Annotated in this window: 55 protein-coding genes and 3 pseudogenes (1 of these 58 running past the window's edge); 28 read left to right on the plus strand and 30 right to left on the minus strand. The window is 67.3% G+C overall.

Annotation, left to right across the window (positions count from 1 at the left end):
• From MKL11_RS03600 to MKL11_RS03620, 5 genes are all read left to right on the plus strand, one after another.
• On the plus strand, window positions 1–1939 hold a 1939-nt coding region (locus MKL11_RS03600), incomplete at its 5' end, for a TniQ family protein (RefSeq protein ID WP_243940360.1).
• Between the two features lie 27 nt (window positions 1940–1966).
• Window positions 1967–2572: a hypothetical protein gene (locus MKL11_RS03605; RefSeq protein WP_243940362.1), complete on the plus strand. Its 606-nt coding sequence runs from the start codon at window positions 1967–1969 to the stop codon at window positions 2570–2572.
• Window positions 2573–2770: 198 nt separating this feature from the next.
• Window positions 2771–3904 carry a GSU2403 family nucleotidyltransferase fold protein gene (locus tag MKL11_RS03610; protein ID WP_243940364.1) on the plus strand — a complete coding sequence of 378 codons (1134 nt, stop codon included), beginning with the start codon at window positions 2771–2773 and terminating at the stop codon, window positions 3902–3904.
• 354 nt (window positions 3905–4258) lie between these two features.
• Window positions 4259–5356, plus strand: a complete 1098-nt coding sequence (locus tag MKL11_RS03615) for a hypothetical protein (protein ID WP_243940366.1) — start codon at window positions 4259–4261, stop codon at window positions 5354–5356.
• A gap of 153 nt (window positions 5357–5509) precedes the next feature.
• Window positions 5510–6421 carry a hypothetical protein gene (locus MKL11_RS03620; RefSeq protein ID WP_243940368.1) on the plus strand — a complete coding sequence of 304 codons (912 nt, stop codon included), beginning with the start codon at window positions 5510–5512 and terminating at the stop codon, window positions 6419–6421.
• A gap of 234 nt (window positions 6422–6655) precedes the next feature.
• Here the strand turns inward: MKL11_RS03620 and MKL11_RS03625 are convergent, their stop codons facing one another.
• On the minus strand, window positions 6656–7888 hold the full coding sequence (locus MKL11_RS03625; protein WP_279600233.1) for an RNA-guided endonuclease InsQ/TnpB family protein: 1233 nt from the start codon (window positions 7886–7888) through the stop codon (window positions 6656–6658).
• A 98-nt stretch (window positions 7889–7986) separates the two neighbouring features.
• On the opposite strand from MKL11_RS03625, the gene MKL11_RS03630 reads away from it, so the two are divergent.
• From MKL11_RS03630 to MKL11_RS03650, 5 genes and pseudogenes are all read left to right on the plus strand, one after another.
• Window positions 7987–8535 (plus strand): hypothetical protein, encoded by a 549-nt coding sequence (locus tag MKL11_RS03630; RefSeq protein WP_243940370.1) that lies wholly within the window; start codon window positions 7987–7989, stop codon window positions 8533–8535.
• A 476-nt stretch (window positions 8536–9011) separates the two neighbouring features.
• Window positions 9012–9578 (plus strand): hypothetical protein, encoded by a 567-nt coding sequence (locus tag MKL11_RS03635; RefSeq protein ID WP_243940372.1) that lies wholly within the window; start codon window positions 9012–9014, stop codon window positions 9576–9578.
• Window positions 9579–9593: 15 nt separating this feature from the next.
• A complete protein-coding gene (locus MKL11_RS03640) occupies window positions 9594–10046 on the plus strand; it encodes a hypothetical protein (protein WP_243940374.1) in 453 nt (150 codons plus the stop codon).
• Window positions 10047–10716: 670 nt separating this feature from the next.
• Window positions 10717–12477 (plus strand): annotated as a pseudogene (locus MKL11_RS03645) (TonB-dependent receptor); the annotation flags it as partial.
• A gap of 41 nt (window positions 12478–12518) precedes the next feature.
• A complete protein-coding gene (locus tag MKL11_RS03650) occupies window positions 12519–13220 on the plus strand; it encodes a hypothetical protein (protein ID WP_243940378.1) in 702 nt (233 codons plus the stop codon).
• A gap of 13 nt (window positions 13221–13233) precedes the next feature.
• On the opposite strand, the gene MKL11_RS03655 is transcribed toward MKL11_RS03650, so the two are convergent.
• The 5 genes from MKL11_RS03655 to MKL11_RS03675 form a co-directional block, all read right to left on the minus strand.
• The gene (locus MKL11_RS03655; protein WP_243940458.1) at window positions 13234–14448 is read right to left on the minus strand and encodes a PepSY-associated TM helix domain-containing protein; all 1215 of its coding nucleotides are present in this window, start codon (window positions 14446–14448) and stop codon (window positions 13234–13236) included.
• Between the two features lie 65 nt (window positions 14449–14513).
• Complete coding sequence (gene garD, locus MKL11_RS03660) at window positions 14514–16082, minus strand: galactarate dehydratase (RefSeq protein ID WP_243940380.1); 1569 nt, start codon at window positions 16080–16082, stop codon at window positions 14514–14516.
• Window positions 16083–16092: 10 nt separating this feature from the next.
• Window positions 16093–16863: an HpcH/HpaI aldolase family protein gene (locus tag MKL11_RS03665; RefSeq protein ID WP_243940382.1), complete on the minus strand. Its 771-nt coding sequence runs from the start codon at window positions 16861–16863 to the stop codon at window positions 16093–16095.
• 113 nt (window positions 16864–16976) lie between these two features.
• Window positions 16977–17867 carry a LysR family transcriptional regulator gene (locus MKL11_RS03670; protein WP_243940385.1) on the minus strand — a complete coding sequence of 297 codons (891 nt, stop codon included), beginning with the start codon at window positions 17865–17867 and terminating at the stop codon, window positions 16977–16979.
• Window positions 17868–18120: 253 nt separating this feature from the next.
• Window positions 18121–19254, minus strand: coding sequence for a branched-chain amino acid ABC transporter substrate-binding protein (locus tag MKL11_RS03675; protein ID WP_243940387.1), 1134 nt, complete (start codon window positions 19252–19254; stop codon window positions 18121–18123).
• Window positions 19255–19649: 395 nt separating this feature from the next.
• Between MKL11_RS03675 and MKL11_RS03680 the strand changes: the two genes are divergently transcribed.
• Window positions 19650–22319 carry an MGH1-like glycoside hydrolase domain-containing protein gene (locus MKL11_RS03680; protein ID WP_243940388.1) on the plus strand — a complete coding sequence of 890 codons (2670 nt, stop codon included), beginning with the start codon at window positions 19650–19652 and terminating at the stop codon, window positions 22317–22319.
• Between the two features lie 5 nt (window positions 22320–22324).
• Here the strand turns inward: MKL11_RS03680 and MKL11_RS03685 are convergent, their stop codons facing one another.
• From MKL11_RS03685 to MKL11_RS03695, 3 genes are all read right to left on the minus strand, one after another.
• Complete coding sequence (locus tag MKL11_RS03685) at window positions 22325–22645, minus strand: hypothetical protein (RefSeq protein ID WP_243940390.1); 321 nt, start codon at window positions 22643–22645, stop codon at window positions 22325–22327.
• 186 nt (window positions 22646–22831) lie between these two features.
• The gene (locus tag MKL11_RS03690; protein ID WP_243940392.1) at window positions 22832–23095 is read right to left on the minus strand and encodes a hypothetical protein; all 264 of its coding nucleotides are present in this window, start codon (window positions 23093–23095) and stop codon (window positions 22832–22834) included.
• A 383-nt stretch (window positions 23096–23478) separates the two neighbouring features.
• On the minus strand, window positions 23479–23982 hold the full coding sequence (locus tag MKL11_RS03695) for a hypothetical protein (protein WP_243940394.1): 504 nt from the start codon (window positions 23980–23982) through the stop codon (window positions 23479–23481).
• 244 nt (window positions 23983–24226) lie between these two features.
• Between MKL11_RS03695 and MKL11_RS03700 the strand changes: the two genes are divergently transcribed.
• Complete coding sequence (locus MKL11_RS03700; protein ID WP_243940396.1) at window positions 24227–24595, plus strand: hypothetical protein; 369 nt, start codon at window positions 24227–24229, stop codon at window positions 24593–24595.
• A gap of 42 nt (window positions 24596–24637) precedes the next feature.
• Complete coding sequence (locus MKL11_RS03705) at window positions 24638–25240, plus strand: PAS domain-containing protein (RefSeq protein WP_243940398.1); 603 nt, start codon at window positions 24638–24640, stop codon at window positions 25238–25240.
• 37 nt (window positions 25241–25277) lie between these two features.
• Here the strand turns inward: MKL11_RS03705 and MKL11_RS03710 are convergent, their stop codons facing one another.
• Window positions 25278–25601: a winged helix-turn-helix transcriptional regulator gene (locus tag MKL11_RS03710; RefSeq protein ID WP_243940400.1), complete on the minus strand. Its 324-nt coding sequence runs from the start codon at window positions 25599–25601 to the stop codon at window positions 25278–25280.
• Window positions 25602–25751: 150 nt separating this feature from the next.
• On the opposite strand from MKL11_RS03710, the gene MKL11_RS03715 reads away from it, so the two are divergent.
• Window positions 25752–26381 (plus strand): glutathione binding-like protein, encoded by a 630-nt coding sequence (locus tag MKL11_RS03715; RefSeq protein ID WP_243940402.1) that lies wholly within the window; start codon window positions 25752–25754, stop codon window positions 26379–26381.
• Window positions 26382–26400: 19 nt separating this feature from the next.
• Here MKL11_RS03715 and MKL11_RS03720 read toward each other — a convergent pair whose 3' ends face one another.
• Window positions 26401–28098 (minus strand): hypothetical protein, encoded by a 1698-nt coding sequence (locus MKL11_RS03720; protein WP_243940404.1) that lies wholly within the window; start codon window positions 28096–28098, stop codon window positions 26401–26403.
• A 310-nt stretch (window positions 28099–28408) separates the two neighbouring features.
• On the opposite strand from MKL11_RS03720, the gene MKL11_RS03725 reads away from it, so the two are divergent.
• Together MKL11_RS03725 and MKL11_RS03730 are read left to right on the plus strand one after the other, a co-directional pair.
• Window positions 28409–28918 (plus strand): ferritin-like domain-containing protein, encoded by a 510-nt coding sequence (locus MKL11_RS03725; RefSeq protein WP_243940406.1) that lies wholly within the window; start codon window positions 28409–28411, stop codon window positions 28916–28918.
• Between the two features lie 227 nt (window positions 28919–29145).
• Window positions 29146–29343 carry a hypothetical protein gene (locus MKL11_RS03730; RefSeq protein WP_007563351.1) on the plus strand — a complete coding sequence of 66 codons (198 nt, stop codon included), beginning with the start codon at window positions 29146–29148 and terminating at the stop codon, window positions 29341–29343.
• Window positions 29344–29449: 106 nt separating this feature from the next.
• On the opposite strand, the gene MKL11_RS03735 is transcribed toward MKL11_RS03730, so the two are convergent.
• Window positions 29450–30220 (minus strand): SDR family NAD(P)-dependent oxidoreductase, encoded by a 771-nt coding sequence (locus MKL11_RS03735; protein WP_243940408.1) that lies wholly within the window; start codon window positions 30218–30220, stop codon window positions 29450–29452.
• Window positions 30221–30390: 170 nt separating this feature from the next.
• Here MKL11_RS03735 and MKL11_RS03740 point away from each other — a divergent pair, with 170 nt between their 5' ends.
• Window positions 30391–31032 carry a TetR/AcrR family transcriptional regulator gene (locus MKL11_RS03740; protein WP_243940410.1) on the plus strand — a complete coding sequence of 214 codons (642 nt, stop codon included), beginning with the start codon at window positions 30391–30393 and terminating at the stop codon, window positions 31030–31032.
• Between the two features lie 295 nt (window positions 31033–31327).
• On the plus strand, window positions 31328–31606 hold the full coding sequence (locus tag MKL11_RS03745; RefSeq protein WP_243940412.1) for a type II toxin-antitoxin system RelE/ParE family toxin: 279 nt from the start codon (window positions 31328–31330) through the stop codon (window positions 31604–31606).
• Between the two features lie 15 nt (window positions 31607–31621).
• Here MKL11_RS03745 and MKL11_RS03750 read toward each other — a convergent pair whose 3' ends face one another.
• From MKL11_RS03750 to MKL11_RS03780, 7 genes are all read right to left on the minus strand, one after another.
• Complete coding sequence (locus MKL11_RS03750) at window positions 31622–31966, minus strand: DUF1330 domain-containing protein (RefSeq protein ID WP_243940414.1); 345 nt, start codon at window positions 31964–31966, stop codon at window positions 31622–31624.
• 62 nt (window positions 31967–32028) lie between these two features.
• Window positions 32029–32721 (minus strand): orotidine-5'-phosphate decarboxylase, encoded by a 693-nt coding sequence (gene pyrF, locus MKL11_RS03755; protein ID WP_243940416.1) that lies wholly within the window; start codon window positions 32719–32721, stop codon window positions 32029–32031.
• A gap of 49 nt (window positions 32722–32770) precedes the next feature.
• A complete protein-coding gene (locus MKL11_RS03760; RefSeq protein WP_243940418.1) occupies window positions 32771–33151 on the minus strand; it encodes a BrnA antitoxin family protein in 381 nt (126 codons plus the stop codon).
• Complete coding sequence (locus MKL11_RS03765; RefSeq protein ID WP_243940459.1) at window positions 33138–33416, minus strand: BrnT family toxin; 279 nt, start codon at window positions 33414–33416, stop codon at window positions 33138–33140. Before MKL11_RS03765 ends, MKL11_RS03760 begins: the two co-directional genes overlap by 14 nt.
• A 59-nt stretch (window positions 33417–33475) precedes the next feature.
• Entirely contained in the window at window positions 33476–34102 is a 627-nt protein-coding gene (locus MKL11_RS03770) for a uracil-DNA glycosylase family protein (protein WP_243940420.1), read from the minus strand.
• 143 nt (window positions 34103–34245) lie between these two features.
• Window positions 34246–36453: a xanthine dehydrogenase family protein molybdopterin-binding subunit gene (locus tag MKL11_RS03775; RefSeq protein ID WP_243940422.1), complete on the minus strand. Its 2208-nt coding sequence runs from the start codon at window positions 36451–36453 to the stop codon at window positions 34246–34248.
• A 44-nt stretch (window positions 36454–36497) separates the two neighbouring features.
• Window positions 36498–36953, minus strand: a complete 456-nt coding sequence (locus MKL11_RS03780) for a (2Fe-2S)-binding protein (RefSeq protein WP_243940424.1) — start codon at window positions 36951–36953, stop codon at window positions 36498–36500.
• A gap of 276 nt (window positions 36954–37229) precedes the next feature.
• Between MKL11_RS03780 and MKL11_RS03785 the strand changes: the two genes are divergently transcribed.
• On the plus strand, window positions 37230–38765 hold the full coding sequence (locus MKL11_RS03785) for a sensor histidine kinase (RefSeq protein WP_243940427.1): 1536 nt from the start codon (window positions 37230–37232) through the stop codon (window positions 38763–38765).
• 135 nt (window positions 38766–38900) lie between these two features.
• On the opposite strand, the gene MKL11_RS03790 is transcribed toward MKL11_RS03785, so the two are convergent.
• Both MKL11_RS03790 and MKL11_RS03795 read right to left on the minus strand, forming a co-directional pair.
• Window positions 38901–39317 (minus strand): EVE domain-containing protein, encoded by a 417-nt coding sequence (locus MKL11_RS03790; RefSeq protein WP_243940460.1) that lies wholly within the window; start codon window positions 39315–39317, stop codon window positions 38901–38903.
• A gap of 91 nt (window positions 39318–39408) precedes the next feature.
• Complete coding sequence (locus tag MKL11_RS03795; RefSeq protein WP_243940429.1) at window positions 39409–40578, minus strand: MFS transporter; 1170 nt, start codon at window positions 40576–40578, stop codon at window positions 39409–39411.
• Between the two features lie 555 nt (window positions 40579–41133).
• Between MKL11_RS03795 and MKL11_RS03800 the strand changes: the two genes are divergently transcribed.
• Both MKL11_RS03800 and MKL11_RS03805 read left to right on the plus strand, forming a co-directional pair.
• Entirely contained in the window at window positions 41134–41457 is a 324-nt protein-coding gene (locus MKL11_RS03800; protein ID WP_243940431.1) for a hypothetical protein, read from the plus strand.
• Between the two features lie 38 nt (window positions 41458–41495).
• Window positions 41496–43877 carry a TonB-dependent receptor gene (locus tag MKL11_RS03805; protein ID WP_243940433.1) on the plus strand — a complete coding sequence of 794 codons (2382 nt, stop codon included), beginning with the start codon at window positions 41496–41498 and terminating at the stop codon, window positions 43875–43877.
• 781 nt (window positions 43878–44658) lie between these two features.
• Here the strand turns inward: MKL11_RS03805 and MKL11_RS03810 are convergent.
• The 4 genes from MKL11_RS03810 to MKL11_RS33520 form a co-directional block, all read right to left on the minus strand.
• A complete protein-coding gene (locus MKL11_RS03810) occupies window positions 44659–44868 on the minus strand; it encodes a hypothetical protein (protein ID WP_243940435.1) in 210 nt (69 codons plus the stop codon).
• 68 nt (window positions 44869–44936) lie between these two features.
• Window positions 44937–45152, minus strand: a complete 216-nt coding sequence (locus MKL11_RS03815) for a DUF6894 family protein (protein ID WP_243940437.1) — start codon at window positions 45150–45152, stop codon at window positions 44937–44939.
• Between the two features lie 333 nt (window positions 45153–45485).
• Window positions 45486–45872: a thiol-disulfide oxidoreductase DCC family protein gene (locus MKL11_RS03820; protein ID WP_243940439.1), complete on the minus strand. Its 387-nt coding sequence runs from the start codon at window positions 45870–45872 to the stop codon at window positions 45486–45488.
• Window positions 45857–46183: a Rap1a/Tai family immunity protein gene (locus MKL11_RS33520; RefSeq protein ID WP_409565805.1), complete on the minus strand. Its 327-nt coding sequence runs from the start codon at window positions 46181–46183 to the stop codon at window positions 45857–45859. The genes MKL11_RS03820 and MKL11_RS33520 overlap by 16 nt, the downstream gene beginning before the upstream one ends.
• A gap of 650 nt (window positions 46184–46833) precedes the next feature.
• Here MKL11_RS33520 and MKL11_RS03825 point away from each other — a divergent pair.
• On the plus strand, window positions 46834–47706 hold the full coding sequence (locus tag MKL11_RS03825; protein WP_279600237.1) for a MipA/OmpV family protein: 873 nt from the start codon (window positions 46834–46836) through the stop codon (window positions 47704–47706).
• A gap of 1116 nt (window positions 47707–48822) precedes the next feature.
• On the opposite strand, the gene MKL11_RS03830 is transcribed toward MKL11_RS03825, so the two are convergent.
• Together MKL11_RS03830 and MKL11_RS03835 are read right to left on the minus strand one after the other, a co-directional pair.
• Complete coding sequence (locus tag MKL11_RS03830; protein ID WP_243940443.1) at window positions 48823–49272, minus strand: hypothetical protein; 450 nt, start codon at window positions 49270–49272, stop codon at window positions 48823–48825.
• 61 nt (window positions 49273–49333) lie between these two features.
• Window positions 49334–49513 (minus strand): annotated as a pseudogene (locus MKL11_RS03835) (transposase); the annotation flags it as partial.
• 250 nt (window positions 49514–49763) lie between these two features.
• Here MKL11_RS03835 and MKL11_RS03840 point away from each other — a divergent pair.
• Window positions 49764–50690: a Hint domain-containing protein gene (locus tag MKL11_RS03840; RefSeq protein WP_243940445.1), complete on the plus strand. Its 927-nt coding sequence runs from the start codon at window positions 49764–49766 to the stop codon at window positions 50688–50690.
• 3 nt (window positions 50691–50693) lie between these two features.
• Window positions 50694–51755, plus strand: coding sequence for an FUSC family protein (locus tag MKL11_RS03845; RefSeq protein ID WP_243940447.1), 1062 nt, complete (start codon window positions 50694–50696; stop codon window positions 51753–51755).
• Between the two features lie 350 nt (window positions 51756–52105).
• Here MKL11_RS03845 and MKL11_RS03850 read toward each other — a convergent pair whose 3' ends face one another.
• The gene (locus MKL11_RS03850) at window positions 52106–52384 is read right to left on the minus strand and encodes a hypothetical protein (RefSeq protein WP_243940449.1); all 279 of its coding nucleotides are present in this window, start codon (window positions 52382–52384) and stop codon (window positions 52106–52108) included.
• Window positions 52385–53823: 1439 nt separating this feature from the next.
• On the opposite strand from MKL11_RS03850, the gene MKL11_RS03855 reads away from it, so the two are divergent.
• Together MKL11_RS03855 and MKL11_RS03860 are read left to right on the plus strand one after the other, a co-directional pair.
• Window positions 53824–54363, plus strand: coding sequence for a hypothetical protein (locus MKL11_RS03855; protein ID WP_243940450.1), 540 nt, complete (start codon window positions 53824–53826; stop codon window positions 54361–54363).
• A 353-nt stretch (window positions 54364–54716) separates the two neighbouring features.
• On the plus strand, window positions 54717–55085 hold the full coding sequence (locus tag MKL11_RS03860; protein ID WP_243940452.1) for an integron: 369 nt from the start codon (window positions 54717–54719) through the stop codon (window positions 55083–55085).
• Window positions 55086–55579: 494 nt separating this feature from the next.
• On the opposite strand, the pseudogene MKL11_RS03865 reads toward MKL11_RS03860, so the two are convergent.
• Window positions 55580–55941: pseudogene (locus tag MKL11_RS03865) on the minus strand (hypothetical protein).
• 95 nt (window positions 55942–56036) lie between these two features.
• Between MKL11_RS03865 and MKL11_RS03870 the strand changes: the two are divergent.
• Complete coding sequence (locus tag MKL11_RS03870) at window positions 56037–56189, plus strand: hypothetical protein (protein WP_243940454.1); 153 nt, start codon at window positions 56037–56039, stop codon at window positions 56187–56189.
• 35 nt (window positions 56190–56224) lie between these two features.
• On the plus strand, window positions 56225–56503 hold the full coding sequence (locus MKL11_RS03875; protein WP_409565806.1) for a hypothetical protein: 279 nt from the start codon (window positions 56225–56227) through the stop codon (window positions 56501–56503).
• Window positions 56504–56552: 49 nt separating this feature from the next.
• Here MKL11_RS03875 and MKL11_RS03880 read toward each other — a convergent pair whose 3' ends face one another.
• Window positions 56553–56783: the end of a regulator gene (locus MKL11_RS03880; RefSeq protein WP_409565807.1), read on the minus strand. Its footprint extends 285 nt past the window's final position; the window shows 231 of its 516 coding nt (coding positions 286–516); its start codon lies off the right edge, out of view; the stop codon is at window positions 56553–56555.

Raw genomic sequence — 56783 nt, forward strand, 5'->3', positions numbered from 1 at the left:
GGCAGGCTGTCGACTGCTCGCGCCTGCTCGACAAGGCCAACCTTCCTCGGCACCAGATCGCAACGCCACAGCCGAGCGGCAAAGGGCGCTCGAAGTGAGGCCTCTGCGTCCCTTCATCCCGATCGCACCGGACGAGAGCCTGCCGAGCCACGTCTCGCGGCTAGCGCTCCTGCACGGTCTGCCCAGCGCCAGGATCTTCTGCCAGGAGTTGGGCTTCAGCCTGCGCGGCCTCATCGACGGCCGCGAGCCTGAGCTCGTCCGCCTGGCCGAACTCGTCGCCGCCGATCCGGATATGCTTCGTCACCGCGTCACAGTCGAACGCGACGACGGTTGGTATCTGCAGGGCGAGCGGTTCACGCACGTCAACCTGTGCCGATCCATCGCCAGGTTCTGCCCAAGCTGCCTCGCGCACGACCTGACATCCGGATCCGGGCGGCACCTCGACACCTACGGGCGGCAGATCTGGGACATCAAAGCCATCCGGACCTGTGCCGACCACGGCATCGCCCTGGTCGAAGTCCCGTACAGCCGCCGCCCTCTGGAGCGAGCCGACTTCGCGCGGGTCGTCGAGCCGTATCTCGAGAAGCTCGATCAACTCGCCACCGGACTGCGCCAGCGACCAGCTTCCGGCCTAGAACTCTACATTCAGTCGAGGCTCGCCGGCGACGTTCGTCGAGAGATCGCGTTGAACGCATTGCCGCTCTATGCCGTGATCCATGCCTGCGAACTCTTCGGAAGCGTCGCAGGTTTCAACACGCCGCCCAGCCTCCACAAGCTCTCGGACGACGACGCGCAGGAAGCCGGCGGCACGGGATTCGACATCCTCAGCCGCGGTGAGGAAGGCGTCGACGCATTCCTCCACGCGTTGCGATCCAGCCACTCGGAAAAAATCCGGGCACTCGGCGCCCCAAACCGTGTCTACGGCAAAATCTATCGCTGGCTGAACTGGAAAGCGACGGATCCGGCCTACGATCCGATCCGCGATTGGGCTTCGCGCCATATCCTGGAAGTTTCCCACGTCGGCCTTCGTTCGAGTCTGTTCGGTCGTCCGATCGCACAGGATCGCGTCTGGCACTCCGTGCTCAGCGCGTCACAGGAAGTCGGTATTGGCTATCGCCGCCTGCGCACCATCCTGAAGGGCGCCGGCTATCTCGCGCCCGACGATACACGTCGCGACGGCCAAGCTGTGTTCTCAGCCAAGGCGGCAAACGCCTTTCTGCGAGATCTCAAGACGGCCGTTTCCATCGATGAGGCCGCCGTGCTTCTCAATATCTCACGTCCACAAACGCGCGCGCTCCTGCGAGATGGCATCCTCAAATCATTTACAGCGCGCACCCGGAAAGACCCGATAAAGCTCTTTCGCAAGACCGATATCGATCGGCTCGTGTCGGATTTTTTGCGCAACGCGAAACCTGTTGACACACTTGATCCTTCCATGGGCAATATCTACAAAACCTGCAAACGCGTGGGATGCAGCACGAAAGAAATCTTTGAGCTGATTGGATCCGGTCAGCTGAACTGGATCGGTCGGCTACGTGGCGCGAAAGGCATTCCTTCGATCCTCGTCAAAACCGATGAAATCTTCCGTCATATCCCGCCTGATCACACGGGCGCCCTCATCACGATCCGAGCGGCTCGACAGCTGGGGACGCATACACCGGCCGTACGCGCGTTGATCCGGCTCGGATACCTGAGAGAGCACCGCACCCAGGGACGACGCGGAAAATGGGCCAGCGTCATCAGCAAAGAGTCTTTAGGCGAATTTGAGCGCAACTTCATCCTTCTCAGCAAATTAAGCAGAATCGTTCGAAAAAACTATCAAACCATTCTTGCCGATTTTTCTAGCAGTGGCATCGATCCTGCCTTTGATCGAAATAAACTGGGGATTATTATCTACAGGAAAGACGACGTGCGTCGGGTATATTGCGCAAGAATTTAGCAGAGAGTGAGTCATACCGCAGCGAAGATGCATTCCGACCTCAAGTGCCGCAGTGGTGAGAACGCTCAAACCCCAAAAGGCGATATCATGACACACGAGAAGATTGACGACGCAACAGATAACACGGCGGATCCCTTCAGCGACGCACACCGACGGACTCGGCAGGCCGGGCAGATCCGGCGAGACACTTTGCGCCGCCAGATATCGGAAACCCACCCCGAAGTTTTGGCTGAGTTCGACAGGGAACAAGCCAAATTTACCCATATTACGGACACCGCGATACAACCCGTCCTGCTTCAAATTTCAGCCGATCTTCAAGCGCAAGGCTGGTACGCCCGCATCATCCGCGAGGATGAAGCTGAGGGCATTGTCGGGCTTGCAACCGCCGGAATACGGTTGCTGTTCTCCCGTGATCCTCTTCCCGAACCAGCCATCATCGACCTGTTCGGTGAAACGTCCTTCATCGGCTTCCACGGCGATTGCCCCAATCGCGTCGTGCGGATGCGAGCCGAATTCTACCAAGATCGCACGACGTCCGGCAACAAGCATTCTGAAGTGACGCTTACCTATTCCGACCTCACAGTTGGCATCGTGTACGACATCGTCACTGACTTCCTCAAGGGTATTGGATGATCCTGGCGGCCAGTACCCGCACAGGTTGCCGTCACGCGCCAATACTCTGGGTTCGAGGGGCCTCACCGCTCACCGACAGCATAGCTGCCAGCCTGAGTGCGGCCGTTGTCTACTCCTGCGGCAGCAACCGTGGCCATCGAAACGATGTTTCTAAGATGTACGTGCAAGTCGCAAGTTTGCATGTACCGGAGGTGGTGCATGCCGCAACCGTTATCCCTCGCACAGCACACCCTGTTCGCCGAACTCCTGGACCAAGGCCTCGAGGACCTATTCGACCCAGACTTTCCGGAAAACGGCAGTTTCCTCGTCCGCCGGAGGACGAACCGGGCTGGGGCAATCCGCAGCTACGCGTACTATCAAGGCTATCGTCCAGCTGCAGAGGGGCGGGACGGAGGAAGGCGGTACAGCTGCTATGTCGGTCCAACCGACGACCCCGCCATCGGCGAGCAGATCGCACGCTTCAAGCGGATCAAGGCTGTTCGCGCTGAGCGCAGCAGCACTGTCGACGCCCTGGTCGGCGCCGGCCTGCCTCGTCCTCTGGCCACTATAGGCCGCATGGTCGAGGAGCTGGCCAAAGCCGGCCTCTTCCCGTCACGCGCCGTCCTGATCGGGGCCGCGGCCTACCAGACCTATAGTGGTGTCCTAGGTGTGCGTTTGTCCAAAGCCTTGAGCACGATTAACGATGACAGCGTCGCTCGAGCCAATCCGATCGCGGTCTACCTCAAGGATCCGGTCCCCGGCGGTCTCGACGGGCTTTACGGCGTCGGCCCGAGCCTCGCTCCCGCCATGGGTATCACGGACGATGTCGGCGCGACGCGTTTCCCGAGCAAGGGTCTGTTCCACCTCGGCCTCCTCACGGCCCCTCATGATGGGGATCGACATTCGTCTAAGCTTGTGGCGACGCTGGAGCAGCGGATCGCAGCACAGCCTGCGCAACTTCTGGACTTCTTAACCGACCAGCCGGTGCGATCGATCGTCCTGTATGGGCCCGGCATCGCTGTGACCATCCCTTCTCCCGAGCGCTACGCGGTGCACGCGCTGATCGTGCACGGACAGCAGGGTACTGGGGTCGACGATCAGGTTCGGACGACGAGCAACCTGGCCCAGGCCACCGAACTGATCGAGGCACTTGATCTGGTCGGCCGCAGATCCGCCATCGAGCGGATGTTCGCTGAAGCGTGGGAGCGTGAACCGAATTGGCGCACCCACCTGCTCGATTCTCTCAGCGCATTGCCCGAAGCCCCAGGCACGATCCTCAAGGCGCGGGCAACGGAGCTGCGTGCGCGCTTGCCCGTACCGCCATCGCTGCGACCGCGCACCCCGTCGCAATGACACGCGCCCCGACGTCGGTCGACAGGGCCGACGAGACCCGTCGAATGGTGCGATCGCTCCCTCAATGGGGAGGCGCCATCGGAAGGCTTGCTTGAATCGCTGCAGCAACCGCAGACTCTTTTTCGCAGCGCCTCGGCTCTCACCAGGCGGCATGTGCGCACAAGACCATTCTGGCCTGGTTGCCGATCATTTGGCATATTCTCAATGACGAACCGCTTAGATCCGACATCAGATCCCCCCGTCACCGTCGAGGACAGTCCGTCGAAGGCTGTTGTCGTGAGCTTGCCCTGCGGCGAGCGAATGCCTCGATTTCCGAAGACACAGAGCGTAGAGGCGCCGCGCCCGGAGAACCGGTTGCCTCCGAACGTCACCGCGCCGAAGCACGCCGATCTTCAGGGGTTGACGAGCCCGAATGAGCGCGTCCTCGCGGGGCCAGTCGACACGCGTGCCGCTGCTGACTCCACGATCCGGGGCGACCCCTTTCGGCAGACGGGCTCAGCCACCTCCCGCTCAATCGTCACGCTTTCGCCGAACGCATCCATAGAGGCGCGCAGCAAACTTATCCGCGAACGGATCAACGCCGCGGCGCGGCCAATCCTCACCAGGTTCGCAAATCGTCGTGGCCTTTCCCTCGAGCGCTTGCGGAAGGCGATTGGCGGTCGAACGCCCCTCACGCATCCCGAGATCGTGCGCCACCTGGGAGGCGCGCTTCACTCGGAGGAGATGCAGCGCGCAATCGCGTCCCATGCCGATCCAGGGCTCCTGCCACTGAAGGTTCACGCTGGCGTTGCCAAGATGATGGCGGAGCCCCTCTCCGACGCGCCTACCGCCGCCGTACGGGAGGCGTTTCCAGACTGGAATAAGCCCCTCGCACCAGTGGGCCGCCACATACAGCCCTGGCGTCCGAAGGACGCCGCGGCTTGGCTCAAGTGCTTTCCGCCAAACGAAGTCTTGCTTCATCCTATGGACACCTGGGATGGTGTCACGGCCGCACTTTGGTTGAACGACCGCTCCACCATTACTTCGGACCTACTCCACTCCAGTGAGGTCGATGGTACTGTCGTGGCGTTCGAACTGCGGAATCCCTGGCTACCGTCCCTTGAAGTGCTTCACACGCTCGACGAAATCGAAAGAGAGGAGCTCACCTATCGCGTGTTCGTAGAGCGGCTGCGGCGGGAGGTGATGCCGTTCTATCTAAGCGAACGAAGGTTCCACATTCGAAAGGCCGCCGAGCTGGTCACCTTCGGATATCAGACGCTCCAGGACGCACGCCGATCCATGCGCGAACATGATCTACGGCGGATCAAGCACTTCGACCGGGTGTTCGGAGAGAACGACGAGTGGATCAGCGATCTCTGCCGCAAGATCGTCGCGGCGTACGCGTGGCCCAGTGGTTTCGCGGAACCGGAACTTTGGTTCGAGTTCCTGGCGCTGGACGATGCCCCGGATTGACGAGCTGCCCGGCCGCAACCCCGCCCACGTCACTCTAATCCTAGAACTGGCGTCCGCACGCCAAGACCGCACTCGACTGCGGGGCGGCAGAGGTCTTTTCGAGCCGTTCGGAGATGATGGCCGAACTCCAATTATCCCTACCGAGAGCTGTCGATGAACATCATCTACGGCGGTCATCTCGACCGTTCTTTTCTGATGGGAGGGAAGCTGGACCGATTCCGGGTGACACCTTCACGCAGTCGGTCGCCGCACGCGAACACGTTCGACCCGTACCGATCCTTCTTCCATCACGCGGGGATGATGTCTGCGCTGAGCGCCGCCCTCGTACGCCGGCCAGACCGTGCGCCACCTGGTGAGAAGATCGTTTCGCACCGTGGGAACGACGGTCGAATCTACGACTCAATTCTCCGAGCCGAACTCGAAGACGACGCGTTGCGCCTCGCCCACCTCGTCGTGCTCGCGAAAGCCTTCTCAGACGCGACGTTGGAGATGATGCGCCTGCGTGGGCCCGAGGATCCTCATGAACCGAACCCCGTGCACCACGTGGAAGACATCCTTTGGGCTATTCTCGATGCTTGGCAAACTCAATCGACACTTATTCTAGCCGACTGCGACCGGCAAGTCTTGGTCGAACTGCTGAACTGCGTAATCCAGAACGGCATCGCCCTGCCATTCGGTATCCCTGATCTTCGGAAGGTGAGGCCATCCGATGCCAGGACCTCAGGCTCCATCGCGAACCTCGAGCCGGGTGATTATGACGACCTCATCGCTATGCTGGAGGAACCCGCGATTCAGACCTACCGGCAGCGGCTGAGCCGGCTGTCGGAAAGCCGCACCGTCAACGTCGGGACCCTGCTGAAGTCAGCCCTGGCGGAGGCACAGAGGTCCAGCCTGCGCATTCGCGAAGCGGCGACAGACATCACCCTCACGTCGACTTGGGTCACAGCCGTCGACACCGTCGATCTCGACACCGTCGCGGTTGACCCATTCCGCTGGACCGATCGAAAACCCTCGAAGCCGAGGATGCACATCATCGTGCTCTCCAGTTCTCGGAGCTTGAGCTGATTTTTGAGCGCGACCTTGTCATGTTCGGCGCGCGACAGCTGATAATTATGGCGGTCAAACCCCTGAACTTACCTCATCATAATGTCATCAGCGCTCATATATTCACCTGACAAGCCGGACCTGATTATAAACGATTGATAATAGCAGATCACCTCAGCTTATCACGCGACTATTTTTAGATACCTCTACGATTACGGACTTGGACTATCATCAAACCCCAAAGGAGGCCCTACTTTAACATCTTCCCCGCCGTGAAGGACGGGGATTTTCGGAGACCATGAGGTCTCGTCCGGTTGACGCTTCAACGGGCTGCTGATGCAAACCCTCCACGTCCAGCAACGCGCTGTTCGCACGCCGTCGTATGGTGATCGCCGCGTTGACGTCGGCGTGATCGGTGTGGCCGCAACCGATGCAGGCGAAGCGCGCTTGGCTCTCGCGGCTCCTCGCATCGATCACACCGCACGCCGCGCAGGTCTGCGACGTGAACCGGGCGGGCACCGTCACGACCTGCCCACCCCGCTCCTCCATCTTGTACGTCAGGATCGTTGCGAACTGCTGCCAGCCCGCGTTCAGAATGCCGCGGTTCAGGCCCGCCTTCTGCCGGACATTGCGGCCGGGCTCGGCAACCGTACCCCGCGCGCTGGCGGTCATGGCGCGCGTGTTCAGGTCTTCGAGCACCGCCACGCCGAAGCGGCGAGCAATGCGGAGGGCGGCGCAGTGGTGGAAGTCGCGCCGGATGCGCGCTTGCCGGGCTTGGAGGCGGGTAACGCGGGCCTGAGCCCGGCGGCGGCGAGCCGACCCCCGCTTGCGTCGGGCGACGACGCGCTGAGCCCTGCGCTTCCGGGCCTCGATCTGCGCGAGGCTCTCAGGCAGCGTCAGCAACTCGCCCGTGGACAGGGCGAGGGTCGTCGTGACACCCCGGTCGATACCGACGATCTCGGGCCTTGCTGCGGGCGCATCGTGCGCGATCTCGCAGGTGAAGGCGACGTGCCAGCCGAGCGCATCGAGGGAGACGGTGACGTTCTTCACAGTCCCGCGGATCGGGCGCGTGTCGCGGAACCGGACCCAGCCGATCTTCGGCAGGCGTACGGCCGACAAGTTCGCGTTGAGCTGCTTCGTGACAATCTCGCGCCCGGGAAACCCGAAGCTGTCATGGACGCCGCGCCGGCGGGGCCGCGGGAAGCTCGCACGGCCCGCGAAGAAGTTCTGGAAGGCCCGGTCAAGGTCGCGCAGCGCCTGCTGCTGACACGACACGTAGACGGCGCGCACCCAGTCGAACGCGGCCCGCAGCTTCGTGAGATCGGCAGCTTGCGCGACGTAGCCGAGCCGATGGCGTCTACCCCACGTCGCCCGCTGTTCGAGGGCGAGGTTGTAGGTCAACCGACACACGCCCGCGAACTGCCGGAACAGGGCTTCCTGTTCCGGCAGTGGTGCCAACTTGAACCTGTACCCGCGTGCGATGGTCAGGGTCTGTTCTTACCGAAGGCCGGGTCTCCCACCAACCATTCACACTGCGCAGACGCGCAGCCTCCCCGGCCTGAAGGCCGAGGTTTCAAGGATTTCCGATGAGCACTACGCAGGACGTTTATGACGATCACGAGAAGGGCTGGCCGTTCGAGGAAGTTTTGAAGGCTGGCCGTGAAGGCGCCCGCGCGCAGCAACGGCGGCTCCAGGAATATGTGGCCCAGAACGATCCTGCTCTGGCTGCCGCGCTCGCGATGGAGGCAGCACGTTTCGAAATCGTGTCGCGCACGGTGATCGAGCCGGCGATGCTGGCCTGTGCCAGTGCGGCGACGCAGCGCGGCTGGCACGTCTGCGTGGTCCGTGACGACGATCTGGATCGGCTGGCCTTGTTCGCGACACCGGGAATCCGCTTCTACTGCAGCCGCCAACCGTCCCGCACAGTGGCCGGCGGAGTGATCTGGCCTCCTTGCTTCGTCAGCTTCTATGGAAGTGCCCGGAGCTTGGCCGTGGAAACCCACGTGGAACTGTCGCAGCTCGACGGAGACGCTGTCCCGACCTACCAGCCGCTGCTCAGTTACCCTGACGTCACGAGCGGGACCGTCCGCGCGGTGCTCGCCGCCTTCTTCAACGATCTGAAACGCATCGGTTGAGAGGCCAGGCGTCCCGCAGCTGGACTGGTGATGTGATGCGGATTCCAATCGACCGGCATCCCGCGCGTGAAAACGTTGCAGCGAAGCCCCACTCAGAGGTCAACGGTCAGCCTGCCAGATGATGTCCTGAGCAGAGCTTGTTTGAATCGCTGCATTTGCAGCACAATCTCAGCTGCCCCTATCGTCACCCACCTGTGAATTTTCAAAGTCAGTCGCAGGCCCTGCGCAAAATAGATCCGTCATGCCGAGCAAATCTCTACATCCCGCGGTGGCAAAAGGCTGTACGCGGGTTCAAATTGAGGCCTTCGAGCGTATCGCCACCGGCGACGATCAAGGTCATGCTCCTGCAACCCTTGCCGCTCTCGAGAGACGCGGCTTGATCATGCTGCACGAGACGCTCCTGCCAGGCGACTTCGCTGTGCGGGTGAAGGTTCCCGTTGTCCCCCTCGCGGTTCACTACGCCTGGTGCAGCTGGTGTGCTGAGCAACCTGATCCGAGCTGAGGCGAAAATATGTCCGTTCGCCCGGGGTCTAGACATCAAAAGAGAAGGCTTCGCTGCCATGAAAATCGTGTTGGCCGGTCAGCTCGACCGCGTGTACTCGAACGCTCTCGCTCGCTTCGCGGAAGGCGACTGGCGTGAACATGTCGATCCCGCGTGGTACGAGAAGGACAGGCTGCTCTTCCATCGCGCCGGGACGCTGAGCGCCCTCAGCGACATCGTTGTGACCGCGCCGGATTGGAATCAGCCAGACGACGAAGATGAGGAGAGCCGTACCGCTCCTCACGGTAAGGACCCGATTTTCGCACCTGGCATGTCGCTCACGAAAGATCTTTGGGCCTCGCTTCACGATGATGCCGCCGGGCTGGTGGAGGCGGTGGATTTCCTTAGTGGCTATTCTAAGCAGTCTCTCGCAATCCTAGATGAGATCGATACACCGGATGCCTGGGTCGCCAATGACAGTCCTCGTAGCCTTCGGCGTGCCAGCATCGGGGCGTCCCACGCTTACCTCATCGATCTCCTACTACAGCCGTTCTTGGCTTAGCAGGCGGGCTCTGTCTTGGTGATCGCGCAAGCCGATTGTCATGTGCTGGCGGACGTCGCTAAGTTTCTCATCGATAGCGCGCGGCCCCGACCGTTTCCCATACCAGATCTCCGGAATGTCGCAGCGCAGGACACAACGAGCGCGACGGGCAGGGTCATCAACCTTGGCCTCCAGGATCTCGCGGATATTGAAACCCAGCGACGGACCCCTGGCATCCAGAGTTATGCTCGGCAGTTGCATACGATCTTGGAGGCGCCGGAGCTCTCCGATGCCGGGCAGTGCCTCGAAGCAGCGCGATCGATCGGAGCACAGTTCACGGGAGGGGTTGATGACATCGCGGTCGTCATCGAACACGTCGAGATTTTGAACAACACGGACGTGCAGGTCGCAGCGCATAAGAAGGGTCTGATCCGCTGGGCTCGACGCAAGTTCAGCCCGCGGGGGCTGCGCACCCTCGTCCTCGCTTGACGATCTGCTCGGCGTCCCTTCTGCGTAGAAAAGATCAACCGCTCCGGCTCGATCCGGATAACCAAGTGTCTTCGAGATCCTCGTAGGCAATCCGCACCTGTGGCCGAATTTCACGTGGGGTTCGCCAAGTCGAGCCGAACGGATCCGTCGGCGGCGTCTGACCGGATTTGCCGAGCACCTTCGCTCATGCGAGCCATCAAACCCCCTTGAGGCATCCTTATGCGCGTCGATGTATGCAAACTGGGAATTTGCATACATCGGGACGGCCCGTGCTTCGTCTGGTCTCGCGTGCGCAGCACAGGCTGACGCCCGAGCTCGTCGCGCAGCGCCTGGACGTACTGTTCGACGTGCGATCCTCGGAGATCGGCAGCCCAACGTCGACGCGAGCACGAAAGGGAAGGGGATCGAACCGAGCTCCCGCTCGGATGAGGTCTGGCCTACGCTGAGCGCACTTCTCGCGAACCGGAGCCTCACCCAAACTTTCCGCTACTGAAGCGACTGGCCGCTAGAGGGAGGTTTCCGCGGGCCGAGAGCGGGGGACGTCGCTCAAGTGTCGCGAAGGTCGTTCGATCCGGTGCGGTCAAACTATCCATGGTCTTGCGGGCCAACTCTAAGCCTCAAGAGGTCGAAAGGTGCCGGTTTTGCGGGCGATCTTCCGTAGCGAGCACACCAGACCTACGCGATCGATGGCGTGCTGCTGAACCAGGCCGGCACCTTCTCCACGGTCACGCGCGATATCGCCGACGTGGAACGGATCGAGGTGCTGAAAGGACCGGCCTCGGTGCTGTACGGCCGCGGCGATCCCGGCGGCCTGATCAACATCGTCTCCCGCCAGCCGACCCTCGTGCCGTCCGGCGACATCAACCTGCAGGCCGGCAGCTTCGGCTTCCGCCGGGTTCAGGGCTCGGTGTCGAGCGCGATCGAGGGCGTGGAGGGCTTGGCCGGGCGCGTCAGCTTCGCCGGCCAGTCCGACCCGACCTTCCGCAACTTCGGCGACCGGGACAATTCCCGCACCTTCGTAGCCCCGGCCTTCACGTGGAACCCGAGCCCGGAGACCCGGGTCTCGTTCCTCGGCGAGTTCACCCGGCTGGACACGCAATACGACGAGGGGCTGGTCGCCCGGAACGGCCGCGTGCCGCTCGACAATATTTCGCGCTATTACGGCGAGCCGTTCTCCCGCTACAACAGCAACGCGAATTTCGGCCTGCTGAAGGTCGAGCACGACCTCAACGAGAACATCACCCTGCGCGAAGTGCTCAACGCCCAATGGGGCGGGTTCGACTTCCTGGCGACCCGCGCCACCGGACTCGACAAGACCCAAACCCTCGTGAACCGGCGCGAGACCGCGGGCCACTCGACCTACGCCTCGGTCGACAGCCAGACTGAAATGGTGGCCAAGTTCGATCTGCTGGGCTTCCGCCACACCGTGCTCGCCGGGATCGAGTACACCAACGGCTATCGGCATTCCTACACGACGCAGAGCACCAACTTCCCATCTGTGAGCTTCCAGAATCCGGTCTTCGGGTCGGCCCTCGTGGGCCTGCAATTGCAGGGTGACCTCAAGCAGAAGAACGAGCTGAACGGCCTCTATGTGCAGGACCAGATCGATCTGGGGCTCGGCTTGCAGTTCCTGGTCGGCGTCCGCTACGACTCCGGGACGCAGTACTATTTCAACCGCACGCCGACATCACGCACGATCCCGCCCGACCAGCAATTGTCCGGCACCTCGCCGCGCGTCGGCCTGATCTACCGCCCCGTCGAGCCGCTGACGCTCTATGCGAGCTACACGACCTCGTTCAAGCCGCAGATCGCCAACGTCCTCAACGTCACCAATCCGCCCCCCGAGACCGGCGAGCAGTACGAGATCGGCAGCCGCCTCGACCTCACCCCCGACCTGACCCTGTCCGCTGCCGCCTTCCGCATCACCCGCAACAACGTCGCCGCCACGGATCCCAACAACAGCCTCTATTCGGTGATCACCGGGCAGCAGCGGTCGGAAGGCGTCGAGGCCGACCTCGCCGGCGAGATCCTGCCGGGCTGGAAGGTCATCGGCGCGGTCAGCTTCCTCGATGCGCGGATCACCAAGGACACGACCTACGCTATCGGCAACCGGCTGGTGGGGGCCCCGGCCTTCAGCGGCAGCATCTGGTCGACCTACCAGTTCCAGGACGGCGTCCTGCGCGGCTGGAACGTCGGGGCCGGGATCACCTATGTCGGCCGGCGCACCGGCGATCTCAACAACAGCTATACGGTGGGCGGCTATGCCCGGCTCGACGCGGCCGTGTTCTACGATTTCAACGAGCACGCCCGGTTCTCGATCAACGCGCGCAACCTGACCGACCGGCGCTACATCGAGCAGCCGTTCAACCAGTTCAACAACCTCCCCGGCGCGCCGCTCTCGGTGCTGGCCACGATCACCGCGCGGCTGTGAGGCGGGCGGGATCGCCGACCCAGGCGTGCGGGCGAATCGCCATGTCCGGATCGATCCGGGGCCTGCTCGGCGCGGCCGCCCTCGCGGCCCTGACGCTGACCGCGTCCGCGGCCGAGCGGCCCCGGACGGTGCTGATCGTGGTCAAGCCGGACAATCCGCGGATCGCCGCCGACACCGCGATCGCGGCCCATCTCGAGGGGCGCGGATACCGGGTCACGCTGGGCAGCCAGTACGAGCCGGTGACGCGGGGCTACGACCTCGTCATCCTGTCCTCGAACATCCGCAGCCGCGACCTGCTCGGGGCCTATCGCGATGTCCCGGTACCGGTGCTGACCTGGGAGAGCGACCTACTCGACGACCTGGGCATGACCGGCAAGAAGCACGACCGCGACTTCGGCAAGGCGCCGGCCGAGCATTTCGTCTGGCTGGTCAACGCCCCCCACGCGCTGGCGGCGGGGCTTCGGGCGGGGGTCAACGCGGTCTACGCCAAGGACGCGCCGATGAACTGGGGCAAGCCCGGCCTCGGCGCCGCGATCATCGCCACGGTGCCGGGCGAGCCCGACCACGCCGTCATCTTCGGCTACGAGGCGGGGGCGACCATGGATTACGAGGCGATCGCCCCGGCGCGGCGGACGATGTTTCTGCTCGACAACGAGACCTTCGGCACCCTGACGCCCTCCGGTCTCGCCCTGTTCGACGCCGCCGTCGACTGGACCGCCGGGACACCGCGCCCGACCGAGTGAGCGTCGGTCGCCGTCAGGTCAGCGCACGTCTGGGCTTCGCCTCGGCGGCGACCGGCCCCGCCGTCCGCTCGGTCCCCCTGCGCCGGGCGGCCGCCCGGCGGCGCAGGATGTAGAGGGTCAGGCCGGTGGCGGCGAAGCCCGGCATGGCCAGCGCCGCGAGGCCGAACAGCAGGGCGAACAGGTCGCCGAAGAAGCGGCCGCGATGCACCTCCAGGATGTTCTCGACGAGGCGGCGCCCGAGCGGCATGTCGGCGGCGTGCTCGGTGGCGAGCAGCGCCCCCGTGGTCGCGTCGTAGCGGGCCTCGTTGCGGGCGCTCGGCGCATCGACGCCCTGGGGCAGCCAGCGGATGCGGATCACCTTCGCGTCGCCCCCCGGCAGGGTCAGGATCGCCAGCCCGGCCTCGCGCCCCTCACCGGCCCGGAACGCCGCCCAGGCGCGGTCGAGGGCAGGCCCGGACCCGGCCTCCGGCAACGGCGGAGCCGCCCGGCTTCCGGCTGGGCGCGCGGGCTTTGCCCGCTCCGGCGTCCCGGCGAGAAGCCAGGTGGCGCCGTCCTTGACCGACGGATAGGACCAGGTCAGGCCGGTGAGCGCGATGATCAGGTAGACCGGCGTCAGCCAGGTTCCGGCCACGGCGTGCAGCGACCACCAGCGCGGCCGGCCGGGGCGCGACAGGCTCGGCTTCAGCCAGATCCGCCAGCGATGGACCTTGGGCCAGCGCAGGTAGAGACCGGTGGCGAGGAACACGATCAGCGCCAGGGTGCAGGCGCCCGTGATGGTCCGGCCCCAGCCCTTGGAGCCGCCGGGGATCAGCAGCCAGCGGTGCAGGTCCTCCACCGTCTTGAACGCCGCCTCCAGCCGCACCGGGCCGAGCACCGCGCCGTCATAGGGGTCGGCATAGATCGAGGGCGGCCGCTCCCGGGTCTCGGGATCGCGGGCGAAGCGCACGAACACGCTCGCCTGCGGGTCCTCCGACAGGGTGAGGATATTCGCCCGGCGCCCCCCGGCCTGGGCGTCGATCCGGGCGGCGAGGGCCGATGGCGCGAGCGGCACGCGATCGCCCGCCTCGACCCGCGTCCGGTCTCGATTGGCGAAGGCGGTGATCGCCTCCTCGTAGCTCATCAGCGCGCCGGTCAGCCCCATCAGGGCCAGCACGAACCCGGCGGTGAGGCCGAGCGCCCAGTGCAGGCGGAACAGGACGGTGCGGGGAGAGGGAATCGGCAGCGGCATCACGATGCCGGCTGCGTAGCAGAGTCCAGCCACGCTTGCGACGCCGCGCCGCGCATACCCGGGATTCAGGTGATCGGCGCCGGGTTGAACAGGGTTAGGTCGTTGAACAGGCCCCAGCGGTCGGACCAGGGCCGCTTGCGCCCGCTCGCCACGTCGAGGATCAGGTGGAACAGCTCCCAGCCGACCTGCTCGATCGTGGCCTCGCCGGTGGCGATGCGGCCGGCATCGAGGTCGATCAGGTCGGACCAGCGCTCGGCCAGCTCGGTCCGGGTCGCGACCTTGATCACCGGGGCCTGCGCGAGGCCGTAGGGCGTGCCGCGGCCGGTGGAGAACACCTGCAGGGTGATGCCGGAGGCGAGCTGGAGCGTGCCGCAGACGAAGTCGCTCGCCGGCGTCGCGGCGAAGATCAGGCCCTTCTCGCGCACCCGCTCGCCCGGCGCCAGCACCCCCGAGATCGCGCCGGTGCCGGACTTGGCGACCGAGCCCAGGGCCTTCTCGACGATGTTGTTGAGGCCGCCCTTCTTGTTGCCGGGCGACGGGTTGGCCCGGCGGTCGGCCTCGCCCTTGGCCAGATAGGCATCGTACCAGGCCATCTCGCGGATCAGAGCCTGGGCGACCTCCGGGGTCCTGGCCCGGGGGGTCAGGAGGTGGATCGCGTCGCGCACCTCCGTGACCTCGGAGAACAGCACGGTGCCGCCGCAGGCCACGATCAGGTCGGCGCAATAGCCGAGCGCCGGGTTGGCGGTGACGCCCGAGAAGGCGTCGCTGCCGCCGCATTGCAGGCCGACCACCAGCTCGGAGGCCGGGCAGGTCTCCCGCGTCCGGCGGTTCAGCACCTCCAGGCGGGCCTCCGCCATCGCCAGGATGCTGTCGAGCATCGCGGAAAAGCCCTGGTGGCGCTCGTCCTGGAGGCGGACCACCCCGTCCCCGGCCGCGCCGCCGTCGGGCAGCAGGCGCTCGGAGACCAGCTTCTCGCAGCCCAGCCCGACCACCATCACTTCGCCGCCGAAATTCGGGTTCTGCGCGAGGCTCTGGAGGGTCCGGATCGGCACCACCGCCTCGGGGGCGTTGATGGCGACGCCGCAGCCATAGGCGTGGGTCAGCCCGACCACATCGTCGACGTTGGGGTAGCGCGGCAGCAGCTCCTGCTTGATCCGCCGGATCGCCACGTCGAGGGTGCCGGCGACGCATTGCACGCTGATCGAGATCGCCAGGATGTTCTTGGTGCCCACCGACCCGTCCGGGTTACGGTAGCCCTCGAAGGTGTAGCCTTCGAGCGGCGCTAAGGGGGCCGGCACCCGGGTGGCGAGCTCCAGCGCGTCCAGGGACGGTGCGGTGGGCGTCGCGACCCGGGATTCCTCGACCCAGGCGCCCCGCGGGATGTTTTGGGTGGCGATGCCGACCACCTCGCCATAGCGGCGCACCGCCCCGCCCTCCGGGATGTCGCTGAGCGCCACCTTGTGGCCCTGCGGCACGAACTCGGTGAGCCGCAGCCCGTCCGGGAAGGTCGTGCCGGCGGGCAGCCCAAAGGCGTTGACCACGATCGCGACGTTGTCGCGCGCGCTCAGCCGGATCGTGCGCGGCACGTCCCCGGCCGGGCGGTCGCGGGTCGGGAGGTCGATTTCGGCCTGCATCGCCATCCCCTCAGCTTGTTGTCCGAAAACGCCCGGCCAGGGCCTCGGCGTTGCGCGCGAGCAGCCCAAGATCCGAGCCCACGGCGGTGAACCGGGTGCCGGCCGCGATGTAGCGCTTGGCTAGTTCCTCGCTCGGCGTGAGGATGCCGGCATGCTTGCCGGCCTTCACGATCCGGCCGATGGCCTCCTCGATGGTGCGGACCACCTCCGGATGGCCCTGCTGGCCGAGATGGCCGAGGCTGGTGGAGAGGTCGCCGGGCCCGATGAACACGCCGTCGACGCCTTCCACGGCGGCGATCGCGTCCAGATTGTCCAGGGCGCGGCGCGACTCGACCTGCACGATCACATAGATCTCGGCCTCGCAGCGGGTGTGATAATCGGGGATCCGGCCGAACCGGGCGGCCCGGGGCGCCTGCGAGAAGCCGCGGATGCCGCGGGGGGCGTAGCGCGTCGCCGCGACCACCCGCTCGGCCTGCGCGGCATCGTCGATATTGGGGATCATCAGCGACTGGGCGCCGGCATCGAGGATGCGCTTGATAGTGATGGGATCGTCGCTCGGCACCCGCACCACCGGGCTGGTGGCGTTCTCCATCATGGCCTGAAGCTGGACATAGATATCCCGCAGGTCGTTGGCCGAGTGCTCCATGTCGAGGAGCAGCCAGTCGAACCCGGCGCCGGCGACGATCTCGGTGGAGATCGGGCTGGCGAGGCTGCACCACAGGCCGATCTGCTGGCGCCCCTCGCCGAGGGCGGCCTTGAAGCGGTTGGTGAGTCGGTCCACGGCGATCCCTCCTGGCGGCCTCGGCCTCTGCGTGCCGTGAGGCTATCAGGCGCAGCCTTTCCGCCGAAGGTCAAAGCCAAAGGCTGGATCGATCGATGCCGTGGACGCATGGATCAGGCGGGCGGCAGCTCCGCCAGGATCGCCACCAGCCGGGCGATCAGCGGCTCGTCCGCGTCCCGCCGCCAGGCCAGGACCAACTCGGCGGGCCGCGGGGCCGGCAGCAGCAGCGGCCGGAACACCACGCCCTCGAAGCGCAGGCGCTCGGCCGCCGCCGGCACCAGGGCGATCCCGAGGGCCGCCCGGACCAGGGCCAGGATCGCGTGGATCTGGGTCAACCGTTGCACGATCGGGGGCTCCACCGCGGCCTCGGCGAGCAGGCCCTGAACCAGGTCGTGGAAGTAGCGGGCCTCGTTCGGCGCGTAGCCGACGAGCGGTTCGCCGGCGAGATCGCCCGGCGTGAGGTGCTCCCGAACGGCCAAGACGTTCCCGGCCGGCAGCGCCGCCACGAGGGGCTCGGCCAGGGCCCGGACGGCGATCAGGTCCGGATGCGTGACCGGCGGCCGGACCAGGGCGGCGTCGATGCGGCCGGCGAGCAGTTCCTCGACCTGATCCCGGCTGATCATCTCGCGCAAGGCGAGGGTCACATCGGGCAGCGCCCGCCGAAGCGCCGTGACGAGGCGGGGCAGGAAGTCGTAGGCCGAGGCCGCCGTGAAGCCGAGCTTCAGCACCCCCGCGCGCCCGGCCGCCACCTGACGGGTGACGTGGGTCGCGGTCTCGGCCAGGCGCAGGATGCGCTGCGCCTCCGGCAGGAAGCTGCGCCCGGCCGCGGTCAGCCGGACGGAGCGGCTGGTGCGCTCCAGGAGCTGCACGTCGAGGATCCGCTCCAGCACCTGGATCTGCCGCGACAGGGGCGGCTGCGTCATGTTCAGCCGGGCAGCCGCGCGCCCGAAATGCAGCTCCTCCGCCACGGCGGCGAAGCACCGGAGCTGGCTGAAATCGAACATCGCTCCCCCCTGGCGCCGCGCCGCGGACGGGGGATCATAAAGCCTTCGCGTCCGCGGCGTCCCTCGGTCCCTCAGCCGATGGAGGTACGCGCTTCCGCCAGATCGGGGTACCGATACAGGGATCCCGAAGGGCCGGCGGCCCTTCGGCGGGTTTCGGGGCGCGCAACCCCGAATTTCGCAGGGCTCCGCCCTGCACCCGCGAAAGGTCGAGGACCTTTCGAAACCGGGATTTTCGCCACGGCCGTTGGGTACCTTACGGCGCCAGCTCGTTGCCGGCGTAGTCGATCCGGCCGTCGGCGCCCTTCCTCCAGACGTGCATGACGTAGTCGAGCCGGGTGATGTCGCCCTTCCTGTCGTAGGCGATCGGGCCGACCACCGTCTCCACCGTCTTGCCCTGGTGCAGCCAGTCGGCCAGCGCCTTGCCGTCGCTGGAGCCGGTCTCGGCCATCGCCTTGGCGAGCACCTGCACCGCCGCGTAGGCGTACAGGGTGAAGGCTTCCGGATCGATGCCCTTGGCGTTGAGCGCGGCCACCGCCGCCTTGGCGTTCGGGTTTCTGCGCGGGTCCGCCGGAAAGGTCATCAGTGTCCCCTCCGCGGCCGGCCCGGCGATCTGCGCGAACTCCTTGTCGGCCACGGCGTCGCCGCCCGCCACGATCGCCTTCAGGCCCTGGTCGTGCATCTGGCGCAGGATCAGCCCGGCCTCGGTGTGGTAACCGCCGTAATAGACCACATCGACGGTGGCCGATTTCAGTTTGGAGACGAGCGCCGAATAGTCCTTCTCACCCGGGTTGACGCCCTCGACCATCACCTCCTTGCCGCCTTTGGCCTTGAACGCCTTCAGGGTCTCGTCGGCCAAGCCTTTGCCGTAGGGGGTCTTGTCGTGGACGAAGGCGATCCGCTTGTCCTTGAGGTGCCCGGCCAGATACGTGCCGGCGACCGCGCCCTGCTGGTCGTCCCGGCCGCAGGTGCGGAACGTGTTCCACATCCCGCGCTCGGTGAACTTCACGTTGGTGGAGGATGGGGTGACCTGGATGATGCCGGCGTCGAGATAGACGTCGGAGGCCGGGATCGAGACGCTGGAGGCGAAGGCGCCCACCACCATCTTCACGCCGTCCGCCGCGAGCTTGTTGGCCACCGAGACGCCCTGCTTCGGATCGGACGCGTCGTCGCCGTAGACGGCCTCGAACAGCCGGCCCTTGATGCCGCCGGCCCTGTTGATGTCCTCGATCGCTTGGCTGGCGCCGTTCTTGACCTGCACCCCGAAAGCCGCATACGGCCCAGTCACGCCGGCGGAGATACCGATCTTCACTGGCTCGCCCTTGTCCTGAGCCTGTGCAGCGCCGATCATCACAAGACCAGCCATGGCCAGCGACAGTATTTTTCTCATGCCCGCCCCCGCGTTCTAAGATGAATCCGCGCCTGCAGGCGCATGCAACATTTCGGCCAGACTCACGGACCGTGCATCGATCTGCAGCGACGCGGGCCTGACCCTCATTTCAACATGCCGCGCCGTCAAGGCCACAAGCATCGCGCCGTTGCGCGGCGGCTTTATCTTTGCCGACGCTCCGCACCCATGCACCGCATCATTCGAAGCGGCCGGCGCGCGCGCGAGCCCGGTCCTGCCGGAGGGGCCGCGGCGTCCACCCACCTGAAGTTACGTGGCTTCGATGATGCATCCGGTGGCCGAGTCCGTCGCAGCCCATCGAGATCGATGACCGTTCCTCCGCCGCTCCGCAGGTTCAACCACGGGCCGCCCGCCATCAGCCATCCGGGATGCCGCTGATGGCTCCTGACAGGGATGAAGCCGTGGATTGGGCGGAGCGCCGCCGGATCGCCGAGCAGGGACGGGGCGACCGGGCCTGGTCCCTGTGGGGGCCGTATCTCAGCGAGCGGCAATGGGGGACGGTGCGGGAGGATTACAGCCCCGACGGCAATGCCTGGCGGGCGCTGCCGCACGAGGAGGCCCGCTCGCGGGCCTATCGGTGGGGCGAGGACGGGCTGGCCGGGATCTGCGACGAGCGCGGCGGCCTGTGCCTGGCGCTGGCCCTGTGGAACGGCCGCGACCGCATCCTCAAGGAGCGCCTGTTCGGCCTGACCAACCAAGAGGGCAACCACGGCGAGGACGTCAAGGAGGCCTACCATTATCTCGACGCGGTCCCGAGCCACGCCTACCTCAAGCAGCTCTACCGCTACCCGCAGGCGGCGTTCCCCTACGAGGCGCTGGTCAGCGAGAACCTGGCGCGCGGGCGCGACCAGCCGGAATACGAGATCGAGGAGACCGGGATCTTCGAGGACGGCCGGTTCTTCGACATCACCGTCGAATACGCCAAGGCGGATGCCGACGACATCCACGCCGTGATCACTGCGCTCAACCGGGGCCCGGAGACCGCTGAGCTGCACCTGATCCCACAGCTCTGGTTCCGCAACACCTGGTCCTGGGAGGCCGGGCAGGCGCGCCCGCTGATCGCCGCCGATCCCGAGGGCGGCGCGACCTGCGCGCATCCACGGCTCGGCCCCTACCGCCTCGCCTATGACGGCGCGCCGGAGCTGCTGTTCTGCGAGAACGACACCAACCTGCGGCTGCACGGGTGCCAGCCGGACGCGGCCGGCCCGTTCAAGGACGGCCTACACGCGGCGATCGTCGCGGGCGAGACCTCAGCCATCCGCCGGGATGCGGGCACGAAGCTCGGCCTGCACTACGCCCTGCGGCTGGAACCCGGCGCCACCGCTCAAATCCGCCTGCGCCTGTCGGCCGGCGCCCGGGTGCGCCCGGTCGACCATGACGGCGCCGTCGTCCGGCGCCGGGTGGCCGAGGCGGACGCGTTCTACGAGGGGCTTCAGGACGGCATCACCGATCCGGATGCCCGCACGATCTTCCGGCAGGCCGCCGCCGGCCTGATCTGGTCGAAGCAGCTCTATTGCTACGACGTGCGGCGCTGGCTGGAGGGCGACCCGCTCCAGCCGAAGCCGCCCCGGGAGCGCGACGGCGGCCGCAACAGCCAGTGGCGCCATTTCGCGGCGGCCGACGTGCTGTCGATGCCCGACACCTGGGAATACCCCTGGTTCGCCGCCTGGGACCTCGCCTTCCACTGCCTGCCGCTGGCGCTGCTCGACCCGGACTTCGCCAAGAAGCAGCTCCTGCTGCTCACCCGCGAATGGTACATGCACCCGAACGGGCAGCTCCCGGCCTACGAGTGGGAGTTCGGCGACGCCAACCCGCCGGTCCATGCCTGGGCGGCCTACCGGGTGTTCGAGATCGACCGGGACCGCCGGGGCGGGCGCGGCGACCTCGCCTTCCTGGAGGGCGTGTTCCACAAGCTGCTGATCAACTTCACCTGGTGGGTGAACCGCAAGGACGCGCAGGGGCGCAACGTCTTCCAGGGCGGCTTCCTGGGGCTCGACAATGTCGGGGTGTTCGACCGGTCGCGGCCGCCCCCGGGCTTCGGGGTGGTCCATCAGGCCGACGGCACCGCCTGGATGGCGATGTACGCGCTCAACATGATGCGCATCGCCCTGGAATTGGCCCTCCACAACGACGTCTACGAGAGCACCGCCTCGAAGTTCTTCGAGCACTTTTTGCTCATCGCCGAGGCGATGACCGAGATGGGCGGGCAGGGCGGTGGCGAAGGCTTCGGCCTCTGGGACGAAGTCGATGAATTCTACTACGACGAGGTCGACATCCCCGGCGGCGGGATGCTGCCCTTGCGCGTCCGGTCGATGGTCGGGCTGGTGCCGCTCTTCGCCGTGGAGGTGATCGAGCCCTCCGTGCTCCAGCGGCTACCGGATTTCGCCCGGCGGCTGAATTGGGTGCTGGAGAACCGGCCGAACCTCGCCCGGCTGGTGTCACGCTGGAACGAGGGCGGGGTGAAGGACCGCAAGCTGCTGTCGCTGCTGCGCGGCCACCGCATGAAGGCGCTGCTGCGGCGCATGCTCGACGAGGCCGAGTTCCTCTCGCCCTACGGCGTGCGCTCGCTGTCGAAGGTCCACCGGGACGCGCCCTACGTGCTCAACGCGCTGGGGGCCTCGCTCACGGTCCGGTACGATCCGGCTGATTCGACCTCGAACATGTTCGGCGGCAACTCGAACTGGCGCGGGCCGGTGTGGATGCCGATGAACTACCTGATCGTCGAGGCGCTGAAGCGCTTCCACACCTATTACGGCGACGAATTTCTGGTGGAATACCCGACAGGATCGGGTGCGATGTGCACGCTCCGCGCGATCGCTGACGCACTGGAGGATCGGCTGATCGCCCTGTTTGCCAAGGACCCGGACGGGCGCAGGCCGGCCCTCGGGGCGCGGCCGCCGATTCCCCCGGCGCCCGGCGCCGAGGAGGCCCTGCTGTTCCACGAGTTCTTCGACGGCGATACCGGCCGGGGCCTCGGCGCCTCGCACCAGACCGGCTGGACCGCGCTGATCCTCAACCTGCTGCGCGACCGCGCCCGGTCGCGCTAGGCGCCTCAGCAGCTCAGGCGGCGCCCCTCGCGGCGGCCGAAGGTCCGGTAATGCGCGGCGCCGGATTCCATCTGGCCGTTCGCGATCGCCCGGCGGACATCCGGGTTGCAGCGCAGATACTCGCGCTCGTCGAACCCGCCATAGGCGCGCTCGCCGTAGCCGCGGTCCCGATAATCGCGGTCGCGGCCCCGGTAATCGTCGTCGCGATCCCGGCCGCCGTAATCCCGATCGCCGTAGCCGTAATCAGGGCCACGCTGGGCCAGAGCCGGTCCGAGGGCGGACATCACGCCGAAACCCACCGCGACCGCTGCCAAAAACGCTTTCATCGTACCTGTCTCCTATCGGAGGCTTGAAACGCCGTGCGGCCCAGATGGTTCGATCGCCCTCTGGTCGGCGGCGGGAAGCCGGCCGCCCTGCGGAGCCGCGGTGCATCAAAAAAGCCCGGCGGCGGGGTCATCCGCAGCCGGGCCGGAAACGAGACGGCCCGGAACGAGGCCCAGGCGTCCGCCCGATTACATGCGGTGCATCATCTCGCGGCGCATCATCCGGTGACGCATGTGACGGTGCATCATGCGACGCTCCATGTTGTGCCGCATCATGCGGCGCTCCATGTGGCGACGCTCCATGTGGCGCTCCATGCGGTCCATCTGGACGGTCGAGACGATGTCAGCCGGGGCAGCGACAGTGCCGGGGCCGATCGGGGCGGCGGAGGCGGGCGACGCGACGGCGGCGCCGAAGGCGCCGAGCAGGGCCGCGGTGATGAGCGTGGTGCGCAAAGGATGTTTCCTCTCATGCCGCCATTGCGGGCGGTTGTTTTCCTCGGAACCGCGAGAGGAGCAAATCCTTCCCGGACCCAGCCCATGAAGCCGCAGACCGCCGAGTTGGTTCCACCCAAGTTGGCTCCACGATAGTCGGGGCCGCATCGGGGATTGAGGCCGCCAGCCCCAACCCGGGCCCCGAGACGGATCGCGCCGTCGCCGAACGGACGGAGACGCGGCGCCAGGCAACCCGAGACCGCGGCGCGGCATCCTCGCGACGTTCGCAAGCGGCGCAGGATGCAGGCGGAGACGGCGCACTCCGCGCCGGGGGTTGAGGTGCCGGGTTTCAGATTGGCATCGTCTTTTTCTGAAAGCCGGGGATCACCTTTCGGGACGATGCGCTAGCTCTCGAGCCGAGGCCCTGCGCCGGGCGGCGCCGGGTGGGGCATGCTCGCCAGACCCGGCTCGTCGCGGTGCCGGCCATTCAGTTCCGTCGGGACGGGGCGGGGCAGTTCCAGCGCCGGAAGCGCGATGCTCTTCGGGTCGTTGAGCAGCGTGATCTGCTTGACTTCGATGGGCTGCCGCCTCCGCATGAGCGGGTTCTGGCGCACGTAGCTGATGAATTCCTCGGCCGCCCGCAGCTTTGATGTGTTGTGCTCAGCCTCTTGCGCCCGGATCCGCTCGGCCTCGACCTCCCGGACCTTGGCCTCCTTGGCCTGGTGCTGCAGTTCGAGCGACGCGAAAGCAAGCCCGGTGGCTGCACGATCAAATACAGAGCTCGCTTTCAATGTTGGTCCGGAGAACAGAATATAGGTGCTGTTGGCGACCAGAAACGCCGCCACCAGAAACACGACCAGATCGCCCGCATGCCCGCTCACGGTCCAGGAAACCAGCACGACAGCCAACGATAGGACAGAGATTCCGAGAAGAACGTATCGCAACGTCGCCATGATCTAGCCTAAATTCATTTTTTGAATCTAATTCATCGGATTTATAAAGGTTTCGATTCCGAAAGGCAAATCTATCGGAGCCTTGCGTAGTCCACAGGCTTCGGCCGCCGGTGACCCGCGCCGGGGGCCGATCGCCAGATCCGTCACGGCCAGGACGGGCCCGGTCAGGCTGCCTCGTCGCGGGGGTGGTATCGGCGATATGGCAGCCGCCGAGATGGTCGCGGCCCAGGCCGGGCTGGGCCAGATCGTCCTCAACGCCTCGAACTCCCTGCGCACCGACGTGGTGGTGATGGGGATCCTGGTGATCGGCCTGTTCGCGGCCCTGTCCGAGCTCGGCATGCGCCGCCTGGAACGCGCACTCGTGCCCTGGAAGGGCAAGGTCTGGCGCGCGTCAAACCCAGGACTGAGAGCCGTTGCCGATTGCAGGGCGATCGGCAACGGCTCCGACGGTGTCGGCCGCCCCGCCGGGGAACGCCGCGCGCCGACCGAACGCGGCTGTTGCCGTCGCGCTCTGTTCGACCGCCGATTTCTGGTACATCCGGCCCGCGATGCCGCGTCGATCCAGTAAACGGCGTGGTGCACACGTGCGATACCGATATCGGGGGATATCTTGGCGGAAGACTCCGACGATGTCGTCTCAGAGGCGGCCTTGGTCGCGGCGCTCGACGCGTCCGGCGGCGTCGGCTTCTGGATGTGGGACATCGTCAGCGACGATGCGCGCGCCGATCCGGTCACGGCTCTGCTGTTCAACATCAGCCCGGCCCGGTCGAGGGCCGGCGTCACCCTCGCCGAGATCATGAAGGCCGTCCATCACGAGGATCGGGCGCACATAACGCAGGTGATCCTGGACTGCATGCAGTCCGGCGGCTCGTATACGGCGGAGTACCGGGTCTGCTCCCCGGAAGGCCGGCTGCGCTGGGTGTTCACCCGCGGCCATTTCTACCTGGACGAGAACGGCCGCCCGAGCACGGGGCGGGGCGTCGTGGTCGAGATTTCGGACAGCAAACCCGCCGGCGTCGCCTTCGCAACCCAGGACGGGAGCACGATCGAGGACGCCCTGAACAAGACCGCCGACCTGTGCTTGTCCCTGCACAACGCCGTCTCGGAACTCGGCGACACGCGCATCGTCGCCCTGATGGAAACCCTGCTGCTGGAAGTCGGCAAACATCTCGCCGATCGGCAGCGCGCTCCGGCGAATCAATCCCTGCATTGAGAGCGCCGGACGAGGACCGGGCGGGCGCATCAAGATCTCAGGCCGTGTCGCGCCGCTTCAGCCACAATCCGAATTCCTGGACGACGGACACGACCGCCTTCAGCCGCATCCCGTCCTCAGTCAGGGCATATTCCACCTTCACCGGCGTCGTCGGATACACGGTCCGGCTGATCAGGCCGGCGGATTCGAGGGCGCGCAGATCCAGCGTCAGCATCCGCTGCGAGATGCCGGGCAGGTCGCGCCGGAGTTCGTTGAAGCGCTTCGGGCGGTCGATCAGATAGGACACCAGCAGCAGGCGCCAGCGGCCGCCGAGCAGGTGCATCGCGTGCTCGACGGAGCATCCCGTAACGGTCTCCCTCATGGACGTGACTTCAAGTCAGGCACAGTATAATTCTTGTGCCATGCGCTAAAACTCTTGCGTTCTTCCGACATCGTCCCGACTGCGCTACGCAAAATTCAGGGAACCACCGTTTCCGGTACCGACGTTACGGCACGTCTTCAGAGCCTGTCCATGAAGCTGTATTACATCCCCGCGAGCTGCTCGCTCGCGCCGCATATCGTTGCCCACGAACTCGGCCTCGACGTGACATTCTGCCGGGTCGATCACGCCAACCACAGGACGGAGGCGGGCGAGGATTATTACGCCGTCAATCCGCACGGCTACGTCCCAGCCCTCGAACTCGGCGACGGCCGTGTCCTGCGGGAAGGGCCGGCCATCCTGCAATACCTGGCCGATCTGAAGCCGGAGGCAGGTCTCGCCCCGGCCAACGGGAGCTTCGCGCGCTACCGCCTGCAGGAGATGCTCGGATTCCTCAATTCCGAGATCCACAAAGGCTTAATCCCCCTGCTCTATGCCCGGCTGGCAGGGCGGTATTTAGATACCGCCAAGCCAAAGGTCCAGGCGCGCTATGCCTGGATCGACGCGCAGCTCGCTGCGCACGACTACCTCATGGGCGACAATTTCACGGTGGCCGACACCTACCTGTTCGCGCTCACCGGCTGGGGGCAGGCGCCGTGGCTGACCTCGTATTACCGGGCCGACATCCACTTCGACCCCCTGCACAACCTTCAGGCCTGGTACGGCCGCGTCCGCGGGCGCCCGGCGGTGCAACAGGCGTTGCAGGAGGAAGGGCTGCGATAGGGCAGCCCAGGTTAGAGATTTAGAACGGATAGTAGCGCAGCGAGGCCAGCCCGGTGACGAGGTGGGCGGAGGGCTGGATGCCGTAGACGCCCCGGAAGGCGTCGCGCTCGGTGTAGGAGGCCTGCGCACCCGCCACGAGGCGCCCGTAGGAGCCCTTGTACAGGTCGTGCCAGAAGCCGCCGGTGATCTGCCGGATGTCGCGGCTCTCGGCCTGGCAGGTGCCGCTCGCCGCGCCCTCGACATCGCAGCCGGTCACCACCAGGGTCGGCGCGCCGTAGCCCGTGGCGTTGCGGGCGCCGGCCCGGGACGCGTGCTCCCAGCCGGCATAGAGGTAGACGTCGGTACCGGGCTGGACATGGGCGACCGCGCCGGTCAGCAGCTGGAAGGCCGGGATCGGGGCGATCGAGCCGTCGGCCCTGAGGGCGAAGTCCGGCAGCTGCGCAGAGCCGTAGCGGCCGATGCCCTGGCCGACGAGGCCGCTGACCTGGACGTCGAGCACCTTGTCGATCACCGGCAGGGTCGCGGCGCCGCCGATCCCGTAGCCCAGGGCGGTGTCCGAGCGGCCGGGGAGGCGGGTCGCGGCGGTGATGTTCGTCGCGCTCAGGCGGTCGTCGAAGAAGCGCACCAGTCCCTTGACCTCGTAATGACCGAAGCCCGGCTCGACGGCGAGCTTGCCGACGATGTCGGGGGCGCTGTTGTTCGAGTAGGTGGTGGCGGTGTTGAGCAGGCCGGCGCCGTCGCCGGTGTTGTTGAGGTTGACGAGGCTCGGCGCGGCGAACGGGCTCGGCGGCAGCACGCTCTGGGGCGATTCCGCCGACAGGCCGGCCCAGAGGCCCGGCGCCAGGTCCTTGACCACCCGGATCTGCGGATTGCGGGTCCAGTTGAAGCCCGGCACGTATTGCGCGTCGATGGTGAGCGGGATCTGCTCCTTGAGCGGCGTGATCCCGGCGAGATCCGTGGTGATCAGGCTCCAGGCCTGGCCCGCCAGCACGTGCCAGCCGGAATCCAGGGCGTCGACGGTGGCGAAGATCTGCCGGACCCGCGGCGTGTAGCTGTTGCTCTCGCGGGAATTCGAGGTGGTGCCCGCTGCCAGGAAATCGATCTCGTAATAGCCCGAGATCTGCAGCGTCGGCTCGACCTTGGCGGTGAACAGGCCGCTCAGGCGGCTCTGCCGGGCTGAGAAGCGGAACTCGCTCTCGCGCGCCTGCGGGCTGTTGCGGAACGGGATGCCGTTGAAATCGCTGGCGACGTCCGAGACGAGGTTGGGGTTGCGGAAGATGCCCGCCAGCTCGACGAAGCCCCCCGGGGTGAAGCAGATCGCCGACCCCAGCGCGTAGCTGCCGGCATTGCAGACCAGGTCGTTGGCGAGGATCACCGGCGTGTGCTCGGAGGCGGCCGGCCGCGCCCCGCCGGGGCCGCCCGCCTGGGCCACCTGTTGCTGGCGCTCGGTCCGCGCGGCGAGGCGCGCCTGCTCGGTCGACAAAGCCCGGCGGGCGCGCGTCTCGCCGGCGAGGGCCTGACGCTGCCCGCCCGCCTGCCGGCGCAGGGCCGCGAGTTCCTGCTGCATCGCCTGCATCTGCCGCTGCATCGCGTCCATCCGGGCCGCCATCTCGGCGGCGGTCTGGGCGCGGGCGGGAAGGGGCGTGAGGCCGGCCGCGAGGGCCAAGACGGGCGGCAAGGCAGCCGACAGGACGCTCGGCAGGATCGGTCGGGACATCACTGGTCACCCCGTGCAAGCGTGGATCCGGCGGCGGTCCGGAGGCGGTGTTCGGACTTGTCGGATACGGCGTGCGACGCCGGCATGACGCGGCTAGCACGCCATCCGAACAACCTGCGGGAAAGCCGTTCTCGGGATGCGGAAGACGCGCATGCTGTGGCCGAGACGCCACGGCCGCGGCGCCCGGCAGACGGGACCCGGCCCGCACGGGCGGGGGCCTGCGACCTTCCCGGCCGGAACTTGGCCGTGCGGAGGCGAGGTTGGCCGGATGAATGGATCGCCCCGATCCCAGCCAGCGCGAGACGCCGACATGACACTCGACACACGTTCGATCTACGTCACCGCCCTCAAGAACACCCACGCCGTCGAGATGCAGGCCCTGCAGATCATGGAGCGGCAGGTCGAGCGCCTGGAACATTACCCGGAGATGGAGAAGGCCCTGCGCCGGCACATCGAGGAGACGCACGGCCAGCGCCAGCGCCTGGAGGAGGCCCTGCAGAGCCTCGGCGACAGCCCTTCGGCGCTGAAGGAGGGCTTCCTGGGCTTCGTCGGCAACATGATGGCGCTCGGCCACGCGCCGGCCCAGGACGAGATCCTGAAGAACACCTACGCCAATCACGCCTTCGAGAATTTCGAGATCGCGGCCTACGAGTCGCTGCTGACGATCGCCGACGCGGCCGGCCAGCAGGCCCATCGGACCGGCTTCCAGCAATCGCTGAAGGAGGAGCAGGGTATGGCCGAGGCGGTGCGCGCGCTGATCAGGCCGACCACCGAGCGCTACCTGGCGTTGACCACGGCCGGCGAGAAGGCCGACCGCTGACGCGACGGGCTCGCCGCGACGGACATCAGGTCATGCGCCTGACGGCCCAGGCGAACCGGGCGCGGCCTCGAACCGTCATAGTCAAGCTTTGCCGAGATCAGGCCGGGCGGCACTCCGGGCACGAATACGCGATTCGTCTCGGATCCCGCACGAAAAACAGTCGCGCCGTGCGAACCGGATGGCAGCGGGACCGTTATGTCCTCGAACACTATTCCGGAGAGCAGGACATGGCCAAGCACGAGATCCTCGGCTACTTCGAGCACCGCCGCGACGGAGCCTGGGTGTGCGTCCGGCCGTTCACCCTGACCACGCGCGATGCCAGCGTCGATATCCGGCAGGGCATGCGCTTCGATTACGGCAAGCGCGTCGGCGGCCTCGACCTCGCCGAGTATCTGGAGCAGCTCGGCTCGCAGTTCGGCTCGTAGGCCAAGAGCGACACCAGCCCGTCCGGCATCATGCCGGCGGGCTTGCGCTCAACACACTACGTCCGCGACGGGCGCCGGGAAAAAGCACCCGGCGCCCGTCGGCGTTTCAGGCTCCGCCCCACTGCATGGTCAGGCCGCCATCCACCACCAGCGTGTGGCCGGTGACATAGTCGGACGCCCCCGAGGCAAGATACAGGATCGCCCGGGCGATCTCTTCGGGCTGGCCGGCGCGGTGCCATGGAATCCGCTCCAGGGACTGATCCAGCACCTCGGTCTTCTCGAAGCGGTCGGCGGTCATCGGGGTCTCGATCAGTCCCGGGGCGACGTTGTTGACGTTGATCCGGTCCTCGGCGAGTTCCCGCGACAGGCTGCGGCACAGGGAGCCGAGCCCGGCCTTCGACATCCCGTAGGGTGCGCTCTCGGGGGTCGGCAGGTGCTGGGCCACCGACGAGACGAACACGATCTTGCCGGCGCCGCCCTCCGCCCGGCGCATCCCGATGAACGGGCGCGCGCAGAACAGCGGGCCCATCAGGTTCACCCGCAGGATCCGCTCCAGCAGGGCGTCGTCCATCTCGGCCACCGGCACGCCGCTCATTGCCTGGCCGGCATTGGCCACCAGGATGTCGAGGCCGCCCAGCTCGCTGCCGACGCGGTCGTAGGCGGCGTTCACCGCCGCCGGATCGCCGACATCGAGTTGCAGCACCAGGGCGCGGCGGCCGGCCGACTCGACCCGGGCGGCGGTCTCCCGGATACCCGCCTCGTCGGTGTGGTAGGTGATCGCCACGTCGGCGCCTTCGCGGGCGAACAGCTCCGCGGTCGCCTGCCCGATGCCGGAATCGGCTCCGGTGATCAGGGCTCGTTTGTCGGTCAGGATCATTCTGCGCGTCTCGCTCGCTCACCGCCCGCGAGGCGGCCGGATGCCGGGGCAATCGGTGCGGCCGGGGAGGGTTCCGCGCGCGCCGACCCGCCGCAGGCGATCGCGCCTCAGACGAGGGCCCAGGCCGGGCTCTTTGACGGCCGCCGCGCCGGTGCCCTACTGAGGGGTGCATGTCCCTGGATGCCCCGCCCCCCCTGCTCGCGGAGGAGAACGCACCCACCACCCGCTGCCGCATCCTGGCGACGGCGGCGGCGTATTTCCGCGCGATCGGCTACCAGAAGACCACCGTGGCGGACATCGCCCGGACGCTGAAGATGAGCCCGGCCAACGTCTACCGGTTCTTCGATTCGAAGAAGGCGATCAACGAGGCGGTGCTGGAGCGGCTGATCGGCGAGATCGAAGCCCTGGTCTCGGAGGTCGCCGCCCGGCCGGGCCTCAGCGCCACCGAGCGCCTGGTGGCGGCAATCGACCTCCTGCACCGCGACTGCACCCGGCGGTGTGAGGAATTTCCCCGCCTCCACGAGATGGTCGAGGCGGCCATGGGCGAGAGCTGGGAGGTCTGCCGCCACCACATCGCCCGGGTCACCGCCGGGTTCGAGCGCATCATCCGCGACGGGGTGGCGCGCGGCGAGTTCGAGGCCGCCGACCCGGCGGAAGCGGCCGCCTGCATCCATGCCGGCATCGCCCGCTACACGCATCCGCTGCTGGTCGGGCAGACCGCGCTGCAGCCGGTGCCCTCGCTGGAGGCCATGACGGCGTTCCTCTTGCGGGGCCTGGCGCCGACGCGGCTGACTGGCGCGGGACCGGCATAGGGCACGCGTCCGAGCAGGTGATGGCAGCTCCGTCTGTACTTCCACGCAGGCTTGCATGGGCTTATGCTGGACGAATGACGCGCCGCCTTCCTCCTCGTACCACGGCCCTAACGAGTAACAGCGGCGTGCGGCATCCCGCGGGGATGCAAGCAGCCCCTGCTACCATCGACCGTGAACCGCCCGAACCGATGAGCGATGAGGAGCGCTCCGCCGCGCAGCGCGGCTTGGCCGACGTGCGCGCGGGCCGGTTAGCCACGGCGGCCGAGGTCGAAGCCGCGTACCGCCGCTTCCGGCCTTGAAGGTTGTCTATATCCGCGCCGCTCTTGAGGAACTCAACGGTATCGCGGACTATCTTACGCCTCGCCATTCTCTCGGCGCTGCCAATGTCGAGGCGGATATCCGAACGGCGATCGATCGGTTGGTCGTCCACCCCTACAGTGGGCGCGCTCAGGATGAGGCCGGCGTACGAAAGGCGGTCTCATCGAGCTATCGTTACAGGATCCTGTACGCGGTCGATGACGCCGCCGGCATCGTCCAAGTGCTGTCGATCCTGCATCCGTCCCGACAGAGCTAGGCCGGTCCGGCGGCCCTACTCGGAGGCCCGCCCCGCCTCAGGCGCGGGCTCGGACACGCTCGGCTGCGGGCCGTCATAGCCCTCGATCACCAAAATCTCGGCGTCGACCCCGCCGCGCTGCTTGGCCTTGGCGGCCTGGTAGAGGTCGGAGTTCCAGCAGGCGAGGGCGTCGGCGTAGCTCGGGAACTCGATCACCACGTTGCGGGATCGGGGCTGACCCATCACCGCCTCGAAGGCGCCGCCGCGCACCAGGAAGCGGCCGCCATGCTTGGCGAAGGCGGCGCCGTTGGCGGCGACGTACTCCTTGTAGGCCTCCGCGTCGCGGACATCGACCCGCGCGATCCAGTAGCCCTTCGCCATCCTGCGCCTCATTGGTTGCGGAGTTGAAATGGATTCCGGTTGGCCGAAGGCAATGCCGGGATTCAGGCGAGTTCGGCGACGATCGCCCGGGCGACCGCGCGCGGGTCGGCGGCGCCGGTGATCGGGCGCCCGACCACGACATGGTCAATGCCGGCTCTGCGGGCGTCACCGGGGGTCATCACCCGCTTCTGGTCGCCGGCCTCGGCGCCCGCCGGGCGAATGCCCGGGGTGACGATCAACCGGTCGGGCCCGACGATGCGCCGGACCGCAGTCGCCTCGGCCGCCGAGCAGACGACCCCATCGATGCCGATCTCCGCGGCCTGGGCGGCGCGCTGGGCGACCAGCTCCGCCACCGGCAGGGCGTATCCGGCCTCCGCGGCGTCGGCATCGTCGTAGGAGGTCAGCACCGTCACGGCGAGGATCTTCAGGCCCGCGCCCCGCCCGCGCACGGCCGCCCGCATGGTCTGCGGATAGGCGTGTACGGTGAGGAAAGTGGCGCCTGAGCCCGAGGCCGAGCGCACGCCCTCTTCGACGGTGTTGCCGATGTCGTGGAGTTTCAGGTCGAGGAACACTTTGAGGCCGCGCGCCGCCAGCCGTTCGGCGAGCGCCAGGCCGCCGGCATAGCCCAGCCGGTAGCCGATCTTGTAGAAGGTTGCGGCCTCGCCGATCCGGTCGATCAGCGCCTCGGCCTCGGGCACGCTCGGGAGATCGAGGGCCACGATCAGGCGGTCGCGGGGGTCGGCACTCACGGTCATCGGGGCGTCCTTCGGGCTGGCGGCACGGATCACGCCGCGGCGAGGGCTGTCAATCCGGGGGCTGGGACGTGTCAGCCGCGCTTTTGGCCGCCTTGGGCCGCCGCTTGCCGCGCGCGAGCCCCTCGGCCAGGGCCTCGTTCATGCGCGCCTGCCAGCCGGGACCGCCTGCCTGGTAGGCGGCGAGCACGTCGGGATCGACGTTCAGGGTGAGCTGCACCCGCCCGCCGGTCTCATCCTGCGAGGGACTTCTCCGGGTCAGGGCGGCGTAGACGGCGGGCGGAAGCACGTCGCGAGCCGGGCGCAGGTGCGCCAGTTCGGCGTCGGTCAGTTCCGCCGAATCGGGATTGTTGACGATGGACGCCTGGAGGAGCGCCTCCTCGGCATCGCTGAGCGGAGGCGCCCTCCGCCTGGTCGTGTCACGCGTCGTCATAGGCCATCCGCTCCTTCCGGCTCGCAGGGCGCAGGCTGATCGCCGCAACCGCCTCCGTTCCGAGCACTGCGAACGTGAGGGTCACGAGTTGCGAGTCCAGGAAACCGACGGCCTTGAAGCGGCGCCCGCCAGTCTTGCTCGCATAGGTCTCGCTGACCAGGGCGGTCTCCCATTCGAAGCGGACCTGTGCGTCGGCGAAATCCAGGCCGTGCCCCTCGGGCGGAGGCCTGAGGTTCCTCTGTCGCTTCGGCTCGTCCCAGACCATCCGCACCAGATATTTGTAGCGCCCGGATGGCGGCTCCGTCGAGCCAGTTCAGAGCCCGCTCACCCACCCAGCACCCGCGCCACCTCCGCCTTCAGCACCGGCAGCAGCTCCGCCTCGAACCAGGGCTCGCGCTTGAGCCAGCCGTTGTTGCGCCAGGACGGGTGGGGCAGGGGCAGGACGCGGGGGCGGCGGGGCTCGGCCAGGATCGCGCGCCAGCGCCGCACGGTGCCGGTCAGGCCGTCCTCCATCCGGCCCAGATGCCAGGCCTGTGCGTATTGGCCGATCACCAGGATGAGATCGAGGTCCGGCAGCCCGGCGAACAGCTCCGCCCGCCAGCGCTCGGCGCATTCCCGGCGGGGCGGCCGGTCGCCGCCCTTGGGGTCGAGGCCGGGGAAGCAGGAGCCCATCGGCACGATCGCGACCTGCGCCGGGTCGTAGAACCGCGCCTCGTCGAGGCCGAGCCAGCTCCGCAGCCGCACGCCGGACGGGTCGGTGAAGGGCAAGCCGGTGCGGTGGGCCCGGGTGCCGGGGGCCTGGCTCGCCACGCACAGGCGCGCACCGGTGCTGCCCTGAACGATCGGCCGCGGCTCCTGGGGCAGGGGCGGCCCGTAGAGCGGGCTGTCCCGGCACAGGCGGCAGGCGCGCAGGCGGGCGGCGGTGTCTTCGAACGGGACGAGTGCGGGCATCGATCCCGAGATGGCGAGCCGCCGCGCGGAAACCAAAAAAAACGGCGCGGTATCGCGCCGCGCCGTCGTCAGTCGGGTCTCTTGCCTTGGGGGGAAGGCCCCTCCGTCCTACGCCGGCGCGGACAGGCGCGGCGTGCGATTCGTCACGCGCCCTTCACGCCGGTGAGGTCGAGGGGCAGAGCGCGCAGGCGCTGACCGGTGGCGGAGAACACCGCGTTGGCGATGGCCGGCGCCAGCACGGGGACGCCCGGCTCGCCGATGCCGGTGGGCGCCGCCTGGCTCGGCACGATATGCACCTCGACCTTCGGCATCTCGCTCATCCGGGTCGGCTCGTAGGCGTCGAAATTGTGCTCCTGCACCTGGCCGTCCTTCAGGGTGATGCGGTTGCGCAGCACCGCCGACAGGGCGAAGCCGACCGCGCCCTCGACCTGCGCCCGGATCACGTCCGGGTTGACCGGAACGCCGACATCCACCGCCGCCACGATCCGGTTCACCCGGATCCCGGCCTCCTGCGCGGTGACGTCGGCCACCATGGCGACGTAGGAGCCGAAGGATTCGTGGACCGCCACCCCGAGGCCGCGGCCCTTCTCCTGCGGCTTGTTCTGCGCCTTGGCCGCCCAGCCGGCCTTGTCGGCGGCGAGCTTCAGCACCGCGGCGAGCCGCGGCGCCTGGGTCAGCAGCGACAGCCGGTAGGCCACCGGATCGACGTCGGCCGCGTGCGCCAGCTCGTCGATCATCACCTCCATCACGTGCGCCGTGTGGGTGTGGCCGACCGAGCGCCACCACAGGACCGGCACGCCCTCGCGGCCGTTATGGACGCCGAAGCGGTAGGCCGGCAGCGCGTAGGGCGTGTCGGAAGCGCCCTCCACGGTGGTCGAGTCGATGCCGTTCTTGACGATCATCGCCTCGAAAGGCGAGCCGATCATGATCGATTTGCCGACCATGACGTGGTCCCAGCCGACCACCGCGCCCTTGGCGTCGATGCCGGCCCGGACCTTGTGCAGCACGGTCGGACGGTAATAGCCGCCGGCCATGTCGTCTTCGCGGGTCCAGACGAGGTGAATAGGCGCCTTCTCGCCAGCGGCCTTCAGCACCGTGGCGGCTTCCGCGAGGTAGTCGGCGGTGGGCGTCGCCCGGCGCCCGAAGGAGCCGCCGGCCCAGTTGCTGTGGAGCCGAACCCGGTCGGGCGTCACCCCGAGGATCGCCGCCATGGTCGCCTGCTCCACGGTCTGGAACTGGAAGCCGGCATAGACGTCGTAGCCGCCGTCGGGCGCCCGCTCGATCGTGGCGTTGAGCGGCTCCATCGCGGCGTGGGCGAGGTACGGGAAGGTGAACTCGGCCTCGATCACCTTGGCGGCGCCCTCGAGCGCGGCCTGCGGATCGCCGCGCTCCGAGGCGGTGAGGCCGCGGCCCTTGGCCCGCTCCCGGTACTCGGCCAGGATCGCCTCGGACGAGCGGGTCTCGGCGGTGCTGTCGTCCCAGGTAATTGTGAGCGCCTCGCGCCCCTTCATGGCCGCCCAGGTGTCGCGGGCGATCACCGCCACGCCGGTGGGGACCTGGACCACGTCGAGCACGCCCGCGACCGTCCGGGCCGCGGCGGCGTCAAAACTCTTCACGGTGGCGCCGAAGCGCGGGGCGCGGGCGACGACGGCGGTGACCTGGTTCGGGCGGCGGATATCGAGGGAGTAGGTCGCCGAGCCGTTGGTCTTGGCCACGGAATCGAGGCGCGGCACCTTCTGGCCGATCAGTGTCCATTCGCTCGGGTCCTTGAGCCGCGGCTCGGACGGGACCGGCAGGGAGGCGGCCGAGGCGGCGAGCTCGCCGAACCGGGCCTGCCGGCCCGAGGCGGCGTGGCGCACCACGCCGTCCGCGACGGTGATCTCCGAGACCGGGACCTTCCAGCGGAAGGCCGCCTCGGCCATCAGCATCTCGCGGGCGGCGGCCCCGGCCTTGCGCAGCTGGAACCAGGAATTGGCGACCGCGGTGGAGCCGCCGGTGCCCTGGATCGGGCCCATCAGGCTGTTGTTGTAGAGCGTCGCGTCGGCCGGCGCGAACTCGGTGCGGACTTGGCTCCAGGCGGCGCCGAGCTCGTCGGCCAGGATCGTGGCCAGCCCGGTGGTGTTCCCCTGGCCCATGTCGAGGTGCTTGATGATCACCGTGACGGTGTCGTCCGGGGCGATCCGCACGAAGGCGTTGGGCTGGGCCTTGACGCTCGCGAGGTCCGGGCCGGCGGCGGCCCGGGCGGGCTTCGCGTCCAGCCGGAAGGCGACCACGATGGCGCCGGCGCCGGCCAGGAGGCCGCGGCGGCTGGGTCGGACGGGGGCTGCGTTCGGTCGACGGGCGTTCAGCATGGCGGCGATGCTCCGGTCAGGACCGCGGGGAGGGGTGTTCGGTTTCAGGCGAGGGTGCGCGCGGCCTCGTGGATCGCGGCGCGGATGCGCTGGTAGGTGCCGCAGCGGCAGATGTTGCCGTCCATGGCGCCGTCGATGTCGGAGTCGCTGGGCTTCGCATTGCCGGACAGGAGCCCGATCGCCGACATGATCTGCCCGGACTGGCAGTAGCCGCACTGCACGACGTCAAGCTTGCGCCAGGCGGCCTGGACGGCCTCGGCCACCCGGCCCGAGACGCCCTCGATGGTCGTCACCTGCGCGGTGCCGACATCGCCGACCTTGGTCTGGCAGGACCGCACCGGCTGACCGTCGAGATGGACCGTGCAGGCGCCGCATTGGGCGATGCCGCAGCCGTACTTGGTGCCGGTGGCGTCGAGGCGGTCCCGCAGCACCCAGAGCAGCGGCATGTCCGGGTCGGCGTCGACCGTGTGGGTGACGCCGTTGACGGTGAGCTTCGGCATGGTCGGCGGCCCTCGGTCGACACGCGGAATCCGGCGCGCACCGGATCGCGGCACTCGGCCCGCCACGCGTGTCGTTTACAGTAGTCGTCGCAGTCCCGCCAACGATGTGTGACGCCGCACATCGCCCCGGAAGACGCACCACCCGGCCGCGAACGCCGATCCGTAAGATCCGACCGATGCCGGCAGCCGCTTCTTAAGACATCCGCCCCATCCTGGCGCCATCACCGCCCTTCCCAGCTGGCCCGCGCCGCGTTCGAGCCGAGTTTCAAGAGTCCCATGTCCGATCTCACCGTCGAGATGGTGCAGCGCGGTCGCGGCCCCTCGACGGAGGAGGCGGCGCGGCGCCTCGGCGTCGCCCGCGAGATCCGCTCGGCGCGCGAGAAGCTGACCTCGCAGACCGGCCTCGAGCGGGCCTTCGACCACGAGCTGCTGCGCCATTACGCCCGGTACCGGGCCGGCGCCGGCATCCCGCTGGTGCTGTTCGCGGTCGCCCTCGCGACGGCGGCGACCTTCTGGATCGCCCCGGTCGTGGCCGCGCTCTGGGCGCTCGGCGCGATCCTGATGATCACGCTCAACACCACGCTGAGCCGCGGCTTCCTGCGCGCCGACGCGGCGACGATCCCGCTCGCCCGCTGGCGCCGCCGCTTCCTGATCGGCGAGGTCCTGCAGAGCCTGTCGTGGTCGGCGATGATCGGGCTCGGCACCACCGGCGGCTGGACCTTCGCGCTGTTCGGCCTCGTCATCGCGGCCGCGGTCTCGACCATGCTGGCCGCGACCGTGCCGGTGGCGGCGGTGGCCGCTTTGGTGCCGCTGGTCCTCGCCACCGCGTCGCTCGCCGCCTGCTCCAAGGGCATGGAGGCGCTGCTGCTGGTGCTGATGGCCGCCGGCGCGCAGCTGTTCTTCCTGGGGCTGGCCCGCCGCCTCTACGCCTCGACGGTGGGCGCCCTGCGCTCGCGGGCCGAGAAGGACGCGGTGTTCGGCGAGCTGGAGCAGGCCAAGGCCAATTCCGACGAGGCGCGGCGCCGGGCCGAGGAGGCGAACCTCGCCAAGTCGCGCTTCCTCGCCACCATGAGCCACGAGCTGCGCACGCCGCTCAACGCCATCCTGGGCTTCTCGGAGGTGATGAAGAACGAGGTGTTCGGCATCCACACGGCGCCGTCCTACCGGGAATACTCGAACGACATCCACGACAGCGGGATGCATCTCCTCAACCTGATCAACGAGATCCTCGACCTGTCGCGCATCGAGGCCGGCCGCTACGAGCTCAACGAGGAGGCGGTGCAGCTCGCCCATATCGTTGAGGAGTGCCGCCACATGATGGGCCTGCGCGCCAAGGCGAAGAACCAGACCTTCCACGACCTGGTCGACGCCTCGCTGCCGCGACTCTGGGCCGACGAGCGGGCGCTGCGCCAGATCGTGCTCAACCTGCTGTCGAACGCCGTGAAGTTCACGCCGCCCGGCGGCGAGATCTGGCTGAAAGTCGGCTGGACCGCCTCGGGCGGCCAGTACGTCTCGGTGAAGGACAGCGGCCCCGGCATCCCCGAGGACGAGCTCGGCACGGTGATGTCCTCGTTCGGCCGCGGCTCCCTGGCGATCAAGACCGCCGAGCAGGGCTCGGGGCTGGGCCTGCCGATCGTGAAGGGGCTGGTGGAGCTCCACGGCGGCCAGTTCCAGCTGTCGTCGCGGCCCCGCGAGGGCACCGAGGTGATCGTGACCCTACCGGCCTCCCGGGTGATGGACACGCTGCCCCCGGTCGATGTCGGCGCCGACGCCTTCGTGCCGGCCCGCAACGCCTTCAACCGCGCCGCCTGAGGAAAAGGGGTTCCCAAAGGGCAAGCCCTTTGTCGGGGGTTCGGGGGCGCGGAGCCCCTGATCATCGGGCGAAGTCCGACACCAGGGCTCCGCCCTGGACCCGCGAAAGGTCGACGACCTTTTGAAACCGGGACCTTACGGGGTCTCGGCCAGGGCGCGGATGCGGTTCCACTCGGCCTCGGTGACCGGCTGCACCGACAGGCGCGAATTGTTGACCAGCACCATGGCGGCGAGCGCCGGATCGGCCTTGATCGCGTCGAGCGTCACCGGCCGGGGCAGGGGCTCGACGGCCTTCACGTCGACCATGCCGAAGCGGCCGGTCGCGTCGGTGTGGTCGGGGTAGTAGGGCCGGATCACTTCGACGATGCCGACCACCGCCTTGCCCTCGTTCGAGTGGTAGAAGAAGCCCTGCTCGCCGACCTGCATCGCCATCAGGTGCTTCTTGGCGAGGTGGTTGCGCACGCCGTTCCAGTGCGTCCCGGTCGCGCCGGCCTCGACCTGCTGCGCCCACGACCAGGTCGCGGGCTCGGATTTGAACAGCCAGTACGCCATCACGCCGTCTCTCGCGGGGCCGCCCCGTCGCGGCGGCCCGGCCCCCATAGCGCAGCTGTCCCCGATGCGGACAGGCCCCTTCGGCGGCGGTTCACCGCCGGTTGCGGCCGAGCACGAGCCGGCTCGCGCCTGCGAAGGCCCAGGCGCAGAGCCCGCCATAGAGCATCACCCCACCGAAGCCCCGGACCAGCGCCTGCCGGGCGACCGCTTCGGTGAGGTCCGCGGCCCCGGCCGCCGCGAGATTGCCGGCGGCGACCGCCTCCGCGAGGGCATCGAGCGCCGTCCCCTGCGCCAGCGGGCCGAGGCCGGACCGGACGCCCTGAAGCAGGAGGAAGCCCATCAGGGCGATGTTGACGGCCAGCGCAATCATCCGCGCGCTCATGTCCATGCCCGAGGCCATCCCGGCGCGCTCCGGGGGCAGGGCACCCGTGGCGGTGTTGGTGACCGGCGTGTTGGTGAGGCCGAGCCCGGTGCCGGCCAGGATGCAGCCGGGCAGCAGCGTCGGCCAGCCCGTTTGCGCGCCGGTGGCGGCCAGCCGCATCAGCAGGAAGCCGGCGCCGAGGGTGAATAGGCCCAGCGGGATGACCAGCCCCGGGCCGTAGCGCAGGAGCAGCCGCTCCGCGAGCGGCGGCACCACCAGGGTCGGCAGCGTATAGGCCAGGAGCACGAGGCCCGCGGTCACGCTATCGTAGCCCAGCACCGCTTGGACATAGATCGGCAGGTAGATCACGAACGGCCAGAAGCTGAAGTTCATGGCGCTCGATCCGAGCAGGGCACCCGAGAACCGGCGGTTCCGGAAGGCCGCGAAGTCGAACATCGGCCGCTCCGCCCGGGTCTCTACGACGACGAAGGTCACGAGGCTAACGGCGCCGGCGAGCGCCAGCAGGCTCGCCGGATCGTCCAGGCGCAGCGGCTGCCCCCGGGTGATCAGGTAGACCAGGCTGAACACCGCCAGCGACAGCGTCGCGATCCCGGGGCCGTCGATGCGCCGGGCGTGCGGATCGCGGGATTCGACGACGCCGGCCCGTGCCAGCCCCAGGGCGACCAGCGCCAGAAGGACATGGACCAGAAAAACCCATTCCCAGCTCAGGGCCGCCACGATGACGCTGCCGACCAGCGGGCCGAAGCCCAGACCGAAGCCGAACACGATCCCCCACCAGCCGAAGGCCGTCCCGCGCTCCGGCTCGCCCCGGCCGACGTGGTCGATGTCGGCGACGGGCTGAGGCTCCCGCCGATCCCCGCGCTCGCTCTCGTGCTGCACTCGTCCCTGACCGACCCGCGCAGCAAGGACGCGCTCCGGGCGATCACGGCGGCGTTCCGCGAGCACCGGAAGGGTTAAAGGCCAGGGCCTTCCCGCTCGAGGTGCGCGATTCACCGGACCCTGAGAACCAGGAGCCTGAACCCAATCAGCTTGGCCGCGACGAAGTCCGCGGAGGGTGGTTTTGAGACGGCCCGCTAGCAGTTCGCAAGATCGTACACGCGGACGTCGATTGTGGACCCTTTAGAGCGCTCGCCGCCGAAGTGGATACCGGTTCGGCGTAAGCGAGCGCGTTACATCAAAGACTTAGAGCCGTTCCCCGTCGCAACGCGATCTGGAACGGCTCTAGTGGCAGAGGCTTACCCAATCGCCTCCTGAGCAGGGACGCGCGTAAGGGGTCGGGCCAGCCAATTGGTGTGGCTTTCAGAACAGTCGGGCGGGAATTCTCGGATTGTCCAACCTGCGCACTTCGCGGGCTGATTGACGGTTCGAGGCCCTGCCCTCTACCACCCCGAGATGCTTAGGCGGCCGCCTCAACGGGTCCGGAGCCGCGCGATCATGGGAGTGGTCGCGCTCTACGCGTTGCTGCTCCAAGCCTTCCTGGCCTTCTCAGCCCCTGTCCTTTCTCCTGATCCAACCGGCGGGGTCCTGTGCGCCGAGCACGGCTCGGGCACGCCCGCGCATGACCAGGCGGACGCGCAATGCCACGCGTGCTGCATGGCCATGCACGTCGGGACCATCGCGCCGCCACCCGTCCACGCCTTTCCAGTCCTTTGGCCGCTTCCGAAGGCCTTCCGCGTCGTTTGGCGCCCCGAAGCTGACGTCGACAAGACCGGACCGCCGACCAACGCCCAGAGCGCCCGAGGTCCACCCATCGCCTGATCGCGCCCCGCCCGCCGATCAGCCGATAGGGTTTTGTCATGTCCACTCACCACCTCCGCGGCAGCGCTCTGGCGCTGGCTGCCGGCCTGCTCGTATTGCCCGCATGCACGAACGCCGATGCGGCCGAGGAGAACGCCGTCACCCTCGAAGAACTCTCGGTGACCGGGCAAGCGAGCGCGCTGCCGACCCCGCCGCCCGCCGCGATCCAGACGCCGGTCTCGACCGGCATCGTGCCCTCCGACCCGGGCGCTCCGCCTATCGTGCGCCGGTTCCAGCTGCCTCAGACCAGCGCAAGCGTCACCCGCGAGCAGATCGACGAGACGGTCAACGTCGTCGATACCGAGGACGCCATCAAGTATTTCCCCAGCCTGTTCGTCCGGAAGCGCAACGCGGGCGACACCCAGCCGGTGATCGAGACCCGCACCTGGGGCGTAAACTCCAGCGCCCGGACCCTCGTCTACGCCGATGACGTCCTGATCTCGGCGCTGATCGCCAACAACAACACCATCGGCGCGCCGCGCTGGGGCATCGTCGCGCCCGAGGAGATCAAGCGCGTCGACTTCCTCTACGGGCCGTTCGCGGCCGCCTTCCCGGGCAACTCGATCGGCGGCGTCCTGCAGATCACCACCCGGATGCCGGACCACTTCGAGGCGACCCTGAAGCAGACCGGGGCGCTGCAGACATCCCAGTACTACCGCACCGACCGCAGCTACGAGACCAACAAGACCAGCGCCACCTTCGGCGACCGGATCGAGGACTTCTCGTGGTTCCTGAGTGCGGACTATCTCAACACCTTCACCCAGCCGCTGACCTTCGTGACCAACGGCAGCGCCCCGGCTGGCACGCTCGGCACGATCCCGGCCCTCAACAAGACGGGCCAAGTCGCCAACGTCGTCGGCGCGGGCGGCCTGCTGCATTCCGAGCAGGCCAACGCCAAGCTCAAGCTCGCCCTCGACATCACCCCGTGGCTGACGGCGACCTACACCTTCGGCTTCTGGTCGAACACGACCAACGCCGCCGTGCAGAGCTACCTGGTCACACCGACGGGTGTTCCGACCTTCGGCAACGTCTCCACCTTCGCGCAGAACCGCTACACGCTCGACGAGCAGCACATGGCCAACGCCCTGTCGCTCAAGACCGACACGCACGGGGACTTCGACTGGGAGATCGTGGCCTCGAACTACTACTTCCTCACCGACGCGCAGCGGAACCCGTACGGGGTCACGCCGGGCTACGGCTTCACCCCGTTCGGCAAGGTGCTGCGCTACGACGGCACCAACTGGACCAACGTCGACCTGCGCGGCATCTGGCGGCCGTTCGGGATCGAGGGCCCGCACGAGATCAGCTTCGGCGCCCACGGCGACCAGTACCGCCTCGACAACCCGACCTACGGGACGGCGAACTGGCTCGATCGGTCGAACCAGTTGCCGACGGAGTACACGAATAGCCGCGGGACGACCGAGACCGGCGCCCTGTGGGTGCAGGACGCCTGGCACTTCGCGCCCGCCTGGACGCTGACCACCGGTGCGCGCCTGGAGCGCTGGCAGGCCACCGACGGCTTCAATCTGACCACGACCGCCAACAACGCCACCGGCGCGGTCACCTCGACGACCCAGATCCGGCAGCCGAACCTGTCGGCGACGCACGTCTCGCCGAAGGCCACGCTGGCCTGGGTACCCGAGCCGGGCTGGGCCGTGAAGGCGTCCTTCGGCGAGTCCTACCGGTTCCCGACCGTGACCGAGCTCTACCAGCTCGTGCAGACCGGGCCGATCTTCACCAACCCGAACCCGAACCTGCGGCCCGAGCACGACTACAGCGGCGAGCTGGCGGTCGAGCATCAGTGGGAAACCAACCGGGTGCGAGTGTCATTCTTCCAGGAGAACACCGACGACGCGCTGATCGCGCAGACGAACTTCGTCACCGGCACGGTGCCCACGACCTTCACCACCAACGTCGATGCGATCCGCAATCGCGGCGTCGAGGTCGAGGCCGGCCGCACCGGGTTCCTGATCGACCGGCTCGATCTGACCGGAAGCGTCACCTACGTCGACTCGCGCATCTTGAAAGACACGGCCTTCGCCAGCACGACGGGGACGACGGCGCGGGGCAAGCATGTCCCCTACGTGCCCGACTGGCGAGCAACACTGGTGGCGACCTACCACATCGACCCGAACTGGTCCTGGACGGTGGCGGCGCGCTACAGCGGCAAGCAGTACACGACGCTCGACAACACCGACGTCGTCTCGCACGTGTTCGGTGCGTTCGACAGCTTCTTCGTGGTCGACACGCGCTTGCAGTACAAGATCGACGATCGCGTCGCGATCAGCTTCGGTGTCGACAACATCGCCGACGAGAAGTACTTCCTCTATCATCCGTTCCCAGGACGCACCTTCATCGCCGACGCTCGCGTGAAGTTCTGATCCAAACTGCCGCCGGTCACTTCGTGCCGAGCGTCGGTTTCCAGGGTCGGCACGACGTGGCTTTGATGGCCTACGCCTCCCTCCGGTCCCGGCGCCGCGCAGCATCGGGGCGGAAAAAAACAACCGCCCGCCCACCGCCCCAGCCCTCAATGCCAGGCCTCGGCTCAACCGATGATCGCGGACAGCGCGAATTAGCGGTGACGTGTTGTCGATCGTGATCGAGAAGGAGAGTACCGTCGGGCACTTACGGCGCCCGGTTGCAGCCGGGCACCTGTTCCCAGCCGTCTCAGGACGTCGGCGGGCGTATCACCACGACCGCGAACGGGCTGACATCCAACCTCGTCGTGGCCGCGTCGTGGGATCGGGATCACCTCGTGCCGCCTGATGGCGACGCCTTATTCCTCAGGCGCAACCGGCGCTTCTTGGCATAGGCAAGCGAACTCGACCAACCCGGCGAGAAGTGCCGTCGCGACGATGATATCTAAGCCCATAACGAGTACTCGACGGGACCCGTGATCCGCGTTGAGCGGAGCTGGTCCATCATTAAGTTGCCGGCGATCGAACAGTTTCAGCTTGGCAGACAAGACACCCTGATCAGCGAGCGACTTAGTGCGCGAGCGCACATTTCGTGAAGATGTGGGGTCTGGGACTTTGCTCTTCCCGCGTCCAGGACTTGGTCTCGGCCCTACCTCGATCCGGTCACGGGGAGGGGGAGCGTCCGATCTCACCAGCGTCGAGCCGATACGCATCGCGGCTCGTGATCCGGGATACGGCTCGGCGGTTACCAGGCTGTGTCGGTGATTCCGTGCCGGCTGTCCCAGGTCGAGCCCCGCGGGTCGAACGGTGCCGCGGGCGTGCTCTCGACTAACAGCGCGAGCATCAGAGTGTATGAGCTGAGCAGGATTGCCGGCGGCTCGCCGGTGATGAGGCGCCAGCGTTCCACGAAGACGGAAACCGGCAGCCCGGCCACCGCATCGGCGCTAGACGCCAAGCGATTTTCCAGCGTCTGTGCGGATGTGCCCATGCGCCCTGAACGAGCGCAGCCCGCATACGGCCCATTCATCCGTCGCAGATGGTGAAGAGAGCGTTCCGACGACCAGCCGCGACTTCCATTCGCCATTCCTGGCCAAAGCCCTCTAACCTTGCGCCCTCCTCCAGAAGCACGCCCGCATACCGGATAGCTTCTCGGCGCGCGAACGTCGTATCCGGCAGCTCGACACCCTTCTTCTCGAGCAGGGTGACGCCGTCATAGACGTTGACGTGGTAGCGAGGCATGGGCCGCTCCCAGCTGTCGCAAGGCGGGAGCGCGCGTCTCACTCAGTCGCCGGTGCCCCGCTATCGTGGCCGGCAATGAGCCAGCGCACCAGACAGTGCAAGAGTGCACAAACGATGGCTCAGCGCCTCGTATGGACAAACTGTATAGTCGCCAAAAGATACCCCGCTCGGCAGCTGCCGACGGGGCTAAGACGTCTCGGAGATGCCCGGCCTACGCGCGGCAGGGGTGGTGGTTCCGAGACGGCTATCACTTCGTCAGGTTGCCGACGATCACGTCGATAAGGAACCCGATCGGCGCCCCGGCGAAGGAGTGCCGGAGACGGCAGGAATTCCTCACGACGCCCGTGCGATCAGCCGGGCCAGCCGCGGCCTCAGCGGCAGGAATAGGCAGTAGGCCGCTTCCGCCAGCGGCAGCACGGGCTGCATCCCGAAGATGCGCAACTCGACGAGGCGGCCGAGCCAGCGCCAGTTCGGCAGGATGTGCCACAGCCGCACGAAGGCCGCCGCGCCCGACACGAGGCGACCGTCCGCGCCGCGCACGTGGAAGCGCCGCAGCGCGGCGTCTCGGTCGAGGTCCGGCCCCAGGCCAACTGCCGGCGCGTCGCGCCCGACATCGACGAAGGCGATCTGCTCGGCCCCGTCGCATCGCTGGTAGTGACCGATCTCGGCTCGGCAGAGCGGGCAGCCGCCATCGTAATAGACGGTCAGATCGGAACCCATCGGTTCGCTTCTCGCGGTTTGCACGGCCACTCCTCGCCCAGCGCCCGGGTGATCACGACCGCAACCGGTAGCGGCCAGATCTCGGAGCGGGCTTCGAGGTAACGCAGCACCAGCGTGATCGCCTCCTGAGCGGATACGGTCTGAGGGTCGCAGATCGTCGGCTCATGGACTTGGCCCGCGGGCGCTCCGACCGCATCCCGCATCGCCTGCAGCCGAGCCCCGACGACGAGGCCGCGATAACGGGAAGCGCGAGGCCGAGCGCCTTTCCCGCGCCTTGCCCCCACGATAACTTCACCGGGCGATGCCACCACGCAGCGCGCTGAAGACGCCCCGCCATGATCCGCCCCATCCTATCCGCTGTTCTACGCTCCCTCGCGGCTGTCGGCCTCACCACGCCCGCCACGGCTCTGCCCACGCAGGACTGCTTGGAAGTATCAGGCCGCCAAACATGCCGGGCGAACCATGATGATATGCCCGCTCGGCTGGTGCAATGGACGCTTCCCGGTTGATTGTATTAGAACGGATCATGCCTCAGACTCTTATCGGGTGGATCCTCTTCGCAACGATTGTATGCTCTGGGTGCGCTAGCGTTGTCACGGCTGGAAAACTGATCGTGTCTGGCCTCGGAAAGGCGTCTCAAGACCGCCGAGATTTCCATGTGGCCTTCATATTCGGAGTCCTCCTGGTGGCTGCGACAGTCCTGTTCATCTGGATTGAGCCGCCGCCGGCTGGATAGCCCGGTCGGTGCGCGGCGGATAAAAGCCGGCGCCATCACATTGAGCGGGCTTGGATAGCGTTCCAAAGCCCAGCCTTGATTGGTCGGCTCGGAACCAGTGTCAGGGATCCGCCCCGAGCGGAACGTTGCTGAATCATCACGGCCAGTCCTATTGCGATCCGTTTGGGCGAGAGTTGCGCGTCATGCGTATGCGGGCGGGATGAAAAGGCGCCATAAAGCGTGGCCATGACATCATCGCCTCACCGTACCCTGCGGTTCTGCGCCCTTCTCAGCGCAGGTGCACTCCTCGCCGCATCCGGCACGACGGCGCCGCATGCCGCGGATCTCAGCGCGGTCCTGCCGCGGCCCGTGCCGACTTTTACTCAAGTTGATCCAAGCACTTGGGTGGTGACGGTCAGCGGCTCGCTACAGGTCGTACCCCGTTATCCTGGCGCCAGCGCGTACACGCCTGTCGGCTATCCCTCCATCGACATTCGCCGTCTCGGGGAACCGCGCCGCTTCTCGGCTCCGGACGACGGCTTCAGTCTGTCCCTCTATGATGATCCGGTGTTTCGCATCGGCCCGACCGCTCGCATCGTGCCCGGCCGCTACTACGGCGATGACCGGCGTCACCTGTTCGGGCTCCGGGACGCGCGCTTCGCCGTCGAGCCCGGCGTGTTCGCCGAGTTCTACCCTGTCTCCTTCATCCGCACCCGCGTCGAGGCTCGGCAGGGCATCTACGGGCATCATGGCACGGTCGGCTCGGTGGCCGCCGACTATCTAATCCCGACGGAAAAGTTCCTGTTCTCCATTGGCCCACGCTTCAATATCGGCGATGCGAGCTTTGCCAGAAAATATTTCGGCGTGTCACCGGCTGAAGCCGCCCTAAACGGTCGGGTCACCCCCTATGATCCGCGAAGCTTTTATTCAGCCGGCCTGCTCGGTGCCGTGACCTATACACAGAACGAAACTTGGGCCTACACTGCATTTGCAGGCTATAATCGCATCTTGGGCGCTTCAGGCGACAGTCCGTTGGTTCGACGCCCGTTCGGCAGCCCCAATCAGTTTCAGTTTGGCGTCAAGCTCGACTACTCGTTCACTACGCCAGCCTGGTTCTAATCGGTTTCCTTGCTTGCGGCGGATGACGTAGGCACCACGCCGCCTACCACCGGGTGCAATCTCCCAGACCACCGGGATTTTGCCGGTCAAAATCGGCTTTTCTTATTGATCTCACGCTGCCGGATTTCCCCGGCCGCCCGCGCCCCAGAGACGGTTGCGTAGGCATAGGTCGATCGCTCTGAATGTCTGCCGTCGGTGGAGGCAACGATCCATCGGAAGCACCGCTTGTGGATAGGGCAGGGCACCACGCTGACGCGGCTGGATTGGGCGGCGAGGTTCGACATCGGAAACCAGTGCTCATTGAAACACCTCGTCTTTACGAGGTGCGAGGCGACTGGGTTTCCGATCTAACCTCCTGTCAGTTCGGCCCCGCCGCCCGATCCGGTCATGGGCCGGCGGGGGAGGTCGACGATCTCACCGGCGGCAGGGGCATCCGCTCACGCGTGAGAAGCGCCCCGGCGAAGCTGGTCCGACAACGTGTTCAAGGACGTGGTGCCGAACCGCGAGGGGACGATGACGCGGGCGGATGGCGGGCGGCTCTCGGCGCGCCGTCCTGACCGAACCCGCTATGCTTAGAGATTGATCGAGTTCGGTGTTGCACACACATCGCCTGCGCGCACGATCGCGTTGCCCCCCAATGAATGACATACTTCAGCATCGGCGCGCCCGTCTGGCGCACCGCGAGCACGCGCTGGCGCGAGCGGCGGCGGGTCTGTGGGAGTGCCGTCTGCGCGACGAAGCCCTCGAATGGACGGGCGGCGTCTACGACCTATTCGACATCCCGCGTGGTGCACGCCTGCCCTGAGCACGGGTCCTCGAATTCTACGAGCCAGCCTCATTCCGCCTGCTGTCGTTAATTCGGAGGCGCGCGCTGGCGACCGGGGCGGTGTTCCGCCTCGACGCAGAGATCGTCACTGCCCGCGGGCGACGTCGCTGGATCAGGAGTGTATCGTCCGTCGAAATCGAGGGCGGCCGGCCTGTACGGCTCGACTCCAGGCCCCGGCGTCCAAACTGCCTTCTCTTTCATTCGGCCGGTTGCGCATCAGGAATCCTTGCGCCTGATCGGCACGCTCGTTGGCCAGGGTCGAGCAACGTCGTCGACCGCCTTGAGGTCGGCTACCTGATCTCGTTGAGAGACGCCTGCAGATCGGCACGGCAAGCCGTCCCGAACTCGGTGAGGAAGTTGAGCTTGCCCTCTCGTGCAAGCTCGCGGATTTCATGCAGGCTCTGGTTGGGGCCGAGGTAGGTGTCGATTACTCGGTCTATGACCGCCTCTGCTGCATCGACAGTGGCCTGCGAGGCAGTGAGCTGCATCTTCGCTAAGAGTGCGTAGAGCAAAACCAAGTCCCCAACATCGTCCCGCTCATGACCAAGTGCATCGCCATAGAGGCGGACTGCCTCCGCGATGAACTCGTTGAACAGCTCGATGCGCCTCGCCCGTTCCGCCTCGCGGATTTTGTCCTGGAACTGGCTTCGGTGCGTCATCCACGTCGTCATGAACGACGCCAACGCTCCTATGGTGGCCCCACCCAGGCCGAACATCGCCGAGATGTAAGCCGCGTCCAACCTTGCCTCCTATGCAACCGCGAGAACAACAGGCCTGTGCCGCCGCGTCTCAAAGGTCCCCCTTACCCCTTCCGCTCTCCGGCACGCCCATGCCGACGAATTGCTTCTTCCAGCGGTAAAACGTCGGCTCGGACACGCCCATCGTCCGGCAGACCTCGTCTCCTGTCGCACCATTTTCCACCTGCCGCAGGGCAAAGGCGATCTGTTCGTTCGTGAAGCGTTTGCAAGGCTTGGCATCCACCCTCCTTCAGGGATCAGGACGCCCGAAAAACTTGCGCTCAGCGGTGAGCAGTTTGCTGGGTCAAGTTCACTGCGGTTATGCTCCCCCCAAAAATATCATAATTGCGCTTGTTGGCAGCTGCCAACGAGAAGCATTTAGTTTAATATATAGATATTATTGGTTTGAGATCTATATTCAGTGTTTCAATGTCTATTAAATATCTGTCATGGCAAATATGATCTTTACGCAGGCGAAACGCCGGATATCATAGATGCATATAACCCCAATACTAAAAGTTCCGTGCTATGTCACTAACGCGCAGATCCTCAGCGACAGGGGTGGGGCCATTATCCAGGATCTGGTGATAGGCGACGTGGTCGTGACCGCCTCCGGTGCTCATCCCCCGGTGCGCTGGATCGGCAGTCGCCGCTTCCCCGGGCTTACCGCCCCGCTGTCCGAACGCCCCGTGCGCATCAGGGCTGGTGCACTGGCCGATGGCGTGCCCGCTCGTGACCTGCGCGTCTCCCCCGACCACGCCCGAATTGTCGACGGCCTGTTCGTCGCCGCCGGTCATCTCGTCAACGGCACGGGCGGCACCCGCGGCGAAGCGGTGGCGGATCTCACCTGCTGGCACGTCGAGTTGGACAGCCACGATCGGCTCATGGCCGAGAACACCCCGGCAGAGGGCTTCCTGCCCACCCCGGGCGTGCGGGCGGCCTTCGACGACGTCCAGGCCCTCGACGCGGGCTCCGCGCCCGTGCCCTACGCCCTGCGCGCCGAACTCAGGCGCAAACTGGCCGCCCTGCGCGGGCAACTGACCCGACGCGCCGTCTCTTCGGGCGAGACCGCCGACCTGGGCCCCGTGAGAGCATGGCTGGACCGGTGTGCGATCCGCCTTGACGGCGCGCTGCACATCGCCGGCCGGGCGCGGGATGCCGCGCCACCCGACGCCCCAGTGTGCTTGAACGTGCCGGTGGACGGGGTTGTGGTGGCGGTCACCGTGGCGAGTGAGTACCGCACGGACCTCGCCGCGGCCGGTGTGGGAAACGGTCGGTACGGCTTCGACCTCGGATTGGACGTGCGGCTGGCGTCGGGCGTGCCACACGTCGTCGAGGTGCGTCATTCGGCCGACGACGCGGTGATCTGCGCGGTGGCTGCGGACACGGCGGCCCTGTGGACGGCGTTGCTGGCGGCGTGATCCATGTTTGGCGCTACCCACCTCACACGATGGCTGGAGCGCGTCGATCCCGGCACACATCGGCGCATCAAGGGTTTGCGGCTGGTCACCGCTTACGCGATCGCAGCCTTGCTGGGTGCGGTGCTGGAGCGGCATCAGGCCGGGAATGGCAGCACGCTGAGTTCCCTCGCAGGTGGCTTCGCACTCTGGGCCAGCGTCTCCGAAGGTCAGGCGACCCGTGGTGCGTCCAGCCGTGATCTCCTGATCCTGTGCGCCGCTGCCGTGGCGGGTGCGCTCAGCATGATCGGCCTGGCTGCGATCCTCGGCCCGCGGACTTGGCCAGGACCCGAGGCGATCCTGATCACGGGCGCCTTCCTGGTTGGATACCTCAAACGGTACGGGACGCTCGGGGCCGGCGTGGGGTCACAAATCTATATCGGGCAGCTGCTGGCCTACGGCGCATCCCTGCGCCCCGCCGACAGCGGGACGGCGGTGCTCGCGGGCACAGTCGCGGCGGTCGCCGCCATCGTGCCGCGGGTGCTCAGCGGCCCTGCCGAACGGCCGGTATCGCCGCCTGTCGGTGGGCCACTCGAACTCGGTGGCCCTGCTCAGCAAGCCCGCGAGCTACGCATGGGGCTGCAGGCGGCGCTCGCAGCGACGGTCATCGTCCTGCTGGGCGACGCGTTCCACCTCGAGCAGTCGGCCTGGGCCATCACGGCGTGCACATACGTCATCGCGGCATCGACCGCCGGAACCCTCGACCGGGTCCGACGCAGAATCCTGGGCACGCTCGTCGGTGTCCCGCTTGGACTGCTGCTCCTGCCGGTTGCACCACATGCGCCCCTCGTCCTCTGGCTGGTGGCGGCGCTCGCGATGGTCATCTACGCCATGGCGCTTCCCGAACGCTACGACGTCGCCTGCGGGGCTTACGCGTTCACGCTGATGGTGACGCTGGCTGCCACCGGCGAGCGCTCGACGCTGCTTCTCGCTGCGCGAGCCTGGGAGACGCTGATCGGTGGTGCAATCGGCCTCGCGACCGCGCTGATCGTCCTACCCCTGCGTCCGCGGCGGAACGTGAGATCCTGAAAGCGTCATCAAGCTCGATCCCTCCCAGCCTTCTAAAATCTCAGTCTCTCGCTACCCACGACACCATCGCCGTCTAAGCCGCTGAGGATTTCCATCGGCACGCGCCGGTTCGAGGCCCGACTGCCATCCTCGACGACGACATCGGACAGGACGGAGCCTCGATCCTGAGGCAACTGGTTCACGCGCTTGGCCACGCTGGGCCGATACCCCTCCGGTCCCGGCCGGCCAAGCACTGCGCTGTCAGCTCCACGGATCAGGGCATCGTGCACGATTGCCGCGCTCTGGCTGGCCTTGCGCGGGCGCGCGGCGGTGGGATGATCGCCGATCCGATCCACCAGACCACGGCGACCTCACGGATCCTGCCGACCGCCGTCCCTTCGCGAGGACCGTGGTGCGTCGGCGCGCTCAATCTGCGACCGGGCCTCGACCCGATGCGACATCCGCCCGACGCCAAGCAGCGCATGCAGCTTTGCCGTCACGCCGGCCATCGCCAGCAGCCCGAACGCCAGAGCGAAGATCGATAGGGTGTGCCCGATCGCGTCGTCGTACTGCCGGCCGGCGTGAATGATCAGCCAGCCCACGCCGATAAAGATGGCTGCCGAGATCAGCAGGGTCGTCAGATCGAACATCGTCAACAACGGCCTGGGTCACGGTCCGGTTCTGCGGGGGCAACGGGCGATCTCGACCGGACGACACGGTCTCGAATCCGTGCGGGCGGTCGCGCGGGCCGAGCTATGCGGCGGCGGTCTGCGGCGGCTCGGCAGAGCGAACAGGCAGGAGGCAGGGGGGGGCGTCGACGATCGCCCAGCGCTTCCCGCCAAAACATCTGACGATTCCGAGTTTTCAGCGCGAACGAGCGCGATTTTCACGTGACCGACTGTCGAAGATTCTAAATCCTCCCTGTCTTGAACTGTTTCTGGTTCAGACCAGTTCTCAAAGGATGACACGGCGTGGCCCGATTGCAGTGGGCGACCTGCAGCCCAACGGCGTCGCCCGGCCCCTCGCGGTCGCTCGGCGCGCTAATCCCCTGTCATCCTGGGCCACGATCGCGCTGTCCTGCCTGTCTACCCTCACGCTGCTGGCCACAGGCGCATCATGGCTTGCTTCCGGCAGCGGTTGGATCTCGTCCCCAACGACGGGCAGCACGTCATCTGTCGTGCCCGTCGAAGCTCCACCTCCCGTCATCTTTCCGTCCTGGGTAGAGGTCCCGCACCTGACCGGGCCGCTATCGGCCCGAGACGATCCGGATGCCTCCCCCCCTGCGGACGGAGCGCGCTCCTTCCTGGATCCGGACCCGGCGGACATGGCGGAGCAGCCGGGATTCCTGCCGCCCCGCGCCAACCCGCGCTTGCCGCTGATCGGCCGCGCCCCCCTCGACGCGGTGCGTCTCACGCACGAACAGTCGCCCGTTTGGAACGACCGCACCGAACGCCGGGATGGCGGGACATCGGTTCCGCCGTCCGTGGTAGCGACGCTCGAATCCGAAGTGCCGCCACAGTCGCGGGATCGAGTCGGGACGGGGCCGACGCGAGCCCTTCCGACGCACCCGACCCCTGCGCCGATCCTGCCGCCTCGATCGGCGCAGACGCAGACCCCGACCGAGATCCTCGTTCGTCCAGCACCGACGATCACCGCTTTGCCCCCGCCCGGACGTGTGGCGACGCTCAACCCGGATCCCGCCCAGCAGGTGGCGGATCGACCGAGCCCGATCACGCCGCTCCGCGACGCAGGGGGGGTGGTCGCGCCGATCCTCAACCCCGGACCGACGCGACACACGCGGTCGCTCAGGCGGCCAAGGCCGGCGACAGCGGCCTCGCGGGCTCCGGTCCCGTACCGCGACACGGAGCAGACGGCGAGCATCATCAGCCCGCCGAGGTCGGTTCGGGGGCAGATCGATGCCGGCGCGGTCGCGCACGCCTCCATGCATCGGGCGCAGGCTGAGCGCTCGGCGAACCCACCAACCGCTTCCGCGCCGTCCGCACCCTGGACGCTGCCACCAGCCCTCGCGCCGACGGACTAGCTTGATGCCGCGGCCCCTCGTTCACCCCCGCGAAGAAGGAGAGCCGTGATGTTCCTACGTTCGATCTGCTGCGCTACCCTCGTCTCCGTCCTGGCCGGCCCTGCGCTGGCGCAGGATGCACCCGCCACGCCGGACAGCTCGGCCGCCACATGGCAGATGCCCTGGCAGATCGCGCCGATCGGACCTGCCTCGGCCGCGGCCGGTGAGCAGACCATCCTGTCGATGGTCCCCGGCACCGGCCTGGTGAAGGGCACCTCCGCCGCTCTGCAGACGATCGGACAGCCCCTGCCCGAGGTGCCGGGCCGCAACCGCACGGTGGAGACCTGTCGAGCCACCGTCATGAGCGAGGCCGGCAAGGCCGGCATGAAGCAGGTTGAGGCGGTCTCGGCGGGCGCGGACAAGACCGACAAGAAGGGCGACTACTTCGCTCCTGTGCTGTTCCGCATCACCTACGACCGTCCCATGGTGTACGAGGTGCGGGAAGCCGCGATGATCTGCGTCGTGAACCGGAAAGGCGCCATCGTCGACGCCTACATGCCGGCCGACGAATCGGTCGTGACGCAATGGACGGCCCTCGGCCACCGGTGACCTGACGGCGACAGCACTTCTACGCCCGCGACACGCCCACCTCTTCCCGTCGACGCACCCGAGGCGTTCGCGACACCGCAAGGTGTGCGGCGGGCAAGCACGCGATGACGGGCGCTCTCCGGGCCAGTTCCCCGCGGAGAGCCCGCGAAGCCTCGGCCGGGCAGTCGCGTGAGGGCCGTGCAGCGCGGCGGGACCGGAGATCGCAAGCGCCGGCCCATGGCCCGGATCCTTCCCGTGAGCAGCCGCGTTGTCCGCCCTCTCGCCCAGCCTGGCGGTCGAGTTGCCGCCCCTCCCGACATCCAATCGCTCGACACCCCATGCCTTCGATCGTATCGCGGCTTGCGCCCCTTCTCGTGCTCATGCTGCCCGGCGCGGCCTTGGCTGAGACCGCGCCTTTGAACGTGCCGATCCTGATGCACGGCGCGATCGGCGACGACGCCTGTCCTGATAAGGGCCGCATCATCGAGGTCGGATCGGAGCCGGACAGTTACCTGGCGGTGCAGAGCGGTCCCGGTGAAGCGCCGTTCCGCGAGCTGGGCCGTCTGCATGACGGCGACACGGTCGTCGTCTGCGAAAAGCTCGGATTGTGGTTGGGCGTCGTCTACGGATCGGCGTCGCTCGGCTGCCAGACTACGATCCTCGTGCCCGTCGAGCAGGCGTATACCGGGCCCTGCGACCATGGTTGGGTCCTCGCCCGCAACGTGAGCGTCGACCCGAGGTGATGCCGCGTCAGCCGAGCAGCCAGATCAGCCCCATGGCCCCGGTCATGAACAGGGCGGAGGATCCCAGCACTGCGCCGCCCTCGCGGTTGTGCAGGAAAAAGGTTCGGGCTGTAGCGAGCATCGCAAGGACCGGAGACGGCGTTCGATCCGGTCAGTGTGGCAGCCGAACTGTGCCGGTTCGAGGACCGGGACGAGGCCGCATGGCAAGAAATCCGAGCTGTCGCTGGGCCGTCACACCCTGCACCGTCGCAGGAGGCTGAGACTATCGGCTTCGGACGTCCGAGGTGCTGACGGCACCCGCTGCAGCGGCCGTGAGCGCTGCGCTGATCACGAACAACAGACCGGTCGAGATCATGGATCGGGCTCCTTCAGATCAAGAGAACCAGCATCCGCAGTGGTTAACGGGGCATTAACCGTTCTCAAATCGGGGCGAATTGCGGCAGCCAATGCAATCTACGTATACGCCGTAGCTTCGAACTTGGCGCGCTACGTAGTCACGCGATCAACAGCAACCTGCTGACCCGCGTTGAGGTGCAGGGCCCACCGAACTGGTCGCCCATCGCCTCTCGCCGGAACAGCGTGCGCCTCCGCCGACGCTTCGGTCGATCATATGGCAGCGTTGGCAAAAAGCCGCGAGGTTAGCATCCGCGTTGTTCGAGGTCTTCTGATCCCGATGCGCGGCGGCAAGGACGACCCTGGTCCGGCGGACGCGGCCGAGGATGTCATTGCCCGACCTGATCCGGATCCGGCGCCCCCTGCCATCGCGCCACCGGCCGGCCTCGGCATCCCAGTCGTGCCCGTCACCAAGCTGGTGGACCATCTGCGAGAAGAAGCGGTGCTCGGGCCGGATCGGCATGTCGGCGGCACTGTGCCGCCGGGTATCACGGAGGCGCAGCGGTCGGATGTCCCTATCTACCGCTCATGGACCTATCAGACGTTGCGTTCTGGGCGTTGCTCGCCATCGCGATCGCCGGCCTGTTCCTGCCGGTCGCGATCGTATGGTGGAAGGGCCGCCCCATCGGGCCGATCGCCGTGCTGAGCTTCGTGTTCTGGCCCGGCGCGCTGATCCTGGCGCTGCGGTTGCGACGCCAGCGGAATCTGTAACCTCAATTCGGGTGAGGGCCTGAACGATATCGAGCGTGGTCATGTTCAGCCCAGGACCGATCGAGCCGATCCGTCTGGAGGAAAACGCCATGTCGATGAAAACACTCGCCCTCGCTGCTGCGCTGACGTTCGCGATCACCGGGTCGGCTTTCGCTCAGATGTCGACGGGCGGTGGCAGCGCTCAGAGTAACATGAACAATCCGGGCAGCGTGAAGAGTCCGTCGCAGAAGCGCATGGGCGGCCAGCGCGGCATGATGGGTATGCGGCATATGACCCACCACCGGCGGCATCACATGCGCCGCGCCCGCATGTGATTTCAGACGCACCGGCCCCGCAGGTTCAAACCTGCGGGGCTCCGTTCAATCAGGCTGGGCGACCAGCGGCCTTCGCGGCACTCCCGTCCGCGACCTGCGCCTCAAGCTGCGCCTTGAAGTCGGCAATCCCGAGCACCTGGGTCGTTTTCCCGTTCTCGTCGAGGAACTCGTACAGCGCGTCGTCGATGTTGCGGTTGCTGAAGAAGACGATCGCATCCTGATCGCCGCCACCCTCCTCGTGAGGCTCGCCATGCGCGGGGCCGGAGACGAAGCTGCCGGT

Origin of the sequence: Methylobacterium sp. J-077 (assembly GCF_022829365.1) — a bacterium.
Classification (GTDB): domain Bacteria; phylum Pseudomonadota; class Alphaproteobacteria; order Rhizobiales; family Beijerinckiaceae; genus Methylobacterium.

Excerpts from the sequence above, each read along its gene's own strand:
- MKL11_RS03605 (WP_243940362.1), top strand. The coding sequence starts at position 1,967 with ATGCATTCCGACCTCAAGTGCCGCAGTGGTGAGAACGCTCAAACCCCA.
- MKL11_RS03610 (WP_243940364.1), top strand. The coding sequence starts at position 2,771 with ATGCCGCAACCGTTATCCCTCGCACAGCACACCCTGTTCGCCGAACTC.
- MKL11_RS03620 (WP_243940368.1), top strand. The coding sequence starts at position 5,510 with ATGAACATCATCTACGGCGGTCATCTCGACCGTTCTTTTCTGATGGGA.
- MKL11_RS03630 (WP_243940370.1), top strand. The coding sequence starts at position 7,987 with ATGAGCACTACGCAGGACGTTTATGACGATCACGAGAAGGGCTGGCCG.
- MKL11_RS03650 (WP_243940378.1), top strand. The coding sequence starts at position 12,519 with ATGTCCGGATCGATCCGGGGCCTGCTCGGCGCGGCCGCCCTCGCGGCC.
- MKL11_RS03655 (WP_243940458.1), bottom strand. The coding sequence starts at position 14,448 with ATGCCGCTGCCGATTCCCTCTCCCCGCACCGTCCTGTTCCGCCTGCAC.
- garD (WP_243940380.1), bottom strand. The coding sequence starts at position 16,082 with ATGCAGGCCGAAATCGACCTCCCGACCCGCGACCGCCCGGCCGGGGAC.
- MKL11_RS03670 (WP_243940385.1), bottom strand. The coding sequence starts at position 17,867 with ATGTTCGATTTCAGCCAGCTCCGGTGCTTCGCCGCCGTGGCGGAGGAG.
- MKL11_RS03675 (WP_243940387.1), bottom strand. The coding sequence starts at position 19,254 with ATGAGAAAAATACTGTCGCTGGCCATGGCTGGTCTTGTGATGATCGGC.
- MKL11_RS03680 (WP_243940388.1), top strand. The coding sequence starts at position 19,650 with ATGGCTCCTGACAGGGATGAAGCCGTGGATTGGGCGGAGCGCCGCCGG.
- MKL11_RS03685 (WP_243940390.1), bottom strand. The coding sequence starts at position 22,645 with ATGAAAGCGTTTTTGGCAGCGGTCGCGGTGGGTTTCGGCGTGATGTCC.
- MKL11_RS03700 (WP_243940396.1), top strand. The coding sequence starts at position 24,227 with ATGGCAGCCGCCGAGATGGTCGCGGCCCAGGCCGGGCTGGGCCAGATC.
- MKL11_RS03710 (WP_243940400.1), bottom strand. The coding sequence starts at position 25,601 with ATGAGGGAGACCGTTACGGGATGCTCCGTCGAGCACGCGATGCACCTG.
- MKL11_RS03715 (WP_243940402.1), top strand. The coding sequence starts at position 25,752 with ATGAAGCTGTATTACATCCCCGCGAGCTGCTCGCTCGCGCCGCATATC.
- MKL11_RS03720 (WP_243940404.1), bottom strand. The coding sequence starts at position 28,098 with ATGTCCCGACCGATCCTGCCGAGCGTCCTGTCGGCTGCCTTGCCGCCC.
- MKL11_RS03725 (WP_243940406.1), top strand. The coding sequence starts at position 28,409 with ATGACACTCGACACACGTTCGATCTACGTCACCGCCCTCAAGAACACC.
- MKL11_RS03730 (WP_007563351.1), top strand. The coding sequence starts at position 29,146 with ATGGCCAAGCACGAGATCCTCGGCTACTTCGAGCACCGCCGCGACGGA.
- MKL11_RS03735 (WP_243940408.1), bottom strand. The coding sequence starts at position 30,220 with ATGATCCTGACCGACAAACGAGCCCTGATCACCGGAGCCGATTCCGGC.
- MKL11_RS03740 (WP_243940410.1), top strand. The coding sequence starts at position 30,391 with ATGTCCCTGGATGCCCCGCCCCCCCTGCTCGCGGAGGAGAACGCACCC.
- MKL11_RS03750 (WP_243940414.1), bottom strand. The coding sequence starts at position 31,966 with ATGGCGAAGGGCTACTGGATCGCGCGGGTCGATGTCCGCGACGCGGAG.
- pyrF (WP_243940416.1), bottom strand. The coding sequence starts at position 32,721 with ATGACCGTGAGTGCCGACCCCCGCGACCGCCTGATCGTGGCCCTCGAT.
- MKL11_RS03760 (WP_243940418.1), bottom strand. The coding sequence starts at position 33,151 with ATGACGACGCGTGACACGACCAGGCGGAGGGCGCCTCCGCTCAGCGAT.
- MKL11_RS03765 (WP_243940459.1), bottom strand. The coding sequence starts at position 33,416 with ATGGTCTGGGACGAGCCGAAGCGACAGAGGAACCTCAGGCCTCCGCCC.
- MKL11_RS03770 (WP_243940420.1), bottom strand. The coding sequence starts at position 34,102 with ATGCCCGCACTCGTCCCGTTCGAAGACACCGCCGCCCGCCTGCGCGCC.
- MKL11_RS03775 (WP_243940422.1), bottom strand. The coding sequence starts at position 36,453 with ATGCTGAACGCCCGTCGACCGAACGCAGCCCCCGTCCGACCCAGCCGC.
- MKL11_RS03780 (WP_243940424.1), bottom strand. The coding sequence starts at position 36,953 with ATGCCGAAGCTCACCGTCAACGGCGTCACCCACACGGTCGACGCCGAC.
- MKL11_RS03785 (WP_243940427.1), top strand. The coding sequence starts at position 37,230 with ATGTCCGATCTCACCGTCGAGATGGTGCAGCGCGGTCGCGGCCCCTCG.
- MKL11_RS03790 (WP_243940460.1), bottom strand. The coding sequence starts at position 39,317 with ATGGCGTACTGGCTGTTCAAATCCGAGCCCGCGACCTGGTCGTGGGCG.
- MKL11_RS03800 (WP_243940431.1), top strand. The coding sequence starts at position 41,134 with ATGGGAGTGGTCGCGCTCTACGCGTTGCTGCTCCAAGCCTTCCTGGCC.
- MKL11_RS03805 (WP_243940433.1), top strand. The coding sequence starts at position 41,496 with ATGTCCACTCACCACCTCCGCGGCAGCGCTCTGGCGCTGGCTGCCGGC.
- MKL11_RS03815 (WP_243940437.1), bottom strand. The coding sequence starts at position 45,152 with ATGCCTCGCTACCACGTCAACGTCTATGACGGCGTCACCCTGCTCGAG.
- MKL11_RS03820 (WP_243940439.1), bottom strand. The coding sequence starts at position 45,872 with ATGGGTTCCGATCTGACCGTCTATTACGATGGCGGCTGCCCGCTCTGC.
- MKL11_RS03825 (WP_279600237.1), top strand. The coding sequence starts at position 46,834 with ATGACATCATCGCCTCACCGTACCCTGCGGTTCTGCGCCCTTCTCAGC.
- MKL11_RS03840 (WP_243940445.1), top strand. The coding sequence starts at position 49,764 with ATGCATATAACCCCAATACTAAAAGTTCCGTGCTATGTCACTAACGCG.
- MKL11_RS03845 (WP_243940447.1), top strand. The coding sequence starts at position 50,694 with ATGTTTGGCGCTACCCACCTCACACGATGGCTGGAGCGCGTCGATCCC.
- MKL11_RS03850 (WP_243940449.1), bottom strand. The coding sequence starts at position 52,384 with ATGTTCGATCTGACGACCCTGCTGATCTCGGCAGCCATCTTTATCGGC.
- MKL11_RS03855 (WP_243940450.1), top strand. The coding sequence starts at position 53,824 with ATGTTCCTACGTTCGATCTGCTGCGCTACCCTCGTCTCCGTCCTGGCC.